Genomic DNA, 57,671 nt, shown 5'->3' with positions numbered 1-57,671 from the left:
ACGTCTCATAGGGGTGATGGACGACGATGTCCTTGGCGCGGATCGCGGCGAAACAGTCCCCGCCGAACTCGCGGATACGCTCGGGGAAACGCGGCGTGAACGGGACGAACTTGAGGTCGGGCCGGTCCTCGTCCGCGAGCAGCGAGAGGTCGCCGATGCCGAGGAACGAGCCCGTCTCGGTGACGATGGCGTCGGCGCCGCCGAGCTCGTCGCGCAGCACCGCGGCGAGCGTGTCGGGCATGCCGGTCTCGAGCTCGAGACGGATCACGCGGCCGCGACGGCGGCGCTTGATGGCGTTGGCGAAGTAGCGGACGAGGTCCTCCGCCTCTTCCTCGATCTCGATGTCGCTGTCGCGCAGCAGCCGGAACTCGGCCGCGCCGAGCACGTCATAGCCGGGGAAGAGCGCGGGCGCGAAGCGCTTGAGGATCGACTCGGTCGCGACATAGCGCGCGCCCTCGCCCGGCACGCGGACGAAGCGCGGCATCGCCGCCGGCAGCATCACCAGCTCGCGGATCGGCTCCTTGTCCGAGCGCCGCATGAGGTCGAACATCACCGCCATGCCGCGATTGGGCAGGAAGGGAAACGGGTGCGCCGGGTCGAGCGCCTGCGGCGTGATCACCGGGAAGAGCTGTTCGTGGAAGTGGGTCTCGAGCCACGCCTGCTGCTCGGCGTCCAGCGCGGTGGCGAGCGCATGGCTGCCGAGCACCGCGATACCCGCGTCGTTCAGCTCGGCACGGATCTCGCCCCACACGGTCTGCTGGCTCGCCATCAGCGAGTCAGCCTCCGCGACGATCGCGGCGAGCTGCTGGCCCGGCGTCAGCCCGTCGGCCGAGCGCGCCTCGACGTCCTGGAGCTGCTGGCCCTTGAGACCGGCGACGCGCACCATGAAGAACTCGTCGAGGTTCGCCCCCGAGATGGCGAGGAAACGCAGCCGCTCGAGCAGCGGGTGGGCGCGGTTGCACGCCTCCTCCAGCACGCGGCGATTGAACGACAGCCACGACAGCTCACGGTTGAAGTAGCGCCCGCCGTCGCGGTCGACGAACGGGTCGTCGAGCACGTCCTCGGCGTCGATGCGGGCGATGGTGATCGGTCGAGTCATGGATCGTCGCTCTGCGCGGTCAACGCCGCGTCGGGCTGGAGGGTTTCGCGCGCCAGCGGGATCGACAGTCGGCGCCGACCCGCCAGCGCGGCGCGGTCCAGTCTCTCTATAGCATCGATGACAGCGGCATGACTCCGCTCGACCCGCGCGGCGAGCCAGGCGATCAACTCGGGCCGCGCGTCGAGGTGACGGCGCGCGAAGCCCCGCTCGAGCAGCGCGCGCACCAGCGCGTCATCGGGCGCGCCGATCGTCGCCGCCGGGCTGGCGGCGAGGCGCGTGCGCAGGTCGGGCAGCGCGATCGCCCAGGCGGGCGGCAGCGCCGCGGCGAGCAGCAGCAGCGGGCGCCGCTCGTCCTGCGCCCGGTTCCAGGCGTGAAACAGCGCTTCCTCCTCGCGGGTCTCGGCATCGTCGATGAGATAACCGCCCGAGCGCGCCGCGAAGATCTGCCCCAGCAGCGTGCGCCCCGAGCGCGGCGGGCCGGCGACGATCGCGGTGCGCACCGGCCAGGTGGCCCAGTGATCGAGCAGCCGCACCGCGGCGGCGTTGGAGTCGGTGACGAGGAACTCGGCGTCGCGCGCGTCGATGGGCAACGCCAGCGGCAGCGCGAATTGACTCATCCCGCCGGTCCGCGCGGCGGCGCGGCGGCGGGCGCTGGCGCCGCGGGCGTCGCGCCGGGCGGCGCGCGCCGGATCCGCAGCGTCGTGCCGCTGCCGAACACCTGCCAGCCGCGCGCCTCCATCGCCGCGCGGAAGGCCTCGGGCGTGCCCGCGTAGCTCACCGCCATCAGCGAGACGCCGCCGAGCGCGAGGCTGGTCGTCGCCGCCGAGGCAACGCCGGGCACCCCGCGCAGCGCGCCCTCGGTGCCGGTCACCGCGCCCGCGTCGGGGGTGTCGAACTGCACCGTGATGCTGCTGGTGACCGCCGTCGGCGCGGTCAGGTCGGCGAAAGCGTCGGTGAGATCGATGGGGGTCGGGATCGCCTCGGGCATGATCGGGTTGAGCCCGCTGTCCGGGTCGAGCGCGCCGCCGCGCAGCGCCTCCTGGTAGATCGAGTCGAGCCGACGCACTGCCTCGTCGAGCAGCGCGGGTATGCCGCGCGCGCTCCCGACGCGCAGCGTGAAGCCGCGCAGCAGGCGATGATCGGGGCCGTAGCGCGCCTCGAAACTGCCCACCACCGGCCCGCCCGGCCACTTACGCGTCAACCGCGCGGTCGGCATCAGCACGTCGCTCGCCCCATATTGGTCGAGCACGGCACGCCACCAGCCGCGGTCGGGGCGCTGTGTCTCGCCGACGTTGAGCAGCAGCGGATCGGGCCCTGTGCCGCTCGGCCGGACATAGTCGATCGTGCTGCCGCCGGTGCGGAAACGCGCCCATGCTTCCTGCCAGAGCGTCCGCTGCTCGAACGCGGTGCCGACCCCCGTCGCCCATTGCACCGGCACGACGACGAACGGCGGCGAGCGCTCGACATAAGCCGAGACGCCGAGCAGCGCGGCGGTGCGCGCGCGATCGAACAGCAGGCCGAGGCGCGCGATGTAGCGGCTGGGCCCGATCTGCTCCTGCTCGACGACGATGCTCGACACGACCGAGTCGAGCGCGCCGTCGGGCAGCGTCCGCTCGCCCGCGCCGAGCCGCTGCGCGAGCTGAGTGAAGCCCTTGCGCTGCGCCTCGCGCCAGCCGGCGAGCCGCGCCGCCTCGGCGTTGGGTCCCGAGACGTCGACGCGCACGCCGCTGACCTCGAAGTCGTCCGAGCTGTCCACGGCGGCGACGCCGCGGTCGCCGCCCTCGATCTGCGCGACGACGGCGGCGGCGCCGAGCGCGCCCGCGGCCACGGCGGCGATGATGACGGGGAGGCGTCGCATGTCGCGCGTCTTTTGGCGAAGCAGGCGTGGAAATCCAAGCGCGATGTGGCTAGGCGCGTCGCCATGAGCAACGAAGGCTACACCTACGAGCAGGCCGGGGTCTCGATCGCCGCCGGCAACGCGCTGGTCCGCGCCATCGCCCCGCTGGCCCGCGCCACCCGCCGCGCCGGCGCCGACGCCGACCTGGGCGGCTTCGGCGGCTTCTTCGACCTGCGCGCGGCGGGCTTCACCGACCCGCTGCTGGTCGCCGCCAACGATGGCGTCGGCACCAAGCTGAAGCTCGCGATCGAGTGGCAGCGGCACGAGGGCGTCGGCATCGACCTGGTGGCGATGTGCGCCAACGACCTGATCGTTCAGGGCGCCGAGCCGCTGTTCTTCCTCGACTATTACGCGACCGGCCGGCTCGACACCGCGGTCGCGGAGCGAGTGGTCGCCTCGATCGCGGAGGGCTGCCGCATCGCCGGCTGCGCGCTCATCGGCGGCGAGACCGCGGAGATGCCGGGCATGTACGCCGAGGGCGACTATGATCTCGCCGGCTTCTGCGTCGGCGCGGTCGAGCGCGGCGACGTGCTCACCGGCACGACGATCGCGTCGGGCGACGTCATCCTCGGCCTCGCTTCCTCGGGCGTCCACTCCAACGGCTTCTCGCTGGTGCGCCGCCTCGCCGCCGACAAGGCGTGGAAGCTCGACCGCCCGGCGCTGTTCGACCCCGACAAGCTGCTCATCGATCACCTGATGGCGCCGACGCGAATCTATGTCGCGAGCCTGCTGCCGCTGCTGCGCGCCCACAGGATCAAGGGTTTGGCGCATATCACCGGCGGCGGACTGCTCGAGAACATCCCGCGCGTGCTGCCCGCCGGGACGCACGCGATGGTCGACGCCGACGCCTGGGAGCAGCCGCGGCTGATGGCCTTCCTCCAGGCGCAGGGCGCGATCGAGCCGGAAGAGATGGCGCGCACCTTCAACTGCGGCATCGGCATGGCGGTGGTGGTCGGCGCGGATCAGGCCGATGCCGTCGCCGCGGCGCTCCGCGACGCGGGCGAGACGGTCCACACGATCGGGCGGATCGAGGCGGGCGAGCGCGGCTGCACCGTCTCGGGCTCGACCGAGACGTGGAGCGCGCGCGCCGACTGGACCGCGACTCACCGCGCATGAGCGCGCCGGTGCGCGTGGCGGTGCTGGTCTCGGGCCGCGGGTCAAACATGCGCTCGCTCGCCGCGGCGGCCGGCCACGCATACGAGATCGCGCTGGTCGCCTCGGACAAGCCCGAGGCGGCGGGGCTCGCCTGGGCGCGCGAGCAGGGGCTGGCGACCTTCGCGCTGTCACCGCGCGGTATCGGCAAGCCAGCCTATGAGGCGGCGCTCGACGCGGCACTGCGCGCGGCGGGCGTCCAGGTGATCGCGCTGGCGGGCTACATGCGCCTGCTGTCGGACGATCTCGTCGCGCGCTGGCGCGGGCGGATCGTCAACATCCATCCCTCGCTGCTGCCTAAGTACAAGGGTCTCGACACACACGCGCGCGCGATCGCGGCGGGCGACGCGGTCGCGGGCTGCTCGGTCCACGTCGTCACCGAGGAACTCGACGGCGGCGCGGTGCTCGGCCAGGCGGAGGTGCCGATCGAGCCGGGCGACACGCCCGACACGCTCGCCGAGCGGGTGCTGGCGGCGGAGCACCGGCTGTATCCCGAGGAGCTGGCGCGCTTCGTGCGGGAGGGGAGCTGGCGGGAGGGTCGAGTGGCGTAGGGCGACGGCCAGCGAGCGGAAGCGTCCTTTCCCGCCCACCGCGATCGTCCTGAGCTTGTCTGGCGGCGCGGTGGATCCTGTAACGAGTTCGGGATGACGCCGCGAAAGGGCGCGACGCTCGCAACGACGGCGCTGCGTAACGTGTGGCGCGACCTACATCGTCCGCCCGTAGACGCGATCGTCGTGCCAGGTCGCGCCGACCAGGAAGCGACGCTCGCCCACCACCGCGAAGCCGTGCTTTTCGTAGAAGCGATGCGCGCGCCGGTTGCCGCCGTACACGCCGAGCAACATACGACGGCACCCGCTCGCGCGCGCGTCGTCGAGCGCGCGCGCGATCAGTGCCGCGCCCAGCCCGGTGCCGTGGTACGGCGCCAGCGCGTAGATCCGCTTGAGCTCGATGTCACCCCGCAGCGGTGCCACCGGCAGGTCGGGCGGGGTGAGCAGGGTGTAGCCGACCGGCGCCGCGCCGGGCTCGACCTCGGCCAACGTCGCCAGCGCGCCCGCGGCGAGATAGCGCGCGAACGCCGCCGCGCTGCTGTTGCGCGCGACGTGGGTGACGATATCGGCACCGTCGAGCACGCCCGCGAACGCCTCGAGGAAGGTCGCGCCCGCCACCAGCGCGAGCGCATCCGAGTCCGTCGCGCCGGCGCGGCGCAGTCGCCACGCCGGCGCCGTCATCTCAGCCGACGATCTCTTCCGGCTTGAAGAAGTACGCGATCTCGATCGCGGCATTCTCGTCCGAGTCCGAGCCGTGCACCGAGTTCGCCTCGATCGACTCGGCCAGCTCCTTGCGGATCGTGCCCGGCGCGGCGTTCTCCGGGTTGGTCGCGCCCATGATGTCGCGGTTGCGCTGCACCGCGTTCTCGCCCTCGAGCACCTGGACGACCACCGGTCCCGAGATCATGAAGCTGACCAGGTCGCCGAAGAACGGCCGCTCCTTGTGGACGGCGTAGAAGCCCTCGGCCTGCTCCCTGGTCATCTGGATCCGCTTGGACGCGACGACGCGGAGCCCCGCCTCCTCGAGCATCTTGGTGACGGCGCCGGTCAGGTTGCGACGCGTCGCGTCGGGCTTGATGATCGAGAAGGTACGGTTCGCGGCCATGACGGTCACGGGCTCCTGCTGAGAGATAGGGAAAGTGGCGCTCCCCTAGGCGGGGGCGCGGCGCTAGGCAAGCGCTACGCCGCCTGCTCCCAGCGCCCGCTCTCGTTCTGTTTCCAGTAGCGCCGCGCCACGCCGGGATGGTCCGCCAGCGCCTTCCATGCCGCGCGCGCGGGCGCGATCTGATCCTCGGCGAAGAAGTGGAACACGCGCTCGAAGTCGAGCGCGTCCTCGCGCCACTCCCCATCTACCAGCGCGACGTGGCGCGCGCCGTTGGCGGCGTCGAGCGTGCCCGCGATCAGCACCGGCTGGCGCTGGTCGTCGCTGCCGCCCAGCCGCGCGTGTGGCAGGAAGCTGGCGGGCGCGTAGCTCCACAGCAGCCGGTCGAGCGCCAGCCGCTGCTCCTCCTCGGCGGCGACGATCAGCAGCCGCGCGCCGTTCGCCACCACCTTCTCGGCCACCTGCGGCAGCGCGCGCTCGAGCGGCATGCGGGTCAGGTGGTAGAAGTCCACCTGCACCGTCCGCCCGCTCGGATCGCCCGCCACCGGGCTCACGCCTCGCAGGCGTCCGCGACGAAGCGGTCGAGCACGCGCACGCCATAGCCGGTGGCGCCCTTGGCCCAGGTCGGCCCGTCCTTGTCGGCCCAGACCATGCCCGCGATGTCGAGGTGCGCCCAGGCGACGCCCGCGTCGACGAAGCGCTGGAGGAACTGCGCCGCGGTGATCGAGCCGGCGCCGCGCGGCCCGACGTTCTTCACGTCGGCGATCGGCGAGTCGATCAGCCGGTCGTAGGCGTCGGCGAGCGGGAAGCGCCACAGCTGATCACCCGAGGCGCGCCCGGCGGCGAGCAGCGCGTCGGCCAGCGCGTCGTCGTTGCTGAAGAGACCGCCATATTCGTTGCCGAGACTGACGATCATCGCGCCCGTCAGCGTCGCGAGGTCGACGATCCGCGTCGGCTTGTGCTCGCGCTGCACCCAGGTGAGGCAGTCGCACAGCACCAGCCGCCCTTCCGCGTCGGTGTTGATCACCTCCACGGTCTGGCCCGACATGGTGGTGACGACGTCGCCCGGCCGCTGCGCGTTGCCGTCGGGCATGTTCTCGACCAGCCCCATGACGCCGATGACATTGGCCTTGGCGCCGCGCTTCGCCAGCGCGAGCATGGCACCCGCCACCGCGGCGGCGCCGCCCATGTCCCACTTCATGTCCTCCATCCCCGCCGCCGGCTTGATCGAGATGCCGCCGGTGTCGAAGGTCACTCCCTTGCCGACCAGCGCGGTCAGCGGCGCGCCCTCATCCGCGCCGGTCCAGCGCAGCGCGAGGACGCGCGCGTCGCGGGTAGAGCCCTGGCTGACGCCGAGCAGCGCGCCCATGCCGAGCTCGCGCATCTCGGCCTCGGTCAGCACCGTCACCTCCAGGCCCAGCCCGTCCACCGCGGCGAGGACGCGCTCGACGAAGGTCTCGGGGTAGAGGATGTTGGGCGGCAGCGTGGCCAGGAGGCGGGCGAGCGCGACCCCGTCGGTCACCGCGGCGCGGTCGCGCCACGCCGCGTCGCTGCCCACGACGGTGAGCGTCGCGAGGGTGGGCTTCTGCTTGTCGGCGAGCTTGGTGCGATACTCGTCGAAGCGCCACGCGCGCTGCGCCGCGCCAGCCGCGAAGCGTGCCGCCGCCAGCGGCGCCGCGCCGCTGAGGTCGGCGACGGCCGCGGTGACGCCGCTGGTGAGCAGCCGCGCCGTCAGCGCCCCGCCCGCGCGCTCGTAGGCGGCATCGTCACCCGCGCCGACGCCGAGCAGCAGCACGCGGCGCGCGCCAGCCTCGGCGGGGACGAACAGCTCGGCGACGCCGCCCGCCTCGCCGTCGAAGCGCTGGCCCGTCGCTGCCGCGGCGAGGAGGACGTCGGCGCCCTCCACCAGCCCGGCGGTGCCGCCACCCTTCTGTACCGGCAGCGCCAGCACCTCCCCCGCGGCGGGGGCGGTGTCGGGGCGGGTGGCGGCGAACGCGATCTTCATGCGACTGTCCTTCTCGATCATGCGCGTTGAATAAGGCCGAGCGCGTGAACTGGCAAAGCGTTGCAGCCGCGCGTGCGCGATGCGATAGGGCGGCGTTGCGCCGTCGCCATCCCGGCCGCGCGCGCGGGGGTGCAACGGAAGCGACGTGACGCGTAACGATCTTCTCGCCGGCGGCGCGCTGTGGCTGCTCGCCACCGCCCCGGCCGCGGCGCAGGCACCGGGCGCACCCGCCGCGCCGGCCGCGTCGTCGTCGGCGCCGGGGGCGACGACCGAGACCGAGCAGGTGCAGTTCAGCGCCGCCACGCTCGAATATGATACCGATGCCGACGTCGTGACCGCGACCGGCGAGGTGCGGATGACGCGCGCGGCGGATCGCCTGCGCGCCGAGCGGGTCGTGTGGAATCGCAAGACCGGCAAGGTGGTCGCCACCGGCAACGTCGCCGTGACGAACCCCGAGGGGGACATCGCCTATGGCGACTCGATCGAGCTGACCGACACGCTGCGCGACGGCGTGGTCGACAATCTGCTGGTGGTGCTCGAGCAGGGCGGCCGGCTCGCCGCGGTGCGCGGCACGCGCGAGCCGAGCGGCATCTACAATCTCGACCGTGCGGTCTATTCGCCCTGCGCGGTGACCGACTCGGACGGCTGCCCCAAGGAACCGGCGTGGAAGATCACCGCGGTCAAGGTAACCTATGACGCCGACCGCCAGCGCGTATCCTACCAGGGCGCGCGCTTCCATCTGTTCGGCCTGACCAGCCCGTCCCTGCCTCGCTTCAGCCACTCGGTCGCGCAGAGCAACGACACCGGTCTGCTCACCCCGTCGATCGGCCTCACCCGGCTCAACGGCGCCGAGTTGGTGCTGCCGTTCAACGTCGCGCTCGGCCCGAGCCGCTCGCTCGTCATCGCGCCGCACCTGTTCTCGTCCGAGGTGCCGATGCTCGAGGCGCGATACAGCGCGGTCGACGAGCTCGGCGCCTATTCGATCGCGGGCTATGCCACGAGCAGCCGACGCAGCGACGACCTGTCGAGCGGCTTCACCTCGGACACGACGCGTGCCTTCCGCGGCTATCTCGATGGCAGCGGGCGCTTCCAGCTCGATCCGAACTGGAGCATCTCGGGCTCGATGCGGATCGTCACCGACCGCACCTTCCTGCGCCGCTACGACATCTCCAACGACGACCGTCTGCGCACCACGGTCGCGCTCGAGCGGATCGACACGGACAGCTATCTGTCGCTCGCCGGCTGGGCGGTGCAGACGCTCCGCGTCGGCGATCGCCAGGGCATGCAGCCGGTGGCGCTGCCCGAGCTGGATTATCGCCGCCGCCTCACCGACGCGCCGCTCGGCGGCGTGCTCCAGCTCCAGTTCAACACGCTCGCGATCGGGCGCAAGGCGGGGCAGGACACGCAGCGCGCGTTCGCCAGCGCGCGCTGGGACTGGCGCGGCGTCACCGTGATGGGCCAGGAAGTGACGCTCACCGCCTATGCCCGCGGCGACGCCTACAATTCGGACGACACGGCGGCGACGGTGGTCGACCAGTATCGTGGCGTCGAGGGCTTTCAGACGCGCGCGATCGGCGCGCTCGCGGCGGACGTGCGCTGGCCCTTCGTCGGGGAGCTGTTCGGCGGCCTGCAGCGCTTCTCGCCGCGGGTCCAGGTCGTCGCCACGCCGCGCACGCGCAACATCCAGGTGCCCAACGAGGACGCGCGCGCGGTCGACCTGGAGGACTCCAACCTCTTCGCGCTCAATCGCTTCCCCGGCTACGACCGGTGGGAGGATTCGAGCCGGGTGACCTACGGCGCGGACTGGTCGCTCGATCTCCCCGGCGTCGCGATCACCACCAACGTCGGCCAGAGCTACCGGCTCAACTCGCGGCCGAGCATCCTGCCCGACGGCACCGGCCTGTCCGACCGCTTCTCCGACATCGTCGGACGCACCAACGTGCGGATCGGCGAGTTCGTCACGCTCACGCACCGCTATCGGCTCGACAAGGGCAGCTTCGCGGTACGGCGCAACGAGCTCGACGCCACGATCGGCTCGCGCCGGACCTACGCGACCCTCGGCTATCTCCGCCTCAACCGCGACATCACCGAGCTGGAGGATCTGCAGGACCGCGAGGAAGTCCGCGCCGGCGGGCGCGTCGCCTTCGCGCGCTTCTGGTCGTTGTGGGGCTCGGCGGTCGTCGACCTCACCGACCGCGCCGAGGACCCGCTGTCGCAGGCGGACGGCTTCACGCCGATCCGCCATCGCCTCGGCGTGGCCTATCAGGACGATTGTCTCGAACTGGGTCTGACGTGGAAGCGCGACTATCGCACCGTCGGCGATGCCCGCCGCGGCGACAGTTACCTGTTGACGCTTTCCTTCAAGAACCTCGGCCGCTAAGCCCCTGTTCAGTTCGCTCCGGGCAGGACCGGTCGTCCGCGACCGGTGTCCGGGAGCCGTGGTGGAAGCGATCGACGTGCGGCGACGCGATAGGGATTTCGAGACACACGTGATGACCAAGACGAGGGGCGCGGCGCTGACCCGCCGGTTGCTGGCGGCGCTGCTGATGGTGGGAACGGCCGGCGTGGCGATCGCGCAGACCGCCGCGGACCAGGACGGCGCCGAGCAGGAGGCGCAGGGCGTCGACCCGACCGGGCTCGGCCTGCCCGCCAACCTGCAGGTGTTCGGCAACGTCGACCCGAACGTCCGCAAGGCGACCGCGATCGTCAACGAGGCGGTGATCACGCGCACCGACGTCGACCAGCGCGTCGCGCTGATCGCCGCCGCCAATAACGTCAAACTGTCCGATCAGGAGCGCGATCGGCTCCAGCTCCAGGTGCTGCGTCAGCTGATCGACGAGACGCTGGAGATCCAGCAGGCCAAGACCGCCGACGTCACCATCACCAAGGACCAGATCGACCAGAGCTTCGCCCGGGTGGCGCGCAACTTCGGCAAGACGCCCGAGCAGTTCGCCGCCTTCCTGCGTGAGAGCGGTTCGTCGGACCGCTCGATCCGGCGCCAGATCGAGGGCGAGCTGGCGTGGAGCCGCTATCTCAGCAAGCGGGTCGAGCCGTTCGTCAACGTCGGCGACGAAGAGGTGAAGGCGATCCTCGACCGGCTCGAGGCGGCCAAGGGCACCGAGGAGTTCCACCTCAACGAGATCTACCTCGCCGCCACGCCCGACCGGCAGGAGCAGGTTTTCACCAACGCGCGCCAGCTGATCGCGCAGATCGGCCAGGGCAAGGCGCCATTCGCCTATTTCGCGCGCAACTTCTCCGAGGCCTCGACCCGCGGCGTCGGCGGCGATCTCGGCTGGGTGCGCGCCGCGCAGCTGCCCGACGCGCTGGCGCAGGCGGCGACGACGATGCAGGTCGGGCAGGTCGCCGGACCGGTGGCCACGCCGGGCGGCTTCTCGATCCTGTACCTGGTCGACAAGCGCCGCGTCGGCAGCGCCGACCCGCGCGACTCGCGGCTCAGCCTCAAGCAGCTGACGATCAAGTTCCCCACCGGCACCACCCAGGCGCAGGCGACCGCACGGACCTCGGCCTTCGCGGAGGCGATCCAGAAGCTGCAGGGCTGCGGCTCGGTCGACAAGGTCGCTGCGACGCTCAACGCGGAGGTGGTCAACAACGACGCGATCCGCATCCGCGACCTGCCGCCGCAGCTGCAGAGCATCATGGTCAACCTGCAGGTCGGCCAGGCGACCCCGCCGTTCGGCTCGCCCACCGAAGGCGTCCGTACGCTGGTGCTGTGCGGCCGCGACGAGGCGCAGGGTGGTCAGCTCCCCGGCGCGCAGCAGGTGCAGAACCAGCTCGAGCAGCAGCGCGTCAACCTGCGCGCGCAGCAGGCGCTCCGCGACCTGCGCCGCGACGCGGTGATCGAGTATCGCTGAGGACCGCCGGGTGACCCAGCCGATCGTGATCTCGATGGGGGATCCCGCGGGGATCGGGCCGGAGACGATCGCCAAGGCCTGGGTCGAGCGCGAGTCGCGCGCCCTTCCCCCTTTCGTCGCGGTCGGCGACGTACGCGCGGTGGCGCGCGTGTGGGACGGTCCGATCGCGCCGGTGAGCGACCTTGCCGCGGTCGATCGCGTGTTCGCCGAGGCGCTGCCGGTGCTCACCGTGCAGGACGCGGGCGAGATCGTGCCTGGCCAGCCCGACGCCGACGGCGCACGCTGCGCGCTCCATGCGCTGGAGCTCGCCGCCGGGCTGGTGCGCTCGGGTGCGGGACGCGCCCTGGTGACCGGACCGGTGTCCAAGTCACAGCTCTACGGCGTCGGCTTCACGCACCCGGGCCAGACCGAGTTCGTCGCCGAGCGCTGCGGCATCGCCCGCGACAATGCCGTGATGATGCTCGCCGGTCCGGGGCTGCGCGTGGTGCCGATCACGACCCACGTCGCGCTCGCCGCGGTGTCGGGGCTGCTGAGCGTCGAGCTGATCGTAGCCAAGGCGCGCGTGACCGCGCGCGGGCTGACCCGCAACTTCGGTATCTCCGCGCCGCGGCTCGCCTTCGCGGGCTTCAACCCGCACGCGGGGGAGGACGGCACGATGGGGCGCGAGGAGATCGACGTTCTTCGCCCCGCGATCGAGCAGCTGGTCGCCGAGGGGATCGACGCGCGCGGCCCCTTCCCTGCCGACACGATGTTCCACGCGCGCGCGCGGGCGCAGTATGATGCGGCGTTGTGCTGCTACCATGACCAGGCGCTGGTGCCGCTCAAGACGCTTCACTTCGACGATGGCGTCAACATCACGCTCGGCCTGCCGATCGTGCGCACCTCGCCCGACCACGGCACCGCCTTCGGCATCGCGGGACAGGGCGTCGCGCATCCCGGCGCGACCATCGCGGCGATCGCGATGGCCGACGCCGCGGCCCGCCAGCGCGCGCGCTGCGCCCCGTCGACGTGAGCGACGCGGCCGCGCCGGTCGCGCTGCCGCCGCTGCGCGACGTGATCGCGCGCTACGGTCTCAACGCATCCAAGGCGCTGGGACAGAACTTCCTGTTCGATTCGCAGCTGCTCGGCCGCATCGCGCGCGTGCCGGGCGACCTCGCCGGCGCGGCGGTGCTCGAGGTCGGCCCCGGCCCGGGCGGGCTGACGCGCGCGCTGCTCGCCGCGGGCGCGCGCGTGACCGCGATCGAGCGCGACCGCCGCTGCATCCCCGCCTTGGCCGAGCTGGCCGCCGCCTATCCGGGGCAATTGGACGTGATCGAGGGCGACGCCACCGCGATCGACGCGCGCGCGCTGTTCACGGTCGCGCCGCACATCGTCTCGAACCTGCCCTACAACGTCGGCACCGCGCTGCTGGTCGGCTGGCTCTCGGCGGAGTGGCGGCCGTGGTGGCAGTCGCTCACGCTGATGTTCCAGCGCGAGGTGGCGGAGCGGATCGTCGCGCCGGTCGGCGGTGACGCTTACGGCCGGCTGGCGGTGCTGGCGCAGTGGCGCGCGAGCGCGCGCATCGCCATGCCGGTGCACCGTTCGGCCTTCACGCCGCCGCCCAAGGTGATGTCGGCGGTGGTCCATATCGCGCCCGAGGACGCGCCGGACGGCGTAAGGCTGGATACGCTCGAGCGGCTGACCGCGGCAGCGTTCGGGCAGCGGCGCAAGATGCTGCGGCAGAGCCTGCGCGGCGTGCCCGGCGCGATCGCCGCGGTCGAGGCGGAGGGGATCGATCCGACACGGCGCGCGGAGACGGTCAGTGTGGCGGAGTTCGTCGCGGTGGCGCGGCGGCTGGGCTGAGGGCACCCACCCGGGTATCGCGCCCTTCGTACAAGAGCTGTTCCCCGGTGGACGCCGGGATCCGGTGGGGAGGGCTGTCGTGAGACTCACCCGCGTCCCCCAACTGGGCCCCGGCTTTCGCCGGGGAACAGTGAGGGGGACCAGTGTTCGGTGCGGAGCAGTGCTAGAAGTGCGACAACGAGCAGCAGCGCTTCTCAGATAAACTCGATTTTCGACACCACGTAGTAGCGGTCGCCCGCCGGCACCGCGACCTCGACCTCGTCGTCGACGCTGCGCCCGATCAGCGCGCGGCCGAGCGGCGAGTTGTAGCTGATGCGGCCGGTCTTGGCGTCGGCCTCGGTCTGGCCGACGATCTGATAGCGCACCGGCTTGTCGTCCTCGTCGATCAGCGTGACCGTCGCGCCGAACACGATCTTGTCGCCCGACAGGTCACGCGGGTCGATGATCTGCGCGCGGCTGAGCTTGTCCTCGATGTCGGCGATCGACGCCTCGATCTGGCCCTGGCGCTCCTTGGCGGCGTGATATTCGGCGTTCTCCGACAGGTCGCCGTGGGCGCGGGCTTCCTCGATCGCGTCGACGATCTGCGGGCGCTCGGTCTTGAGGCGCTTGAGATCAGCGTTCAGCTTCTCATAGCCCTCCTGCAGCATCGGCATCTTCTCGACCGTCGCCATCGTCCATCCTTCGAATAACACCCCCCGAGCGATCGCGTCGTCGCGATCGCCCGCACCATCCGGATTGTCTGGGGATCAGTTGTGCGGCTGCGAATAATAGGCCTGCAACGGACGCACTTCAAGCTTGCCCCCGGAATTGCCTGCGACACCGGCGCGGATCGCCGCCGCGGCCTGCACCGCCGCCGACGCGGTGGTGAAATAGGGGATCTTGCCGTTGACCGCCGAGGCACGGATCGGCTGCGAGTCCTTGAGGCTCTGCCACCCTTCCGTGGTATTGAAGATCAGGTCGATCTTGCCGTCCTTGATGCGGTCGACGATGTGCGGCCGCCCCTGCGCCACCTTGTTGATCCGCTCCACCGGCAGCCCGGCACGCTCGAGATGGTCCGCCGTTCCGGCGGTGGCGACGATCGCGAAGCCGGCCTCGACCAGAGCGCGCACCGCGGGCACGATCGCCTCCTTGTCGCCGGGCTTGACGCTGACGAACACCGCGCCGCGGCTCGGCAGCACCGTGCCGGCGCCGAGCTGCGACTTGGCGAAGGCGGTGGTGAAGTCGCGGTCGATCCCCATCACCTCGCCGGTGCTCTTCATCTCGGGCGACAGCACCGGATCGATCCCGGGGAAGCGGCTGAACGGGAACACCGCCTCCTTGACCGCGAAATAGTCGATGTCGCGGTCGATCCTCGGCAGGTCGGCGAGCTTCTCGCCCGCCATCACGCGCGCCGCGATCTTGGCGATCGGCGCACCGATCGCCTTGGCGACGAACGGCACCGTCCGGCTGGCGCGCGGGTTGACCTCGATCAGATAGACCAGCCCGTCCTTCACGGCGAACTGGATGTTCATCAGCCCGCGCACCGACAGGCCGTCGGCCAGCGCCTCGGCCTGCCGCTCGATCTCCGCGACGATCTCGGGCGCGAGCGAGTAGGGCGGGATCGAGCAGGCGCTGTCGCCCGAATGGACCCCCGCCTCCTCGATGTGCTGGAGCACGCCCGCGACGACCACCTGATCGCCGTCGCAGATCGCGTCGACGTCGACCTCGACCGCGTCGCGCAGATACTGGTCGATCAGCACCGGGGCGTCGCCCGAGACCTGCACCGCGGTCTGGATATAGTCCTCGAGCTGCTGGTCGCTGTCGACGATCTCCATCGCGCGCCCGCCGAGCACGTAGCTCGGCCGCATCAGCACCGGGTAGCCGATGCGGTTGGCGACGTTGAGCGCCTCCTCGCGGCTGCGCGCGATGCCGTTGGCGGGCTGGAGCAATTTGAGCCGGTTGACGAGCGCCGCGAAGCGCTCGCGGTCCTCGGCGAGATCGATCGCGTCGGGCGAGGTGCCGAGGATCGGGATCCCCGCCTGCTCCAGCGCGCGCGCGAGGTTGAGCGGGGTCTGGCCGCCGAACTGGACAATCACGCCGACCAGCTCGCCCGACTGCTGCTCGACGTGGAGGATCTCGAGCACGTCCTCGGCGGTGAGCGGCTCGAAATAGAGCCGGTCCGAGGTGTCATAGTCGGTGCTCACCGTCTCCGGGTTGCAGTTGACCATGATCGTCTCATAGCCCTGCTCCGCCAGCGCGAAGCAGGCGTGGCAGCAGCAATAGTCGAACTCGATCCCCTGCCCGATCCGGTTCGGCCCGCCGCCGAGGATCACGATCTTGCGCCGGTCGCTCGGCTGCGCCTCGTTCTCTGGCTCGCCGAACATCGGCGCCTCGTAGGTCGAGTACATGTACGGCGTCTTGGCCTCGAACTCGGCGGCGCAGGTGTCGATGCGCTTGAACACCGGGCGGACGCCAAGCTTGACGCGGCGCGCGCGCACCTCCTCCTCGGTCACGCCGCCGGTCATCGCCTTGACCGCCTCGTGGATCAGCCCCGACCCGCGCGCGATGCCGCGCTCCATGCCGCGCAGGTTGGCTGACTGGAGCGCGAGCCAGGCGAGCCGCTTGTCAGAGAAGCCCATCGCCTTGAGCCGGCGCATGCCGAGCGCGTCGATCGGCAGGCCGTGGGTCATCACCTCGGCCTCCGCGGCGACGATCTCGGAGATCCGCTCGAGGAACCACGGGTCGTACTTGGCGATGGCGTGCACCTCCGCGACGGTGAAGCCCTCGCGCAGCGCCTGCGCCGCGACGAGCAGCCGGTCGGGCGTCGGCGCGGCGAGCGCGGCCTCGATCTCGGCGCGCGGCGCGCCGACGAGCCGCTCGACCCGGTCGAAGCCCGACAGGCCGGTCTCCAGCCCGCGCAGCGCCTTCTGCATCGACTCGTGGATGTTGCGCCCGATCGCCATCACCTCGCCGACCGACTTCATCGCGGTGCCCAGCGTCGCCTGCGCGCCCTTGAACTTCTCGAAGGCGAAGCGCGGGATCTTGGTGACGACATAGTCGATCGTCGGCTCGAACGAGGCCGGGGTGGCGCCGGTGATGTCGTTCTCGATCTCGTCGAGCGTGTAGCCTACCGCCAGCTTGGCGGCGACCTTGGCGATCGGGAAGCCGGTCGCCTTGCTCGCCAGCGCCGAGGAGCGCGACACGCGCGGGTTCATCTCGATGACGATGAGCCGCCCGTCCTTCGGGTTGACCGCGAACTGCACGTTGGAGCCACCCGTCTCGACCCCGATCTCGCGCAGCACCGCGATGCTGGCGTTGCGCATGATCTGATATTCCTTGTCGGTCAGCGTCAGCGCCGGCGCGACCGTGATCGAATCGCCGGTGTGGACGCCCATCGGATCGATGTTCTCGATCGAGCAGATGATGATGCAATTGTCCGCGTGGTCGCGGACCACCTCCATCTCATATTCCTTCCAGCCGAGGAGCGATTCCTCGATCAGCACCTCGGTGGTAGGCGAGGCGTCGAGCCCCTTGCGGACGATCTCGAGGAACTCCTCGCGGTTGTAGGCGACGCCCCCGCCCGTGCCGCCGAGCGTGAAGCTGGGGCGGATGATCGCGGGCAGCCCGACCTTGTCGAGCCCGCCGAGCGCCTCGGCCTCGCTGTGGGCGATATGGCTGCGCGCGCTCTCCAGCCCGATCCTGTCCATCGCGTCGCGGAACTTGAGCCGGTCCTCGGCCTTGTCGATCGCCTCGGCGTCGGCGCCGATCATCTGGACGCCGTATCTCTCCAGCGTGCCGTCGCGGAACAGCGCCAGCGCGGTGTTGAGCGCGGTCTGCCCGCCCATGGTCGGGAGCACCGCGTCGGGGCGCTCCTTGGCGATGATCGTGGCGACCACCTCGGGGGTGATCGGCTCCACGTAGGTGGCGTCGGCCAGCTCGGGATCGGTCATGATCGTCGCCGGGTTCGAGTTGACGAGGACGATGCGATAGCCCTCCTCCTTGAGCGCCTTGATCGCCTGCGTGCCGGAATAGTCGAACTCGCACGCCTGGCCGATGATGATCGGCCCCGCGCCGATGACGAGGATCGAGGAGATGTCGGTGCGTTTGGGCATGCGTCAGGTCCTGCCTTCAAGGCTTCTTGTCTCGGGCGACGGCGCCGCCGGCCGCCCGCTATGTCGTCGCGGCGCGGCGTCAGGCCGGGCGCAGCGCTTCCACGAACCGCTCGAACAGATAGAGGCTGTCCTGCGGGCCCGGGCTCGCCTCAGGGTGATATTGCACGCTGAACGCGGGCCGGTCGGTCAGCTCGAGCCCGGCGTTGCTGCCGTCGAACAGCGACACGTGCGTCTCGCGCGCGTTGGCCGGCAACGTCTCACGCTCGACCGCGAAGCCGTGGTTCATGCTGGTGATCTCGACCGCGCCGTCGCTGAGCCGCTTGACGGGATGGTTGGCGCCGCGATGGCCCTGGAACATCTTGGTCGTCCGCGCCCCCACCGCCAGCGCGAGCAGCTGGTGGCCGAGGCAGATGCCGAACAGCGGCTTGCCGGTGTCGAGCAGCCGACGGATCACCGGCACGGCATACTCCCCCGTGGCGGCGGGATCGCCGGGGCCGTTGGAGAGGAAGATGCCATCGGGTGCGAGCGCCATGATCTCCTCGAAGGTCGCCGTCGCGGGCACCACCGACACCTTCGCCCCGGCCTGAACGAGGTTACGGAAGATGTTGAACTTGCTGCCGTAGTCCACCGCGACCACGTGCGGCCGCGCGCCCTCGCCGGCGCCCTCGTAGCCGAAGCCGAGCCGCCAGATGCCGCCCTCCCAGCTGCCGTGCGTCTCGCGCGTCACGTCCTTGGCGAGATCCATCCCCTCCAGCCCGGGCCAGCCGCGCGCCAGCTTGAGCAGCAGGTCGAGGTCGAACGCGCCGTCGGGCGCGTGCGCCACCACGCCGGTCGGCGCCCCGCCGCCGCGGATCCGCCGCGTCAGCGCGCGCGTGTCCACGCCCGCCAGCCCGACGCGCGCGTGCCGCTCCATCCAGCCGGCGAGATCCTCCATCGCGCGGAAGTTGCTCGGCGCGGTCGGATCCTCGCGCACGATCATGCCGAGCGCGTGCGGGTTGTCGGCCTCGACGTCGTCGGGGTTCGCCCCGACGTTGCCGATGTGCGGGAAGGTGAAGGTGATGATCTGACCGGCGAAGCTCGGATCGGTCATGATCTCCTGGTAACCCGTCATCGCGGTGTGGAAGCACACCTCGCCCACCGCCTGGCCGGTCGCGCCGAAGCCGCGGCCCCACGCCACCTCGCCGCTGGCGAGGACGAGGACGCCCGTCGCTCCATCCGGTCTGGGCGCGTGCGGAAACGTGGCGTCGGCCATGGCAGGCGGGCACTCCTTGTGTGGGTCGGCAATGTCGCTAAGCCCCGCCCGCTAGAGACGCGCGCCGGACGCGTCAATCGGTTAAGGACACGGGTATGATTCGGGACGACATCAAGGCCGCGCAGATCGCGGCGATGAAGGCGGGCGACAAGGAGGCGCGCGCCACCATCGGGCTGATCCAGGCGGCGGTGAAGAATCGCGACATCGAGCTGCGCACCGGCGCGGCGCCGGCGGACGACGACGCGGTCGTGGTCGAGGTGCTGCAGAAGATGGTGAAGCAGCGCCGCGAGTCGATCGCGATGTACGAGCAGGGCGGCCGCCCCGAGCTGGCCGCGGCGGAGCAGGCCGAGGTGGCGGTGATCGAGCGCTTCCTGCCGCAGCAGATGAGCGAGGACGAGACCCGCGCCGCGATCGAGACGATCAAGGCTGAGCTGGGCGCGGGCGGCATGAAGGACATGGGCCGCGTGATGGCCGAGCTGAAGGCGCGCCACGCCAGCACGCTCGACATGAGCAAGGCGAGCGCGCTGGTGAAGGCGGCGCTGGCGGGGTGAGCCCGGGAGGGGGTGAGGCTTGACGCGGAGGCGCGGAGAGGCGGAGGGGCCGCGAGCGCTTTGCCATGCCCGCCTCGCGCCCCGTTCCCGTCATCCCGGACTCGCTCCGGGATCCGCCGAGCCGCACCTCCGGGAGCCGTGACCCCCGCGGAACAGTGGATCCCGGGCCAAGTCCGGGACGACGGTAAGCTCTCCGGTGTGGCGGCCGGACGGGGGAAAACACCCCGTCCCGCCGCGACACGTTGCTCCCTGCCCGATCCGGCGCCATAAGGGTTATAATGCGGCGGTGAGTCTCACCCCCGCCTTCCTCGACGAGCTGCGCGCGCGCACCTCGCTCACCGCGCTGGTCGGCAAGACGGTCAAGCTCACGCGCGCCGGGCGCGAGTCGAAGGGCTGCTGCCCGTTCCACAACGAGAAGACGCCCAGTTTCTACGTCAACGACGACAAGGGCTTCTACCACTGCTTCGGCTGCTCGGCGCACGGCGACGCGATCCGCTGGCTGACCGACCACCAGGGGCTGCCCTTCATCGACGCGGTCAAGGAACTCGCCGCGGCGGCGGGGATGGAGATGCCCGCGCAGGACCGCCAGTCGGCCGAGCGCGCCGAGCGCGCCAAGTCGCTCCACGACGTGATGCAGGCGGCGGCCGACTTCTTCACCCAGCAGCTCGGCGGCAGCGAGGGCGTGGCGGCGCGCGCCTTGCTCGATCGGCGCGGCGTGAGCGCCGCGACGCAGCGCACCTTCGGCTTCGGCTACGCGCCCGACTCCCGTACCCGGCTGCGCGCAGCGCTCAGGGATTTCGGCGACGCCATGCTGGTCGAGGCGGGGCTGCTGATCCAGGTCGAGGGCAAGGAGCCGTATGACCGGTTCCGCGGCCGGCTGATGATCCCGATCCGCGACCCGCGCGGGCGAGTCATCGCGTTCGGCGGGCGGATCATCGGCGAGGGCGAGCCCAAGTACCTCAACTCGCCCGACATGCCGCTCTTCGACAAGGGCCGCACGCTCTACAATCTCGACCGCGCCGCCGCGGCCGCGCGCAAGACCGAGCGGCTGTTCGTGGTCGAGGGCTATATGGACGCGGTCGCACTGGCGCAGCACGGCATCGGCGAGGCGGTCGCGCCGCTCGGCACCGCGCTGACCGAGGCGCAGCTCGAGCGGCTGTGGCGAGTCGTCGACGTGCCCTATGTCTGCCTCGACGGCGACGCGGCCGGGCAGAAGGCCGCCATCCGCGCGGCGCAGCGCGCGCTGCCGTTGCTCGCGCCGGGGCGCAGCCTCGCCTTCGTCACCCTGCCCGAGGGTCAGGACCCCGACGACTTGATGCGCGCGCAGGGGCCGGGCGCGTTCGAGCCGCTGGTGCGCTCGGCGCAGCCGCTGGTCGACCGGCTGTGGCAGCACGAGCTCGCCGCCGAGCCGCTGACCACGCCGGAGCAGCGTGCCGGCTTCAAGCGCCGCCTCGGCGAGCTCGTCCAGTCGATCACCGACCCGAGCGTCCGCGCCGAGTATCAGGCCGAGTTCCGCCACCGTTTCGACGAGCAGTTCGCGCGCACCCGCCAGCCGTTCCAGCAGCGCACGCCCTTCTACCCGATGGCGCAGCGCCGCCCCGGGCAGAAGTGGACGCCGCCGCCCCCGCCCGTCACCGAGGACGCCAAGCGCGTCGGCGCCGCCGGCGGGATCGACCGCGTGCTCGCCAAGGCGGTGCTCGCCGGACTGATCCGCCACCCCGCCGAGATCGCGCGCCACATGGAGGTGCTGGGCGGCCTGCGCCTCGCCGAGGGCGCGCTCGGCCGCTTGTTCGAGGCGGTGGTGGATGTCGCGCTGGAGGATCGTCGCGGCGATCCGCTTGATAGCGGGCGGCTCGTCACCATATTGGCGAGGTCCGGTTTCGATACGGTCGCGCACGACCTCTTGAGAGCCGATACGATGCCCTATTCGTTCACGCGCGCCGGCGCCGACGAGAAGCAGGCGCGCGACGACCTCGACGAGGCGATCGCGATCCTGGTCGCCCGGCCGGAGGTCGATGCTGCGCTGGCGGAAGCAACTTCCGCGATGAAGGCGCGCTTCACCGCCGAGGCGTTCGAACGGCAAGTGGCGTTGGTGAACGAACAACGCGCGCTGGATGAGCGACTTGCAAATCTGGTGCAGGCAAACGAAGACGCCCGCGCGCTCGGACTTGAGGACGATTGATGGCGAAGATGAACGGTGGCGGTGGTGACGAGGGCGCGGAAGTGGCCGATGCTCCGCTGATCGATCTGAACGACGCGAGCGTCAAGAAGCTGATCGCGCGCGCCAAGAAGCGCGGCTACATCACCTACGACCAGCTCAACGAGGCGCTGCCGCAGGATCAGATGTCGTCCGATCAGCTCGAGGACGTGATGTCCGCGCTCAACGAGATGGGCGTGAACATCGTCGAGAACGAGGAGCAGGGCGAGGACGGCGAGACCGAGGAGCGCGCCGACGACGACGAGGCCGAGGCGGTCGATACCGACGGCGACTCCGACGGCACCGCCCCGGCCCCCGAGGCCAAGAAGAAGGAGACGGTCGACCGCACCGACGACCCGGTGCGGATGTACCTGCGCGAGATGGGCGCGGTGGAGCTGCTCAGCCGCGAGGGTGAGATCGCGATCGCCAAACGCATCGAGGCGGGCCGCGACACCATGATCCTCGGGCTCTGCGAGAGCCCGATCACCTTCAACGCCATCATCGATTGGTCGACCGCGCTCAACGAGGGGACGATGCAGCTGCGCGAGATCGTCGATCTCGACGCGATGCTCTCCAAGGGGCCGTCGGCCGAGCAGGTCGAGGGCGCCGAGGACGACAGCGGCGAGATCAGCGAGTCGAGCACCGGCCCGTCGTTCAAGGAGGAGGAGGAGCCCGAGGAGGCTCCGGCCGACGACGAGGACGACATGACGGAGCGACGCGCGCCGCGGCCGTCCGACGACGAGGAAGAGGACAACACGCTCAGCCTCGCCCAGATGGAGGAGACGCTCAAGCCGCTCGCGCTCGAGAAGTTCGCCAACATCACCGCGATCTACCGCAACTTCTCCAAGATGCAGGAGAGCCGGCTCGACGCGATGGCGTCGGGCGCGGATCTCTCCGACGCGCAGGAGCGCAAGTACCAGAAGCTGCGCGAGGACCTCACCGCCGAGGTGGAGAGCGTGCAGTTCCACCAGAGCAAGATCGAGTATCTGGTCGACCAGCTCTACAGCTACAACCGGCGCCTCACCGCGCTGGGCGGGCAGATGCTGCGCCTGGCGGAGCGCCACAAGGTGAACCGCAAGGACTTTCTCGACCAATATATGGGCCATGAGCTCGACGAGGGCTTCCTCGACGCGGTGCGCGGGCGCGACAAGAAATGGGCCGCCTTCGCCACCAACGAGGCGCCCGCGATCGATCGCATCCGCACCGAGATCAGCGAGATCAGCCAGCAGACCGGCATGGCGCTTGCCGAGTTCCGCCGCATCGTCAACATGGTGCAGAAGGGTGAGCGCGAGGCGCGGATCGCCAAGAAGGAGATGGTCGAGGCCAATCTCCGCCTCGTGATCTCGATCGCCAAGAAGTACACCAACCGCGGCCTGCAGTTCCTGGACCTCATCCAGGAGGGCAACATCGGCCTGATGAAGGCGGTCGACAAGTTCGAGTATCGCCGCGGCTACAAGTTCAGCACCTACGCGACCTGGTGGATCCGCCAGGCGATCACCCGCTCGATCGCGGACCAGGCGCGGACGATCCGCATCCCGGTCCACATGATCGAGACGATCAACAAGCTGGTCCGCACCAGCCGCCAGTTCCTCCACGAGCAGGGCCGCGAGCCCACGCCCGAGGAGATGGCGGAGCGCCTGAGCATGCCGCTCGAGAAGGTCCGCAAGGTGATGAAGATCGCCAAGGAGCCGATCAGCCTCGAGACCCCGATCGGCGACGAGGAGGATTCGCACCTCGGCGACTTCATCGAGGACAAGAACGCGGTGATCCCGGTCGACGCCGCGATCCAGGCCAACCTCAAGGAGACCGTGACGCGCGTGCTCGCCTCGCTCACGCCGCGCGAGGAGCGCGTGCTGCGCATGCGCTTCGGCATCGGCATGAACACCGATCACACGCTCGAGGAGGTCGGCCAGCAGTTCTCGGTGACGCGCGAGCGCATCCGGCAGATCGAGGCGAAGGCGCTGCGCAAGCTCAAGCACCCGAGCCGCAGCCGCAAGATGCGGTCCTTCCTCGACCAGTGAGTGCCACCCGCGTCGCGGGTCCGTGCCTGATGTCCGCGGCCGCGACGATCGCCCGATAGTCGCGGCTGTTTTTTCTTACGATTGATCGCGATCACTTCACAAGTAGGTGAATGATCTCGATCAGTTCTCTATGGTTGACACGGCTGCTCGCCGCGACACCGCGCGGCTTCAGGTCACGGCATCGGCGCTCGTCCGCCACTTCGGCGAGTGGCAGGAACGCGCCGCGCGCGCGCCGGTCTACGTGCTCCATCATGGTCGCCCCCGGCTGATCCTCGTCGGTGTCGATCTGATCGACACGCTCGCCGGGGACGAACGGTCGCAGCGCTCCCCCTCACCGCTGCTCGATCCCGTCCTGGACACGCTCGATCTGCCGCTGCTGTTGCTCGACGACACCGGCCTGGTCACGCTCGCCAATGCCGCCGCGCGTGCGCGCTTCGGCGATCGCGTCGCGGCGGGCGCCGATGTGGCTCGCCTGTCGCAGCGCGACGGCGGTGCGCTCGCCGCGGCGGTGCGGCGTGTGCTGGACGGCGCCGCGCGGGAGCGCGTCTCGCTCGCGGTCGACCGCTCGCCCGGCCGCACGCTCGCGGTGACGGTCGAGCCGCTGCCCCGCGGTTGCCTGCTGCGGATCGAGGACGAGACCGCCGCGATCGAGGTGCATGCCGCTGCCGTGGCGCGCGACTCGATCACCGCGGCGCTCGAGGCGACCGGGCTGGCCGCGCTCGCGCGGGTCAGCCTCCGCGGCTATCTCCTTGCACCCCGCCCCGCGCTCGCGGCGCTGCTGCAGGTGCCGCTCGCCTCGCTCACCGGCGCGCGCTTCCTGGCGCTGGTCGCCGCGGTCGATCGTGCCGCGGTCGGTGAGGCGCTCGAGCGCGCGAGCGAGGGCGAGACCGGCGCGACCGCGCGCGCGGCACTGCTGACCGATGATGGCGGGACGCTCCCCGCCACGCTCAGTTTCTGGCCGATCCGGGTCAACGGACGCGTCGAGGAGGTCGTCGCAGCGGTGGTCCGCGCGGCCGCGTAAACCGCGCCTTTACGTCGATCAGCTAGCTGGAGCGCGCGGCCGAGGCGTGCCGCGGCCAGCGTGGAGACGAGAGTGATGGCGGACGCGAGTCAGCGCCCCGAGGACGGGCCCGCCGACCTGATCCTCGCGATGGTCGCGCGCGACGGCACCGCCGCGTCGCCGCACGCCCAGGCGCTCGCCGACGCGGGCGCACCGCTGCGCGATCTCGCCGACGCGATCCACGCCCTGTGCGTCGTGCACGGCACCTTCCCGGGGCTGGTCGATCACGCCGCCGCCCACGGGGCCGACTCGCTCGCGTCGACGTGGATGGCGCGCACCGCGGGGGTCATGGCGAGCGAGCGCGCGCTGCTCGTCCGCCTCGCCGCCGCGGCCGGTCCGCTGCCGTCGACCCCCGGCCAGGCCAGTGCCGCCGCGGCGATCCTGCAGCAGCGCGACACGCTGGCGTTGCTCGCGCGCTCGGACCGGCTCGGCTGCGCCACTGGCGCCACCGCCGCCTTCGTGCTCGACTGGATCGCGGTCCGCGACCTGCTCGAGCGGTGCGCCGAGCGGCTGGGCGAGACGCCGGTGGCGAGCTTCGCCGCGGTACGCGACGATGCCGTCGCGATGCTGCGCGGCCTCGCGCTCGCGCCGCCGGGGATGCGCGCGCTCACCTTCGGCGCCGACCAACTGCTTCGCCAGCACCGCGGGCTGTGGCAGCTGCTCGAGTCCCGCGCCGCCGCGCGCGAGGGCTGAGCCGACTTGCCAGGTGCCGCCACGCACCGCATGACGGCGCGTATGGAGCGGTTCGAAGGCAGCGACGCCTATGTCGCCACCGATGATCTCAAGGTCGCGGTCAACGCCGCGGTGCGGCTGCGACGCCCACTGCTGGTCAAGGGCGAGCCCGGCACGGGCAAGACCGTGCTGGCGCACGAGATCGCGCGCGCGACCGGCTGTCCTCTCATCGAGTGGAGCGTGAAATCCACTACCAAGGCGCAGCAGGGCCTCTACGACTATGACGCGGTCGCACGGTTGCGCGACGGCCAGCTCGGCGACCCGCGCGTGAACGACATCGCCAACTATATCCGGCGCGGCAAATTGTGGGAGGCGTTCGAGCGCGACACGCCGGCGGTGCTGCTGATCGATGAGATCGACAAGGCCGATCTCGAGTTTCCCAACGACCTGTTGCAGGAACTCGATCGCATGGAGTTCCACGTCTACGAGACGGGTCAGACCGTGCGCGCCACCCAGCGCCCGATCGTGGTGATCACCTCGAACAACGAGAAGGAACTGCCCGACGCCTTCCTGCGTCGCTGCTTCTTCCACTACATTCGCTTCCCCGACCGCGCGACGATGCAGGCGATCGTCGACGTCCACTTCCCCGGCATCCAGACGACGCTGGTCAGCCGCGCGCTCGACCTCTTCTACGAGGTGCGCGAGGTGCCCGGGATCAAGAAGAAGCCCTCGACCAGCGAGCTGCTCGATTGGCTCCGGCTGCTGCTCCACGAGGACCTGCCGCTCGAGGTGTTGCAGCAGCGCGACCCGACCAGGGTGATCCCGCCGCTGCACGGCGCGTTGCTCAAGAACGAGCAGGACGTGATGCTGTTCGAGCGGCTCGCCTTCATGGCGCGACGGCACGCGCCGCGGCCCTGAGCCAGGCGCCATGTTCCTCGCCTTCCTCGATGCCCTGCGCGCGGCGGGGATCCCCGCGAGCCTCAAGGAGCATCTGCTGCTGCTCGAGGCGCTCGACGCCGCGGTGATCGACCGCTCGCCCGAGCAATTCTACTATCTCAGCCGCGCCATCTACGTGAAGGACGAGGCGCTGCTCGACCGCTTCGACCAGGTCTTCGCCGCGGTGTTCCGCGGCGCGTTGCCGGCGGAGGGTGTCGCGCCCGCCGAGCTGCCGGCGGAATGGCTCCGCGCGCTGGCGCAGCGCCATCTCACCCCCGAGCAGATGGCGGCGATCGAGTCGCTCGGTTCCTGGGACGAGATCATGCGGACGCTGCGCGAGCGGCTCGCCGAGCAGCACGCGCGCCATCAGGGCGGCAGCAAGTGGATCGGTACCGGCGGCACCAGTCCCTTCGGCAACGCGGGCTATAACCCCGAGGGCGTCCGCATCGGCGGCGAGTCGACCCACGGACGCGCGATCAAGGTGTGGGAGCAGCGCGCCTTCCGCGACCTCGACTCCTCCCGCGAGCTGGGCACGCGCAACATCAAGGTCGCGCTACGCCGGCTCCGCCGCTTCGCCCGCGAGGGCGCGGCGGAGGAGCTCGACATGGACGCGACCGTCGACGGCACCGCGCGCCAGGGTTGGCTCGACGTGCGCCTCCGCCCGGAACGGCGCAACGCGGTCAAGCTGCTGCTCTTCCTCGACGTCGGCGGCTCGATGGACCCGTTCGTCACGGCCTGTGAGGAGCTGTTCTCCGCCGCCACCAGCGAGTTCCGCGACCTCGAATTCTTCTACTTCCACAATTGCGTGTACGAGGGCGTGTGGAAGGACAACCGCCGCCGCTTCGACGCGCGCACGCCGACGCTCGAGCTACTCCACACCTATGGCCGCGACTACAAGCTGCTGTTCGTCGGCGACGCGGCGATGAGCCCGTACGAGATCACGCATCCCGGCGGCTCGGTCGAGCACCACAACGACGAGCCCGGCGCGGCCTGGCTGCGGCGGCTGACCGCGACCTATCCCGCCGCGGCCTGGCTCAACCCAGCGCCGGAAGCGCACTGGGGTTATTCGGCGTCGACCGCGCTGGTCCGCGATCTGCTGAACGGGCGCATGTTCCCCCTGACGCTCGACGGGATCGACGCCGCCACGCGCGAGCTGGCGCGACGGCGCTGATCGCGCGTCAGCCGCGCCAGACCCGCAGCGGCGCGCCCGGCCTGAGCCCGCCCTGGTGCGCCGGGCAGCGCGTGTACCGGAAAGCCTGGTCGACGCAGAACCAGAGCTCGTCGAGCCAGCCCTGCTTCGTCGCGGTCACGCGCATCATGTCGGCGCGCATCCCCGGGTTCACGCGCGCCATCGCCGCGGCCATCGCGCCAGCGGTCAGCGGGCGGCGCGACAGCGCCGCCATGTCGGGGAAGCGCAGCCGCGCGTACATCGCGTTCGACTGCGTGAAATAGCGCTCGGGCGAATAGCCCGCCATGCAGGTGCCGTGCTTGGCCCACTCGTGCTGGAGCAGCTGCGCCGAGGGCGTCGCGCAGAGGTGCCGGCGCAGCACCGCCGCCGGCAGGATCGGGGTGGCACGGCAATATTGCGGCCATTCCTTGCCCACGCCGTCCGGCCACAGGCCGTGGAGCACGAAACCGAAGCGATTGGCCGAGCCGCACTGGAAGCGCGCGTCGCGGTCGTCGCCGTGATCGCGGCAATATTGCGGGCTCCACGTCACCGCCAGCGTGTAGCTGCCGATCGGCACGCGCCGCGCCGGCTGCTTCGGGCTCGGCAGGTCGGGGCGCGGCGCCGCGATCGTGTCGGGCAGCGCGCAGGAGAGCGCCTGCGCGCCAGCGCTCCCGGGCAGCGCCACCAGCGCCGCGGCGGCCAGCCAGCGCGTCATGCCAGCTCCTCCCGATGACCGTCGACCTCGTCCTCGTCGTCCGCCCGATCCAGCCCGAACCAGTCGCGCGCCGCGGGCGCGAACAGCTGCGCCACCGCGGTCACCTCCAGCGCGACGCGGACCAGCCCGAGCAGCGTCGGTAGCGCGAGCGGCGCGCTGAACAGGCCGGGCAGCAGCCCCAGCAGGTGCAGCACCGTCAGCAGCACCACCATCCAGCGCACCCAGGCAACCCCGCGCCGCGCCACCGCATACCATTGGAACAGCGCGATCGCGACGTTGAGCGCCAGCGCCGCGGCGAGCATCCAGCCGAACGCGGCGGTGCGCGGGTCGGCCGCGAGCCGCGTCGACAGCTGATCCCAGGTCAGCGCCCAGATGAGCAGCCCCAGCGCGAAGGAGGTCAGGTACAGGCGCTCGAAGCGGACGATCGGGGGCGGACGCGTCACGATGACCTCTCATGGTTGCGCGCGCGCTCTGCGCCGGTGCGCGCGCCGACGCAAGGCGCCAGGTTCACGCCGCGGCGACGTCGAGCCCGATGTCCGCCGCGGGCGCCGACTGGGTGATGCGGCCGACGCTGACATAGGTCACCCCGCTCGCCCCGATCGCGCCGATCGTCTCGAGCGAGACCCCGCCCGACGCCTCGGTCGGCACGCGCCCGTCGACCAGCGCCACCGCCGCGCGCAGCATCGCGGGGGGCATGTTGTCGAGCAGCAGGTGGGTCGCGCCGGCGTCGAGCGCGGGCGCGATCTGGTCGAGCCGGTCGACCTCGACGATGATGTCGGCGATCCCCGCGGCGCGGGCGAGCGCGGCGGCGGGGCCGACCCCGCCGGCGACCGCGACGTGATTGTCCTTGATCATCGCCGCGTCCCACAGGCCCATGCGGTGGTTGCGCGCGCCGCCGGTGCGGGTGGCGTATTTCTCGAGCCGGCGCAGCCCCGGCAGCGTCTTGCGCGTGTCGAGCAGCGTCGCGCCGGTGCCCTCCAGCGCCGCGACATAGGCGCCGGTCAGCGTCGCGATCCCCGACAGATGCTGGATCGTGTTGAGCGCCGAGCGCTCCGCGGTGAGCACCGCGCGCGCCGCGCCGGTGACGCGCAGCAGCTTGCCACCGGGAGGGACCCGGTCGCCGTCGCGCACCAGCGGCTCGATCGTGGCCTCGGGATCGAGCCGGCGGAAAAAGGCGGCGGCGAGCGCCACGCCGCAGGCGATGATGGCGTCGCGGCTGTCCATCACCGCCGCGAAACGCGCCGCGGCCGGGATCACCGCGGCGGAGGTGATGTCCCCGATCCCGCCCAGGTCCTCGGCCAGCGTCGAGTCGACGAAGAGGTCGGTATCGAAGCCCTCCAGCACGAAGCTCATGGCAGCACCTCGCCGGGCGCCACGCCCCACAGCCGCTCGGTCTGCACGAACCCGGCCTGGCCGTGGACATCGAAGCGGCACCAGCCGTTGCCGCACTGGCTCAGCCGCCCCACCACCCCCGGCTGCGCGCGCCACAGCACGTGCGGGCCGCCGGGGCGGTCGCGCAGCTCGGCGGGCTCGCCGCCGGTGACGATCGCGGTGCGGGTGTGACTCACCAGCGTGCCGAGCATCCAGCCCTGCGTGCCACCCGGATCCTCGACCTTGCGCCATTCCTTGAACACCGCGACGACGCGCACCGGCAGGTCGGCGCGGACGTAGACCCAGCTCGACGGGAAGGTGCGCCCCGGCCCGGTCCGCATCCGCGCGCGCGACGGGCTGAGCGAGGCGTAATAGGGCGGCTCGCGCAGGTCGGGCGCGGCGTCCGCCGCCGCACCGCACGCCGTCGCCGCCATCACCGCCGCCATCGCGGCGCGCCGCCCCGCTGAGATCCCGCTGTCCACGCGCCAGTCTGTAAGAGGCGCACGGCGCGCCAGCAACCGCTTACCGTTGACGCCCGCGCGGGGCTGCGCCAATCCGGGCGCATGGCCGACCCGCGACGCTGCGCCCATCCCAAGGTGACCGTCACGCGCGAGCTGCCCGAGGTCGTCATGCGGCGGCTCGAGCAACTGTTCGACACCAGCAACAACCGCGGCGACCGCCCGCTCTCGCGCGACGCGCTCGCCGCCGCCATGGCCGACAGCGACGTGCTCGTCCCCGCCGTCACCGACACGATCGACGCGGCGCTGATCGCCGGCGCCGGCGAGCGGCTCCGCCTGATCGCCAATTTCGGCGCGGGGGTGAACCACATCGACCTGCGCGCCGCGCGCGCGCGCGGCATCATCGTCACCAACACCCCCGGCGTGCTCACCGAGGACACCGCCGACCTCGTGATGGCGCTGATCGTCTCGGTGCCGCGCCGCCTCGCCGAGGGCGAGAAGCTGGTACGCTCGGGCGAGTGGACCGGCTGGAGCCCGGGCGGGATGCTGGGCTATCGCATCGGCGGCAAGGCGCTCGGCATCGTCGGCATGGGGCGGATCGGCCAGGCGGTGGCCCGGCGCGCGCGCGCCTTCGGTCTCTCGATCCACTACCACAACCGCCATCGCCTGCCCGCGGCAGTCGAGCGCGAGCTCGGCGCGCTCTGGCATGCCGAGCTCGATGACCTCCTCGGCGCGGTCGACGTGCTGACGATCCACACCCCGCTCAACGCCGACAGCCGCGACCTCATCGACCGGCGAAGGCTGGCACTGCTGCGCCCGCACGTCTTCGTCATCAACGCCAGTCGCGGCGGCATCCTCGACGAGGACGCGCTGGTCGACGCGCTCGAGGCCGGGCGGCTCGCCGGCGCCGGGCTCGACGTATGGCGGCACGAGCCCGAGATCGACCCGCGGCTGCTCGCCCTGCGCAACGTCGTCATGACCCCGCACATGGGCTCGGCGACGTACGAGGGCCGCGTCGCCTCGGGCGAGCGCGTCATCGCGAACATCCGCAGCTGGGCAGACGGCCATCGCCCGCCCGATCAGGTGCTCGAGGGCTGGGCCTGAGCCCCCGCCGCGGCGCGCGAATGTTGAGCAAGTTGAGTCGCTCGACGGTTCCGCGCGGCGAGGCTCAACGTTCGCGCGATGTGACGGCTGATCTCGCCTTCCGGTCATAAACCCCTGAAATCACTCGGCTCGTCCGGATGGAAGGTGATGCCTCGCCGGGTCTACCACCGCGCGAATGTTGAGTCATGTTGGACATCTGGCGGAGGAGCGATCGTCACCGCCAGCAGGCGCTCTGGCTAGCAGCCATGAGAAAGATGCGGCGCGCAGCGGTGCGGTCGGCACGATGATCAGAGCCCCTCCCCTTCACGGGAGGGGAAAGGCGCCGAAGGTTGCCCCGCCCGTACGAGATCACCCCCGCGTAGGACAGCCCCGCGAACGCTCAGCGCCCGAACGCGGCGCGATACACCCGCGCTACCTTGGGCAGGTGCCCGTCGGTGAGCTTCGCGTTGATGCCGCCGTCGGAGCGGTTCCAGTAATTGTGGTGCGACAGGCGCGATCCCTGCGCGCCGATCCAGGCAGCGAGCAGCTGCGCGAACACCACCGCGCGGTCGTCGTCGACACCCCATTCCGACAGGCCGATCAGCTTGCCGTGACGCGCGCCGAAGCTCGACAGCCAGGCCAGGCCGAACGGCTGCGACAGGCGATAGCCGAAGATCGAGCGCCCGCCGTCGCGCAGGTTCTGGTCGTCGTACTGGCCCTGGTAGTAGAGGTCGAGGCTCACGACATCGACCACGTCGTCGCCGGGATAGCATTGCTCTGGGTTGATCCCGCCCTCGCCGATGTTCGGGCACCAGTCGAAGTAGAAGCGGCGCGATACCTGGCGGAAGACGCCGGCGATGCGACGCCACGCCGCGACGTAGAGCCGCGCCGCCCAGCGCCCGCCGGCGTCGCGCGCGGCGAGCGACTGCGAGGGGAGGTTGAACTCCCACGGCAGGCGGACGTAGATGCGGCTGTCGCCGCGCGGGTAAGCGGCGACGATCGCGGCGGCGACCCGGCGGTAGAGGTCGTCGCGCTGGCCCGCGGCGACGCTGTCATAGCCACCCGGGCCGCCGACCGGCACCGACCACTGCACCCGCCGCCCCTGCGCCAGCACCTGGCGACCGACGCCGGCGATGAAGTCGATCGACTGGTCGAACTGCTCCCAGCTGTCCTGGTTGAAGTAGAGCAGGTCGTGATCCTGCGGGCGGCCGAGCCACTGCGCCCATTGCCGCATCGCGGCGGGGTCGTTGCCCGTGATCGCGCCGATCTGGCGCGTCGGGATGCCGTCCTGGCGCAGGCCGGTCACCTCGACGGCCTGGCCGCGGCAGGCCACCAGCGCGGTGGCCGCCGCGCCCGCCCCGAGCCGCAGCGCGTCGCGTCGGCTGGCCTGACGCGGCTGATCGTTGTCGAACATCATCTTCCTCCTCGAACCCCGGCGCTCGCATAGGAGTTGCTGCGACTGCGAGATAGCCGGGCGGGAGCCCGCGCCCGCTCCGCTCGCGCCGCGTCGACCACCGTTCACCGGCTTCCGTGCCTTGGCTGCGACGAACCGCGACGATCGTCGCGTTCCCTCGCCGCCGCCCGCGTCGGCGGCGCCGCTAAGCCATTGTTATTTGCGGATCAGCCCGCGACGGCCGGGAGCGACCGCGCCGCCGCGGCGTTGAGCGCGGCGGAGGTGTGCATGACCGAGGAAGACGAACACTGGATGCGCGAGGCGATCGCGGTGGCGCGCTCGAAGGGATCGGACCCGTCCACCTCGCCGCTCGGCTCGGTGATCGTGCTCGACGGCAAGGTACTGGCGGCCGAGCGCAACCAGACCCACGAACTGCCCGACGCCACCGCGCACGCCGAGATGATGGCGATCCGCCGCGCCTGCGAGAACAGCGGCGAGCTCGAGCTGCGCGGCGCGACGCTCTACTCCACGCTGCAGCCGTGCGGCATGTGCACCATGGCCTCGATCTGGTCGAAGGTCGGGCGGGTTGTCTACGGCGCGGGGCGCGAGGACGTCCACGCGATGTACTGGGAGGCGCAGCACGTCGACACCCTGTCGTTCATCGCCGATGCCTATCGCGACGACATCGTGATCGAGGGCGGCTGCCTGCGCGAGGAATGCGCGTCGCTCTACTACCCGCCCGACGCCGAGCTGCCGGAGGAGGAGCAGGCGAACCTCTAGCTGCCGTGTTCCTGCGCGGGCAGGAAGCCAGGGCCCCGAGTGGCGCGTGGGATCTTAGGTTCCCGCGTATGGGCGGGAGCGCATCCCTCCCCTCCCGCCGCCGCGTAGACGCGAGCCGCGCGGTGCGTATGCCCGGGGTCGTGATCGCAGCACCGGCACGTCTGCGACGACCCCGCTCGGGCCGGCCTACCCCATCGCCGCCGCGTCCGCGCCGCGATAGCGCTCCACCATCGCGCGCACCTCGACCCGCGCGCCGAGCCGGGCGCACAGCAGCGCGGTGCCGCTCACCTTGCGCTGGACGAACAGCGTGTCGACCGGCGGCAGGTGCCACGTCGAGCGGTCGCGCGCCACCGCGGTGGCCTCCTCGCGGATCACGCCGACGAAGCGGCGGTCGCCGAAGTCGAACAGGCCGGGCCGGCCGAGCTCGGTCAGGATCACGTCGATCATGCGGTCGACCGCCGCGCCGTGGCGCTGCACCGCCGCGCTGCCCAGGAATCCAGCGGCGAGCGCCGCCTCGCGCACGCGCGCGCGGTCGCCGTCGAGCCCCGCCATCAGCAGCCGGTGATAGCCCGCGCGGGTCTCCGCACGGACGGGGCGCGCCGCGCCGAAGTCGAGCAGCACCAGTCGTCCGGTTTCCGCCTGCCAGCGATAGTTGGCGAAGTTCGGGTCGGTCTGCATCACGCCCCAGTCGAACAGCTCGCGCAGCACCAGCCGCACCAGCGCCGCGCCGGCGGTGTCGCGCGTCTCCTGCGGCGCCTCGGCGAGCGTCTCGACCGGCGCACCCGCGACGAAGTCCATCGCCAGCACGCGCCCGGTGCTCAGCGCCGGCTCGGCCGCGGGAAGGACATAGGCGGGATCGTCGCCGAGCAGGCCGCGATAGCGCTCGAGCATGGCCAGCTCGCGCGCGTAATCGGCCTCCTCACGCAGCTGGCGCTTGGCCTCCTCCAGCAAAGGGCGCAGGTCGAGCTCGCGCGGCAGCAGCCCGGTGACGCGCAGCAGCGTCGCGACATTGTCGACGTCGGCGTCGATGCTCTCCGCCACGCCGGGATATTGCACCTTGATCGCGAGCACGCGCCCGTCGCGCAGCTCGGCGCGATGGACCTGACCGATCGAGGCCGCCGCGATCGGGTGCGCCTGGAAGTGGCGAAAGCGCTTTCGCCACCCCTCGCCCCATTGCTGCGCCAGCACGCGGTCGAGCTGCGCCGGCGGCATGTGATGCGCATTCTCGCGCAGCCGCGCCAGGATCGCGGTGAGCTCGGGCGGCAGCACGTCGCCCGCGTCCATCGAGATCATCTGCCCCAGCTTCATCGCCGCGCCGCGCAACTGCGAGAGCTGGTCGGCGACGCGCGCGGCATTGGCGGGGGTGAGCAGCAGCTCGTTCATGCGCGGCCGCTCGCCCGTGGCCAGCCGTCGCGCGCCCTCGGCGATCACCCCGCCGGCGACGCCGCCCGCGAGCTTGCCGAAACCGCCCAGCCGCGACCATCGTCCGCTCGGCACCGCCCGCCCGCGCTCGTCCACCATCCGCTCACTCCTTCGCGCGCGTGCAACGGCCGGGCGCGGCATTCGGGTGCACGCGGCCACGCACACCATTGACAACCAAATTGGTTTATCCGTCTAATCAGAACCATAGCCGGGTGGCAGCGGATCACACGGCGCGTGGGAGACGGACGATGCGGCGGGCGACGACATGGGCGGGTGCGGTGGCGCTCGCGGCGCTGACAGCGAGCGGCGGCTTCGGCCAGCAGGCGAGCCGCTCCGGCGTCGACCTCGCCGACCCGCGCGTCGGCACCGCGCCGCTCGACCGCCCCGAGCTGATCGGCAACGCGCCGCCGCCGGGCGAGCCGACCTATTCGGGCATCACTTCGCCCGGCGCGCGGCTGCCGCACAGCGCGGTCGAGGCGGCGCCGGTCAACGTCAACGTGCCGCTCAGCTATCCCACCGGCGTCGCGACGCCCTATTATTACAGCAACCCGACGATGATCGGCTTCACCGCGGGCGGCGGGCCGACCTATGGCGGGCGCGCGCAGCCCTTCGTCATGCCCGTGGTGGGTGACTGGACCGTGCCGCCGGCCTCGACCCAGGCCTATTACGACAAGACGAAGGAAGTGGCGTCGCCGGGCTATTACGCCGTCGACCTCACCAGCATCGGCGTCAGGGCCGAGCTGACCGCGAGCCGCGCCACCGGGCTGATGCGCTTCACCTTCCCCGCGACCGAACGAGCGCACCTGATCCTCAACCTCAACCGCCGCGGCGGCGCGATCGAGGTGGTCAACGACCGGACCGTGCGCGGCGCCGCCACCGCCGACGACGATCACGACGCGCGCGACGGCCGCTATTTCGTCGCGGTCTTCTCCAAGCCGTTCAAGCGCTTCGGCACGTTCCGCAAGTCACCTGGCGGGGGTCAGGGCTATGGCATCGGGGGCGCGGACGTGATGCCCGACGCGCGCGCGATCGAGGGCGGGTTCGCCGGCGCCTACGCCGACTTCACCACGCGCGCGGGCGAGCAGGTGCTCGTCAAGATCGCGCACGGCGCGAGCTACGCCGACGCCGAGGCGCGGCTGCGCGTGGAGAGCCCGGGCTGGGACTTCGACGGCATGCGCCGCGCGGCGCGCGCGGCCTGGTCGGGGCTGCTCGACCGCGTGCAGGTGAGCGGCGGCAGCGAGAAGCAGCGGCGGCTGTTCTACTCCACCTTGTTCCAGTCCTTCGCCAGCCCGCGACTGATCGCGCGCAAGGGCGAGCGCTTCGCCGACAGCAACGGCACGGTGCAGACCGCGACGCACGACCGCTACGGCCCGGTGCCGTTCTGGGATACCGGGCGCAACCAGATCGTGCTGCTCGAGCTGCTCGAGCCCCAGGTCGTGCAGGACATCATGGCGTCCGAGCTCGACATGGCGCGCGAGCGCGGCTTCATGAACACCTCGTTCCACGGCGACAATGCGGTGTTCCTGTATCTCGGCGCGATGCGGCGCGGCATCCCGTTCAACTATGCCGCTGCCTATGAGTTCATGCGCAAGAACGCCACCGACCCCGCCGGGCCGCGCGGCTATCTCGCCGAGTACATGCGCCGCGGCTGGATCTCGGACGAGGTGCCCGCGGGCAACCCGAGCCCGCCCTATGCGGGCGGCAAGGCCGGCGCGGCGACCACGCTCGAATATGCCTGGGACGATCACGCCATGGCCGAGCTGGCCGAGCGGCTCGGCCGCCGCGACGATGCCGCCATGTTCCGCCGCCGCGCCGCCAACTGGCGCAACGTGTTCGACAAGCGCACCGGCTTCGTCCGCGGTCGTACGGAGGACGGCAAGTGGATCGCGCCGTTCGACCCGCAGGAGCCTTATTACAACTTCATGATGAAGGAGGCGTCGGGCTGGTCGACGCTGTGGCTGGTGCCGCACGACGTCGGCGGGCTCGCCGGCGCGCTCGGCGGGCGTGCGGCGTTCAACGCCAAGCTCGATCGCTTCTTCGCCACCCCCTACACGCCCAGGGGGATCTGTCGCGACTGCACCGGGATGGTCGGCCAGTACGTCCAGGGCAACCAGCCCGACCAGCACGCGCCCTTCCTCTACGCCTGGGGCGGCCAGCCGTGGAAGACGCAGGCGCTGACGCGCCGCATCCTCGACACGCTCTACGGCAGCGACGCCTCGGGCTTCGGCTATCCCGGGATGGACGACCAGGGCGCGACCTCGTCGTGGTACGCGCTGACCGCGCTGGGCTTCTACCCGGTCGATCCGTCGAGCGACGTCTATATGCTCGCGAGCCCGGTGTTCGACCGCGCCGCGGTGACGCTCGGCAACGGCAAGGTGCTGGAGATCGTGGCGAAGAACAACGGCGCGGCGAACCCGTACATCCAGTCGGCGACGCTCAACGGCCGCCCCTGGACCAAGGCGTGGTTCCGCCACGACGACGTGAAGCTTGGCGCGCGGCTCGAGCTGGTCATGGGGCCGACCCCCAACAAGGCGTGGGGGAGCGCGCTCTCCGACGCGCCGCCGACGCTGACGCCGATGCCGCGGTAGGTGCGGAGCGAAGCGGCGAGTCGGTGCTGGTCCCGGGAGGGTGACGACGGTGGTAGTCGGAACGCCGCGCCTCCCCGCCGCCACCCCGGCGGACGCCGGGGTCCAGTCGGGGACGCGCGCGGCTCCTGCGAGGATCTTCGCACCTGGACCCCGGCGTGCGCCGGGGCGGTGCGTTTGGGGCACCCCCCGTGTTCCTGCGAACGCAGGAACCCAGGGCCACGAAGGGCGACGCTTGCCACCCTGGACTCCTGCGTGCGGAGGAGCACGACACGGCCACGAGCGGGGCAATCGACCGCCACCAGCCTGTTCCCCGGCGAAGGCCGGGGCCCAGTTGCGTAACGGCGGGGACTCTCACGCCGACCTACCCACCTGGGCCCCGGCCTGCGCCGGGGCACGCCGTCAGCGAGGAGGCCTGACGCTCACCCGCGCGCCATGCGCCCGAACGACGGCGGCCGGTCCGCCGGCGCGGTGCCGAAGCGCGACGGCGCGGCGCCCATGGTGAACTCGAGCGTGCCGCCCTTCACCAGGTCGCGGTGCGCGATCCAGTTGCGCGTCCACGGCTTCCCGTTCCAGCGCACCGACTGGACATAGGGCCGGTCGGGCGCGTTGCCGATCGCGCGCACGCGCAGCCGGCGCCCGCCGCCCAGGTCCAGCTCGGCCGCGTCGAACAGCGGCGATCCGAACACATACACCGCGCTGACCGGATCGACGGGATAGAAGCCGAGCGAGCTCAGCACGAACCAGGCGCTGGTCTGGCCGCAATCGTCGTTGCCGATCACGCCGTCGGTATCGGCCTTGTACATCTCGTCGCACAGCCGCCGCACCATCGCCTGGGTCTTCCACGGCGCGCCCGCGAAGGCGTAGAGATAGGCGACGTGCTGGTCGGGCTCGTTGCCGTGCGCATACTGGCCGACCAGCCCCGAGATATCGGGCGGCGCGTTCTTGGGCAGCGTCGAGGGCGCACTGAACAGCGCGTCGAGCTTGGCGATGAACTTGGCGTCGCCGCCGAAATGCTCGATCATCCCGTAGCTGTCGTGCTGGTTGAGGAAGGTCGCCTGCCAGCCGTTGGCCTCGGTATAGTCGCGCTGCTTCTCGGGCGCGTGGCCGAGCTGGATCGGGTCATAGTCCTTCCACCAGCTGCCGTCGGCGAAGCGCGGGCGCGCGAAGCCGATCGACGGGTCGATCACGTTGCGCCAGTTGCGCGCGCGCCGGCGCAGCGCGGCGGCGTCGGCGGTGGCGCCCGCGGCCTCGGCGATCACCGCCGCGGCCCAGTCGTCATAGGCATATTCCTGCGTGCGGCTGACCGACTCCCACGTCTTGTCCGCCGGCACGAAGCCGAGATCCATGTACCAGCCGCGCCCGAGCGAGCTGTCCGAATCCTTGAAGTCGCGGTCGAACGCGCGGCGCCGCAGGTTGGGCCAGGCGGCGGCGTAATCGGCCTTGATCCCCTTGGCGCACGCCTCCGCCATCACCGACACCGCGTGCCAGCCGATCATCGTGCCCGTCTCGACCCCCTGGAGCGGCCAGACCGGCGGCCCGTACGGGCTCTCGACCGTCTGCCGGACGAGGTCGCGCGTCAGCAGCCCCGCCTGCTCGGGCTTCACCAGCGTCAGCAAAGGGTGGAGCGCGCGATACGTGTCCCACAGCGAATAGGCGCTGTACGCCGCCTCGCCCGCGGGGACGCTATGGACCTGGCGGTCGAGCCCGACGTAGCGGCCGTCGCGGTCGGTGAAGAGCGTCGGCCCGACGAGGCAATGGTACAGCCCGCTCGCCATGATCGTGCGCTCGGCCGGGGTGGCGCCCGCCACCTTGATCGAGTCGAGCTCGCGCGCCCAGCGCCGCCGCGCCGCAGTGGCGGTGGCGTCGAAGTCCCAGCCGGGCGCCTCCTCGGCCAGCGCCTGCCTGGCGCCGGCGACGTCGACCGCGGAGATGCCGGTCTTGATCAGGATCGGGGCGCCGCCCGCCTGGTCGTAGAACAGCGCGACCTTGAGCTTGGCACCGGCGGCCGCGCGCGCGCCGGCGGGCAGCGGCCGGTCGTCGTCGCCGTAGAACTGGACCCGGTCGGGCTGGCGCGAGAGCCGCATCGCGAAGTGGATGCGCCGCCCCTTCGCCCAGCGGTGGACGCGGCGGCTGCCGGTGAGCAGCCCGTCGGCATCGAGCTGGAGCGACGCCTCGTCGACCAGTACGCCCTTGTCCCACACGTCGAGGACCATGTGCGCGAAGTCGACGAGGATGTGCGCGGGGCCGTCGGGGAAGCTGTGGCGATGCCAGCCGGTGCGGTCGGTGACGGTCAGCTCGGACAGGACGCCGCTCTCGAGCCGGACGCGATAATAGCCCGGCTCGGCATGCTCGTCGGAGAAGCGCTGGCGATAGCCCTGGTCGGGGTCGCTGAGCGGTCCGGGCTGGAGCTGGACCGGCCCGCGCGTCGGCACCACCAGCACGTCGAGCATGTCGCCGATGCCCGTGCCCGACAGATGCGTGTGGCTGAAGCCCATGATCGACGTGTCGGTGCGGTGGTAGCCCGAGCAGGAGTCCCAGCGCGTGTTGTCGGTGTCGGGGCCGAGCTGGACCATGCCGTGGGGCATGGTCGGCCCGGGGAAGGTGTGGCCGTGGCCGCCGGTGCCGATGAACAGGTCGGGCGCGGCGGCGGCGGGCGCCACGCCGCCCTGCGCGCGCGCGGCGGCGGGGAGCGCGCCGGCCAGGCCGAGCGCGGCGGCGGAGGCGAGCGCCTCGCGGCGGGTGGTGGTCATCTCGGGTCCTTCGTCAGATCGGTCGGAGCGGCGCGGTTCCGCGCGACGGCCTCATGCGGGCTCATCCGCCGCTGTGCGCCCCGCCGGGCGCACTCATGGAGAAGGGACGGTCCGCCGTGGCGGTGCCCCATCGCTTGTTCGGCGTCGGCCCCATCACGAAGCGCAGCGTGCCGCCGGCCTGGAGCGCCTCGCGCGACAGCCACGGCCTGGCGTAGGGCGTGCCGTTGAGCGTCGCCGACTGGATGTAGACGTTGTCGCGGCTGTTGTTCTCGGCCTCGATCGTTAGCACCTTGCCGCCGGGCATGGTGACGCTGGTGCGGCGGAACAGCGGGCTGCCGATGGCATATTGCCCCACCGTCGGCGTGACGGGATAGAAGCCGAGCGCGGAGAAGACGTACCAGGCCGAGGTCTGGCCGTTGTCCTCGTCGCCGGGATAGCCGTCGGGCGCGGCGGAGTAGAGTTTCCGCATCACCTCGCGCGCGTGATACTGCGCCTTCCACGGCGCGCCGGCCCAGTCGTACAGGTAGATCATGTGCTGGATCGGCTGGTTGCCGTGCGCGTACTGGCCCATGTCGACGATCTGCATCTCGCGGATCTCGTGGATCACCTGCCCGTAATAGCTGTCGTCGAAGATCGGCGGGGTCGAGAACACCGAATCGAGCCGCGCCACGAACTTCTGGTCGCCGCCCATCAGGTCGATCAGGCCCTGCACGTCCTGCATCACCGACCAGCTGTAGTGGACCGAGTTGCCCTCGGTGAAGGCGTCGCCCCATTTGTACGGGCTGAACGCGGCCGACCAGCTGCCGTCCCTGTTGCGGCCGCGCATCCAGCCGCTCTGCGGGTCGAACAGCTTGCGGTAGTTCTGCGCGTGCTCGGCGTATTTCCTCGCGTCGTCGGTCTTGCCGAGCGCCGCCGCCATGCGCGACAGCGAGAAGTCGGCGGTGGCATATTCGAGCGTGCGCGCGGCATTCTCGTTGATGCCGACGTCATAGGGGACGTAGCCGAGCTGGTTGTAGAGCTCGACGCCCTCGCGCCCCACGGCGCTGAGCACCTTGCCGCTCTTGTCGCGCGGCCGCCCCTCGGAGGTGGTCGCGTTCTTGACCATCGCCTCGTAGAGCGTGTTCGCGTCGAAGCCGCGGACGCCGTGGAGATAGGCGTCGGCGATCAGATTGGCCGAGTTCGACCCGATCATCACGCTGCGGTGCCCGGGGCTGGCCCATTCCGGCAGCCAGCCCGATTCCTTGTAGGTGTTGACCAGCCCCTGCATGATCTCGCCGTCGCGCTCGGGATACATCAGCGCGAAGAAGGGGAAGACCGCGCGCCACGTGTCCCAGAAGCCGTTGTCGGTGTAGAGCGGACCGTCGTGGACCTTGCCGTCGTACGGGCTGTAGTGGATCAGCCGGCCGTCCGCGCCGCGCTCGTGGAACTCGCGCGGGAACTGCAGCATGCGCCACAGCGCCGAGTAGAAGGTGCGGCGGTTGTCGAGATCGGGGTCGTCGACCTTGATGCGGTCGAGCTCGGCCGACCAGGCGGCGCGCGCCTTGGCCCTGGTCTGGTCGAACGTGTCGCGGCCGATCTCGCCGTCGAGGTTGCGCTGCGCCTGCTCGGCGCTGATGAACGACGAGGCGACGCGCGCGCCGACCTGCTCGCCCTTCTTGGTCGCGAAGCTGATCACCGCGCCGACGTGATCGCCCTCGGCGCGGCGGCCCGCGGTCAGCGTGCCTTGGCCGTCGAAGGTCTGGCTGACGGTGAAGGGCTTGTCGAACTCGACCACGAACCAGTTTCGGAAGTTCGCCGGCACGCCGCCGTGGTTGTTGCTGACATAGCCGGTGATGCGGCGCCGCGCCGGGTCGACCGAGACCATCGAGCCGCCGGCATAGCCGTCGAGCAGGACGTGCGCGTCCTTGGTCTCGGGGAAGGTAAAGCGGAAGTGCGCGGCCCGCGCGGTCGGCACGATCTCGGTGGTGACGTCATAGTCGGCGAGATAGACCTTGTAGCCCCAGGCGCGGCTCTCCTCCGCCTTGTGGCTGAACCAGGAGGCACGCTCCTCCTCCTTCGCCTTCACCGCCCCGGTCATCGGCAGCAGCGCGAAGGCGGCATAGTCGTTCATCCACGGGCTCGGCTGGTGCGTCTGCTTGAACCCGTTGATCTTGTGGGCGCTGTACGTGTAGCCCCAGCCGTTCCCCATCTTGCCGGTGACGGGCGTCCAGGCGTTCATCCCGAACGGCACCGCGATCGCGGGATAGGTGTTGCCGTAGGACAGCTCGTAGCTGCTGTCCGTCCCCATCAGCGGGTTGACGAGGTCGACCGACGCCGGCGGCGCGTCCTGCGCCACCGTCGCCGCGGGGGAGAGGATCATGGCGGAGGCGCACAGCGCCGCGATGATGCCCCGGCGCTGCGCGCTTGCCATGTTCACTCTCCCTGAGACGTCAAATGTGATCAGAACTTGAAGGCGGCGCCGAGATAGACGCGGCGGCCGGCATATTCGTTCGAGACGAAGCGGTCCTTGGTGTCGTTGCCGAGATGGCGGCGCTGCTCCGACTTGGTGAGGTTGATCACCGAGGCGGTGATCTGGACGTTCTGCATCACGTCGAACGCCGCGTTCAGATCGACCTGCTCATAGGGGTCGTCATAGGCGTTGATGCCGGACAGCAGCCCGCGCACGACCTCACCGCGCCGGTTGTATGAGGCACGCAGCAGCACAGGGCCGTGCTCGTAGAACACGGAGGCATTCAGCTGCGTCTTGGCGCTGTTGACCAACTCCGACGTGCCGAGCTTGACGCCGTTGAGCGAGACATCGGCGGTCGACGTGTCGTTATACGTGAAGTTCACCTGAGCGCCGAGGCCGAAATCAAGCGTGTGCTGCGCATAGACCTCGACGCCCTGCGACACCGCGCTCGAACCGTTTGCCTGAGTCGAATATTGCTGCACCGTCACGGTCTCGCCCGCGACCTCCTGCGGGAGATCGATCACGACGGGCACGACGAAGTCCTTCACGTCCTTACGGAACAGCGTGAAACCGACGACCGAGCCGGGATGGAAATACCATTCCGCGCCGGCGTCATACTGCCAGGCATTGAACGGCTTCAGGTTGAAGTTACCGCCGCTGCCGAACCAGCCCGGCAATGCGCCAAACTCCGCGCGATCGAAGGTGAAAGCGTCCGAATTGAAGGTCAGCGACCGCGCCGCGGCGAGATCATTGTAGCCTGGGCGGCTGATCACCTTGGACGCTGCCGCGCGGAGCAGCAGGTTGGGGATCACCTCCCAGGAAATGTTGAAGCTGGGCAGGAAATCGGTGTAGCTCTTCGTCTCCGAATTCTGACTGAAGACACGCAGCTGCCGTTGATTCTCGGGAATGACGTCGCAATTGCCATCCGCACCGACGGGCTTGTTCGGATCGAAGGCGCCGCCGGGGCCGTTCCGGCAATATTCGTTCTCATAGATCAATGCGTCGGTCGAAACGCCGCTCTGCTTCGTATTTACGACGCGGAGGCCGATGTTGCCTCGTACCGTCTCGGTCTTGAAGTTCGCTTGCGCGTAACCTGCCCAGATCTTCTCTTCGATGTCGTAGACGTTCTGCGGCTCCGGAACGCGCACCGGACCGCTATACGTTCGGTTCAGGTAATCGATGTAGTTGGCGATGTTGATCGCGGGGAAAGCACTCGTCTCGAAACCGCCGGCGATGTTGCCGAGAGAGTTGGGATAGAAGATCTCGGGGAGCGCGAGCGCCCCGCCGGCCGTGTCCTGGAAGCGCAGCGTATTGGCGGCGTCAGAATACCATTCGAAGCGGCCGGTCTCACGATGAACCCGACCGTCACGCCACTTGGCACCCGCCTGGATCGAGGCGAGGAAGGGCGAGTCGAAGCTGCGGGTCACGTCGACTTGCGCGTAACGCTGCGAGATCGAGCTGTTGGTGAAGCCCGATCCGGTCGATCCGAGATCGATCTGCGCCACGCCGTTGAGCATGTTCTGGATGATGTCGGGCGAGAAGTTCATAGCGATCGACTGCTTGGTGTAGTTCCACGCGCTCAGGCTGTTGCCATTGACGGTGCCATTGCGCGGCTTGGCCTGAGCATAGAACTGGAACGATGGACCACCCGTCGCGCGCGTCTTGCCGAAGACGACATCGACGTTGAGGTGATCGACGTTCCATTTTGCATGAACGTCATAGGTGTTCGACACGCTGCGCTCGCGCACCAGCGTGTCCTGCGGCGCAGGAGTCTCCATGGTGCAGGGAGTTCTGTTGTCCTGCGTGACCGCTCGGCAGAGAGTGCCCTCCGGCGGTACCTGGAAGGTCGCGCTCGTCAGGATCGTCCCGCTCTTGTCGAGCGTGCCGCCGGTGAAGAACTTGCCATAGCCCCATTCGGGGATCTTGATCGTGCTGCTGGTATAGTCGCCGTCGAGTTGAAAGCGGAAGTAGTTGGCGGTGATCTCGAGATTGTCGAACGGCTTGGCCTGCATCGTCGCCTGGATGCCGAGGCGCTTGCGCTTCTGGTCCTCGATCGTCTCGCTGACCGACTGCGGCGCCCAATAGCCGTCGAAGGTCTGACCACCCAGCGTCTGCTGCCCGCCGCCGTCACCGTCGTTCCAATAGTCGATCGCCGAATCGTTCGCGTAGGGATTGCCGTTGACGTCGACCGCGGGCGTCTTCGTCCGGTCGTTGGTCCACCAGTGATAGCTGTCGGCGTTGGCGCGGAGCGTGCGGTTGGTGCGCTCCTGGTACGTCGCGCCGACGAGAAAGCCGAGCGTCTTGTTCTCGTTGTGCCACGACAACAGCCCCGAGACGTTCGGCTCGGTCTTCTTCGTCACGTCGGCGTAGGTGCCTTCGGCTGAGACCGTGCCCGACCACGGCTCAAGGTCGAACGGCACGCGCGTGTGGTTAATGATCACGCCGCCGACGCCGCCCTCGTCAAGCCGCGCCTCGGAGGATTTGAACACCTCGACGCTGCCGATCAGCGTCGACGGCAGCAGCAAGTAGTTGAAGGACCGCGACGGATTGTCGCTGTCCGCGCCGGCGATGAAATTGCCGTTGAGCTCGGTCAGCGTCAGGTCGGCGCCGAGGCCGCGGATGCTGACGCGGCTGCCCTCGCCGCCGTCGCGGTCGATGATCACGCCGGGGACGCGCTGGAGCGAGTCGGCGACGTTCTTGTCGGGGAACTTGCCGACGTCCTCCGCGGTGATCACGTCGACGAAGGCGTTGGCCTCGCGCTTGCGGCTGAGGCTCTGCTCGATCGAGCGGCGATAGCCGGTGACGACGATGTCGCCGCCGCCCGCGGCACCCGAGTCAGCGGCGGAGTCGGCGGCGTCGGCCTGGAGCTGGCCGGGGCTGTCGAGCGTGCTGTTGGCGGCGGGCGCGGAGACCTCGCCGGTGTTGCTCGACGGCGCCGGGACGGTCGTCTGGTCGGGCGCCTTGTCGGCCTGCTCGGCCTGCGCGCCGGCGGCGGTCGAGGGGCTGGTCTGCTGCGCCTGCGCGCCGCCGACGATCCCCGCGGCCAGGCTCACGCCTGCCAGCAGCAGCGGCATCCGGCGGCGCAGCGGCGCGCGCGACCGGGCTTGAGTGGTGAAACCTCGCATATCTCCATCCCTCCTCATCGCGGCGGGATTCGTTGCCCCGCCGCGTCCCTCGACCGACCGCCACCCGCGCGCCGCGGCGCGCCGCACCCCTCATGCCGAGCGGTGATCTCGATCATTATCTGACAATAGCAAAAGCAAATTGTCAAATGGAAGGGTTGGGAACGTTCGCGCAAACCTTTGCGAACAGGCTGTTTCAAGCGTGGCCTCAGTCGACCGCCTTCCACAGCGCGCCGGGCTTCGGCAGGAGGAAGTGGCTGAACGGCAGGATCGCCGCGCCCACCGCCGGCGCGTCCTCCGACAGCGCGGCGCGCTCCACCGGCGCCACCGCCGGCGCGTTGGTGACCGCGCCGAGCAGCGCGTTGACCCGCGCCGCCAGCGACTCGACCAGCGTCGCGGGCAGTCGCCCGCCGATCAGCACCGCGGCCGGGTCGATGAGGCAGCTGATCGCGTCGAGCGGGGTGCACAGCCGCCGCGCGGCGCGGTCGAGCCAGGCGTCGACGCTCGCGCGCGCGGCCTCGCTCGCGTCCGGCGCGAGCGCGGCGGCGATGGCGAAACCGTCGCGCGCGAGATGCTCCTGCAGCCCCGAGCGCGAGACGAGTTTCTGCACCTGCTCGCGCGCGCCGTCCTCTCCCGCCGCGAGCATGAAGCCGAGCTCGCCGCTGCGCCCGTGTGCGCCGCGGGCGTAGACGCCGTCGCTCACCACGCCCCCGCCGAGCCCCGAGGAGATCAGGATATAGAAGAAGTTGCTGAGCCGCTGCCCGCGCCCGAGCTGCATCTCGCCGGTCGCCGCCGCGGCGGCGTCATTCTCCACGAACACCGGCAGCGCCAGCGGCTCGGCGAACAGCGCCGGCATATCGACCCGCTCCCACGCGTCATAGGTCGCGGGACGACCGGGCAGGTCGACCGAGCCGAGATCGTCGGGCACCGCCACGCCGAGCCCGACCAATTTGGCCGGATCGACCCCGGCACCGCGCAGCATCGGCTTGATCGAGCGGCGATAGAAGGCGCGCACGTCGTCGGGCAGCGCGAAGTCGACTTCCTCCGACCGCCGCGCCAGCGTCTCGCCGGCGAAATCGACCAGCACGAGCGTGATATGGTCACGATCGACGTTGACGCCGATCGAGTAGCAGGCATCGCGCCTGACCTCGAGCTTGGTCGGCGGCTGGCCGCGCCCGCCGCGACGCTGCCCGGCCTCCTGGATCAGCCCGTCCTGCAGCAGGCGCCGCGTGATGTTGGCGATCGCCGGCCCGGTCAGCCCGGTGATCTGCGCGAGTTCCACTCGGGTCAGCGAGCCGCCGACCCGGATCGCGTGGAGGGTCACCCGCTGGTTGTGATCGGCGGCGCGCTCGAGATTGGTGCCCGACAGGCGCGGCGCTGCCCCGCTCACGCCGTCCGCCCCGTCGCGGTCCGTCCCGTCGCGGATCGTCGCATCCTGTCATCCCCCCTGCTCTGGTACCGCTTCCGTTCACAGCGCCTTTCGCCGCGCATCGCAAGCAGGAACGACCAGCACGACGAATTTGAATTATCCAATTTGATGTTCTAAACCCCCCAGGTTTAGGGATCAACGCGCGGCCTTCACGCGCGACGGTTGAGGGACGGGGGAGAGGGCGATGCGATATCAGGCGGACGGGCCGGCAGCGCGCGCGCCGCTCGCCGGCGTGGAGCTGGGCGGCACCAAATGCGTCGCGACGTTGGCGCATTCGCCCGAGGCGGTGCTCGACCAGGTGACGCTGCCGACGCTCGCCCCGAACGAGACGCTCCCCGCGCTCGCGGCGGTGCTGGCAGGCTGGCGCGAGCGCCACGGCCTCGCCGCGGTCGGCGTCGCCTCGTTCGGACCCGTGTGCCTCGATCGCGCCGCGCCGCGGTACGGCCACGTTCTCGCCACGAACAAGCCCGGCTGGCGCGACGCCGACGTGCTCGGCACGGTCGCGGTTCCGCTCGGTCTGCCGACCGGGTTCGACACCGACGTCAACGGCGCGGCGCTCGCCGAGATGCGCTGGGGTGCGGGCCGTGGGCTCGACGACTTCGCCTATGTCACGGTCGGCACCGGCGTGGGCGTGGGGCTGGTGGTGCACGGCCGGCCGACCCGCGGACTCGGCCACAGCGAGATCGGCCATATCCGCGTGCCGCGGGGACGCGGCGACGATGCGCCCAGCGCCTGCCGCTACCACGACGATTGCGTCGAGGGGCTCGCCTCCGGCAGCGCGCTGCGGCTGCGCCTCGGCGACCGCGACGTCGCGACGGTCGGCCCCGACGACCCGGTGTGGGAGCCGATCGTCGACGCGCTCGCGGCGATGTGCCACGCGCTCGTGGGCAGCACCGGGCCGCTGCGGATCGCGATCGGCGGCGGCATGCCGGTCAAGCAGCCGCACCTGCTGCCGCGGATCGCGGCACGGCTCGAGGCCAGCCTGGCGGGCTACATGGAGCTGCCGCACGACGGCTATATCGTACTGCCCGCGCTGGGTGACCGCGCCGGCCCGCTCGGGGCGATCGCGCTCGCCGCCGATGCGCTCGAGGAAGCGGCCGACGTCGCCGCGCGGATCGAGGCGGAGGCGATGCTGTGAGCCGCGCCGCGCGCCCCCGCCCGGCCGCCCGCCATCGTCTCGCCGCCGGCAGCGCCGCGCTCGCGCTGCTCGCCGCACCCGGCGTGGCGCAGCAGGCCCCCGCCCCTGCACGCGAGTCGGCGCCCGCGCCCGGCGGTGCGCGCACGATCGACGCGGTCGACCCGTTCATCGGCACCGGCGGCGAGGGCCATACCTTCCCCGGCGCGGTGGCACCGTTCGGCATGGTCCAACTGTCGCCCGACACCGACACCAGCTGCGTCATCCGCGAGTGCTACGCGCACGCCGCCGGCTATCGCCACGACGACCCGACCATCGAGGGCTTCAGCCACACGCACTTCTCCGGCGCGGGTCATTCCGATCTCGGCGACGTGCTGGTGATGCCGGTCAGCGGCGACGCGGTGGCGATGGACCCGGGCACGCCCGCGGCGCCGGGCTACCGCTCGCGCTTCGACCATGCCAGCGAGGTGGCACGCCCGGGCTATTATGCGGTGACGCTCGACGCACCGCAGGTGCGCGCCGAGATGACCGCGGGCACGCGCGTCGGCGTGCACCGCTACACCTTCCCGGCGGGCAAGGCGGCGCATCTGATCCTCGATCTGCGCCGCTCGCTCTACGATTACCCGGGCAAGGTGCTGTGGTCGGGGCTCCACCTGCGCGCCGATGGGACGCTGACCGGCTTCCGCGCGACGCGCGGCTGGGCGCCGGGGCGCAAGCTGTTCTTCGCGATGCGCTTCTCGGCGCCGCTCGCGGGCCATGCCCTGGTCGATCGCGACGCTGACATCCCCTACAAGGGCTTCCAGGCGCCCGGCCGCGGCAGCGACGCGCTCGCCGAGGCGCTCGGCAAGCAGCTCGAGGCGCGGCTCGACTTCGGCGCGCTCGACCGTCCGCTCGAGGTCCGAGTCGCGCTATCGGGGGTGGACGAGGCCGGCGCCGTCGCCAACCTCGACGCGGAACCGGGCGACTTCGACGCCACGCTGGCGCGCACCCGCGCCGCCTGGGACGCGGCGCTCGGCGCGGTCGAGCTGGAGGCGCCCGCGCCGACCCGGACGATCGTCGCCACCGCGCTCTATCACAGCCTGATCGCGCCGAGCGTGTGGAGCGACGCCGACGGGCGCTACCGCGGCCCGGACGACCAGGTTCATCAAGCCGAGGGCTATACCTTCCGCTCGACCTTCTCGCTGTGGGATACGTTCCGCGCCGAGCACCCGCTGCTGACACTGGTGCAGCCGGCGCAGACCACGAACGACGTGGTGCGCTCGCTGGTCGACAGCCAGCGCTACAGCCCGCACGGCATCCTGCCGGTATGGCAGTTCGCCGGACGCGAGACCTGGACGATGATCGGCTATCACGCCGTGCCGGTGATCGCCGACGCCTATCTCAAAGGCTTCCGCGGCTTCGACGCGAACGCCGCGTTCGACGCGATGGTCGCCAGCGCGGACTATGCCGCGTACGGCGGGCTCGGCGACTATGTGAAGCTGGGTTATGTGCCGATCGACCGCGAGCCCGAGGCAGCGTCGAAGACGGTCGAATATGCCTACGACGACTGGACCATCGCGCGGATGGCGCGCGCGCTGGGCCGCGCCGACGTGGCGCAGCGCTTCGAGCGACGCGCGACCAACTGGCGCAACAGCTTCGACGTCAGGACGGGCTGGCTGCGCGCGCGCAGGAGCGACGGCAGCTACCGCACGCCGTTCGATCCAACCGCGATCAACTACGGCTCCGACTACACCGAGGGCAATGCCTGGCAGTACAGCTGGTTCATGCCGCAGGACCAGGCCGGGCTCTTCCGCTTGCTCGGCGGGGACCGCAAGGCGATCGCCAAGCTCGACGCGATGTTCGACTATGACAATTCCAAACTGGACTACAGCCATGCCGAGGATATCGCGGGCCTGATCGGGCAGTACATCCATGGCAACGAGCCCAGCCACCACGTCGCCTATCTCTACAATTACGCCGGCGCGCCGTGGCGGACGCAGGAGCGGCTCAAGCAGATCGTCGACACGCAATATCACGCGAGCCCCGAGGGCCTGAGCGGCAACGACGATCTCGGCCAGATGTCGGCCTGGCTGGTCTTCACCGCGCTCGGCTTCTACCCCGTCGCGCCGGGCAGCAACCAATATGTGATCGGTCGCCCCTTCGTCTCCCGCGCGACGCTGCGGCTGCCCGACGGCAAGAGCTTCGCGGTGGTCGCGGACGGCCTGTCGGACGCGAACCGCTACGTCGGCGCGGTGGCGCTCAACGGCAAGCCGCTGACGCGCAGCTGGATCGGGGACGAGGAACTGCGCGCCGGCGGCGAACTGCGCTTCACCATGACGGCGCGACCCAACAAGGCGTGGGGCGCGGGGCGCGCGGCGCGGCCGTTCTCGACGACGCGCTGAGGGACGCGGCCCCCTCGTCATCCCGGCGCTGGGCCGGCGTCGATCCGTCCCCGCGCGGCGCCGGTCGGATGTGGACGCGGCGCCCTGGATCCCGGCTCAAGGCCGGGGCGGCGGCGAGAGGGAGCGACGACGCTGCACGCGTCGGGACGACGGCCAGCCGGCTCCCCGCCAGCCCGCCCTCACCGCCACACAGCCGCTCAGCGGCGCTCGGGCCGGCGCAGCCGCGCGCTGCTGATGCTGGCGAGCAGCAGCTCATAATGGTCGTTGGTATAGCCCGCGGCGAGGAAGCTCTTCACCGCGCTCACCGGCACCGCGAAGCCCTGGTGCCAGGCGTGCACCGCGAGCCGGCGCAGCGCCTCCAGCTTGGGATCGGCGAGCCGCGGGTTGGGCTGCTTGCCGAACAGCACGCCCATCGCCACCGCGATACGGCCAGGCTCGCGCAGCGACGAGAGCCGGTCACGCCGGGCGAGCGACACCACCAGCCACTCGAGCGCGCTCAGCGCGGCGCGGTCGGCGGTGACCTCGGGCTCGGCAGTCGGCGCGACGGGGGCCGGCGCGAGGTGGCGCTCGGCAGTGAGCGCGGCGGCACCGCCGATGGCGGACGTGAAATCGATGAAGGCCATGTCGTCTCTCCCCTTCGGAGTATGCGGGGCGCATGCCACCCGCCGGAGAACCGGGGCGAGAGCGCCGTGTCAGTCTAGAGCGAAAGTGCCGCGCGCTGGACGCGCCGCCGCGCCGGCGATCAGGTCGCTGGGTCGTGGGTGAGCGGTCGTGCCATCGCGGCGTCCCTCCGGTGAAGGTGCCGCCGGAGCGTCACCGCCGTTTCTATACTGTGTGGTATAGAAAGCCTTCCGGGGGACGTCAACGCTTTATGTACCGGTCGGTAGTGTTTTTTCTTACGAGCCGCTCAGCGCGTCGGCCACATCGCCAGGCTGGTGTCGACGACCTGCTCGAGCTCGGCGCGGGTCGCGCCCGAACCGGCCTGCACCGCCATGCCCTGCAGGATCGCGTAGAGATACTGGCAGAGTGCCTGCGGCGTGATGTGCGCGGGGAACTCGCCGGCCAGCTGCGCCTGCTCGAACCGCTCGACCAGCGCCTTCTGCGACGAGGCGCGGCGCGCGATCACGTCGTCCTTGATGGACTGCTGCTCGTCGCCGCAGGCGGTCGCGTGGATCACGCCCATGCAGCCCTTGGGGCCGCCGCTATTGCACTGCGCCTCGATGGCGCCGCGCATGAAATGTTCGGCCACGGCGCGCGCGGTCGGCTGGTTGAGCGCCTCCCGCGTATAGGCGAGCTTCTCGGCCTCGTAGAGGTCGAGCGCCTTGTGGAACAACGCTTCCTTGTTGCCGAAGGCGGCGTAGAGGCTGGGCTTGGTGATCCCCATCGCCGAGGTGAGGTCGGCCATGGACGCACCCTCATAACCCTTGGTCCAGAAGACGCCGAGCGCGGCGGCGAGCGCCTGCTCGGTGCAGAACTCGCGCGGACGGCCTTTCACGGCGGAGCAGACGGTGGCGGTCGATTCCATAACGGCCGGTATGTAATGTGCCTGCAACGCCGCGTCTAGGCCGCCACGGCTCGGCTCGTCCCGTCAGAGGGCCGCCGACATCGCCGACTCGCTCGTCGGTCGACGGTGTTCCGGCGCACGCCGGAACCCGGGGCTGAGCTGGACGGCGCCTCGCCGCCTATGCGCTCCCGGAGGGCTCCTGTCTCCGCCAGTGCCCGGACACTCCTCCGCCGGGACGGGAGCGGTTGACGACGTCGGCCGGCCACCGCTCAGCGATAGCGCCCCATCGTCACCTTGAGCACCTGCGGGCGGTCGACGAGGTTGATGCCATAGTCAGTCTGGTCGCCGTTCCACACGCGCGCCATCACCCACTTGCCGTCGCTGAAGCTGCCTTCCTCGACTCGAACGACCATCCCCTCCCCGCTCGCGGCGGAGAAGGTGACTCGGGCGTGGTCGCCCACCAGCAGGAACTCGTCGTCGGAGAGCTGCGCCACCGCGACGCCGCCGACCGGCTCGTCGGCCCAGGGCGTGGGATCGGCCTTGAGCCAGGTCCAATCGCGCATGCCGAACTGCCACTCGCCCCAGGTCGCCGCGATCTTCCACGCACCGAGCGTGGTGGAGACGGCCGCGCCGTCGTCGGGCTTGGCCGCCCCCCAGGTTGGGCGCGAGGACGCGATCCGCGCCCAGTCGCGCGCGATCGGCGCCAGTGTCGCATAGGGCAGCGCGATGGCGTCGAGCGTGGCGGAATCCAGCGCCTTGGCGCCGAGCGGGAAGTTGAAATAGCCGGTCGAGTCCATGCCGAACGGGGCATAGCCGATCGCGCCGCGGCCCAGCGCGGCGTAGAAGAAGCGCGCGAACTCGCGCGCGTTGCCGATCTCCGGCACCATCAGCGCATTGTCGGGACGCGCGTACTTGTCGAGATACTGGAAGACGTTGGCGCTCTTCCGATCGTAGATGTCGGGGGCGGCGAGATCGATCGAGGGCGCCGCGGCCTTCCAGATGTCGAGCACGTCCTGCTGCGGCCCGCCGCTGGCGACGCCGTCCGGATCGGGCACGTTCGACGGCCCGGCGAGCGCGGCGTTGACGTACATCGGCAGCGGCTTGGCCTTCTTTCCCGCCTCCGCGATGGCGTTGACGTAGGAGGCGACATACCAGGTGTTGAAAGCGCGGTCCGCCTGGGCGCCGAACGCCTGCGCCCAGGTGCCGTGCTTGCCGAGCCGCTTCGCCAGCGCGGGTGGGATCTGCTGCGCGAACAGCCGATTGCCCTCCGCGCTGTAATCGCGCGGGTTGCGGTAGCTGCCCGTCTCGTTCTCCGGCTGGACCATCACGACGGTGTGCTGCTGGTCGTGGTCGCGGAGATATTCCATCACCTTGACGAAGGCGCGCCGGTCCGCCGCCAGCGTGGTCTGCGCCAGCGGGGTGAGTACGCCGTGGTCCCTGCCGTCGCGCGTCTTCATACGCGGGAAGCGGCGGTTGTCGAGCTTGACCCAGTCGGGCGTGTAGCCCGGGCTGGTGTTCTTCCACGTGCCGAACCACAGCAGCACGACCCGCTTGTCGTGCGCGCGCGCCTGATCGAGCAGGGTCTGGAGAAAGGAGAGGTCGAACTCGCCCTCGCGCGGCTCGACCTGCTGCCAGGCGATCGGGACCTCGACCGTGTTGGCGTGGATCCGGTCGAGCACCGGCCAGACCTCGGGCAGCGCCGCGGCATAGTTGCTGGAGTTGTTGACCTGCGCGCCCAGCATCAGGAAGGGCGCGCCGTCGACCAGCAGCGCGTGGCGACCGTCCCGGCTCACCAGCCGCGGCAGCGGCGCGGCGCCCTGCGCCCCCGCGACCGTGGCGCCCAGAACGGCCGCCCCCGCCGTCGCGAGCATCGCGACGCGTCCCCACAACTTGGTCATTCACCCTTCCCCTTCGGATCGCCGTACATGATGCCGCGGCCATCGGTGCCGACATAGACCCGGCCATAGCGCCGCGGGTCGCCGCTGATCACGCGCAGCCGCAGTCCCCAGCGATGCGCAGTGTCGTTGATCTGGACCCAGCGCGCGCCACCGTCGGTCGAGCGGTAGATGCCGCGCGTGCCGTCGACCGTTGCGATCGCATAGAGCGCCGGCCAGGCGCTGCCCGGCGCGGCCTTGCCGAGGCCGTAGCGATCGATCTGCGCCGCGCCCGCCGCGCGGGTCCACCGCTCGCCCCCGTCCTCGGAGTGGTAGAGCGTGCCCGCGACGAGCAGCCACAGCGCGCCCGCGCGTCCGGGCACCGCCACCAGCGGGTTGGCGGCCTCACGCCCGACCGACCGGGCGCCCGAGAGATCGCCCGGCAGTCCCTGCCCCGCCACGGCCGCGAAGCTGACACCGCTGTCGTCGCTGCGCAGAAGGCGCCCGCGCTCGGCGTCGACCGCGTAGAACAGCCGCGCGTCGGCCTTGTCCGCTGCGACGCGCGCACCGACGGGCAGGCCGGCGACCGCGCGCCACGTCGCGCCGCGGTCGCGCGTCAGCAGCGGTCGCTCGCTCTCGACCAGGAACGTCGCGCCGTCGGCCGAGACGGTGATCGCGGCGCTGCCGGTCTGCGCGCGCGCGGCCGTGCCGTCGGGCCGCGACGTCGTCTCGCTCGCGGGGAGGCGGAGCGGTACCCAGGTCTCGCCACCGTCGCGCGACCAGGCGAGCGACGTATCGGGCACCACCGGCTTGTGCGTGTTGCCGCTGCGGACCAGCACCAGCGGCGCCGCGCCGGCATAGTCGAGCGAGTTGGTGTTGGTGAGGAATGGCGTGCGGTGGACGTGCGCGGGGGAGCGCGTGAGGTCGGCGTGGCGGAAGCCGCCGAGGTCGCCGAAGCCCGACACCAGCGGCGCGCCACCGGTCGGGCTGACCAGCGTGATGATCGCGGTCTGCTCGATCCCGCGAGTCCAGGGCGCCCAGCGCATCGTGCCCGGACGCGCGAAGGCGTCGGTCGCGTAGACGGTCGCGCCGGTGACGTAAGCGGCGTGCGCGGGATCGAACGGGTCGATCGCGAGCCCGGCGATCCAATGACCGAAGTTGGCCCGCCCGTCGAAGTCGAGGAAGGGCGTGGCGCCGACGTCGCGCGTGCTGCGGCGCCACAGCTCATCCCAGTGCGCCCCCGCGTCGGTGGAACGCCACACCGTGTCGACCGGCTGGTAACGGTTGACCGTGCTCACCGCGATGACCCGCGGATCCTGCGCGGCGACCGCTACGCCGAAGAAGCCGCCCGGCACCTCGCCCGCGGCGCGCGGCGGGGTGACGTCGCGCCACGTGCCCGCGGCGGGGTCATAGCGCCACACCGCGCCGTCCGTCACGCCGTTGGGCCCGATCGCGTCGCTGTAGCTGAGCGTCACCACGCCGTCGCCGCCGACCGCGGCCTTGACCGGGAGCAGCGCGGCGCGCGGCCCGCCCGCGACCGCGCGCCACGTCGCGCCGCCGTCGTCCGAGCGGAACAGGTGGTGCTCGCCGGGGTCCGCGCTGCCGACATAGATCCGACCGCGGCGCGCCGGGTCGAACAGCACGAAGGACAGGCCACCGTGGGTGGTCCGCGGCCGGTCGGGGCGGCCGAGCCCGGCGAGCGGGAAGCTTGCCACCTTGCGCCAGGTCGCCGCCGCATCGTCGCTGCGCCACAGCCCGTCGTGGCGCGAGCCGAAGAACAGGGTGGCGCGCGCGCTCGGGTCGATCGCGAGCCGCTCGCCCAGGCCGCGCCCGTCCTCGTTGCCGCCCATCGCGAACGGGACCGGGATGGTGCGCCAGTGCGCGCCGCGGTCGCCCGAGCGCAGGATCGCGGCGGGCGCGCGCGCGCTCATGCCGACGGCGAGGTAGACGACTGCGGGGTCGACCGGGTCGGGCGCGACGCTCTCGACGCCCATGTAGCTCGGCTCGGCCATGTCGTCCTGCAGCGGCACCCAGCGGCGCGCGGCGGCCTCCCAGCGGTAGGCGCCGCCCATGTCGGTGCGGAGATAGGCGAGACCGCGCTCGGCGGGGCTGAAGACGATCCCTGGTGCGAATCCCCCGCCGCCGACCGTCACGTTGCGCCAGGAGTAGGATGCCGTCGGCGCCGCGAGAACGTTCACCGCGGGCGCCGTGACGAGGGCAAGAAGCGTGGCAGCCGACCGGATCCTCACCCTTCTCCCTTTCGCGCGATTTATCAGATCACTTGTGCGACGACCGGCTATGGCATGGAAGATACCGCTACCACAATGGTTTCTCGGGCAGCCCCCACTCCGCGACCAGGGGACTCGCTGCGTTGCCGCTCTTACCGGACCCGCGCGCCGGGACGACGCCGCGGTGCCGCGTCCGACTGGCGCCGCACCAATGTATGGTCGAGCACAAGGTCGGGCGCGCCCGCCGCCGCGTCATCGCGGCGCGCGCGCAGCATCTGCGTCAGCATGCGCACGGCGGCACGGCTCATGTCCGCAATCGGCTGGTGGATCGTGGTGAGCTCGGGCCAGATCGTCGTCGCCAGCGTGCTGTCGTCGAAGCCGACGACGGTGAGGTCGCCCGGCACGTCGAGCCCGCGGCGATGCGCCACCGCGACGCTGGCGGCGGCCATGTCGTCGTTGCTCGCGAAGATCGCGCTCGGCGGGTCGGCGAGGTCGAGCAGCTCCTCGGTCGCGTCGAGCCCGGAGCGGTAGCTGAACAGCCCGCGTGCGACCAACGCCTCGTCGATCGGCAACCCCGCCCCGGTCAGCGCGTCGCGATAGCCCGCCAGCCGCTCGTCGCTGGCCGTGAGATTGGGGTTGCCGGTGATGAAGCCGACGCGCTGGTGCCCCAGCGCGAGCAGATGCGCCGTCATCGCGCGCGCGGCGGCGCGGTCGTCGATCGAGACCCGGCCGATCCCCGCGGGCGAGCTGCTCGTCGCCACCACCACCGTCGGCACGCGCGCGGCGAGCAGCACGTCGAGCACCAGCGGCGAGTCGCACAAGGGCGGCGGCAGGATGATGCCGTCCACGCCCGAGGCGACCAGCCGCGCGGCGACCTCGGCCTCATGCTCGCCGGGGTCGCATTTCTGCACCACCAGCTGGATGTCGCCGCGCCCGGCGGCGTCCAGGCTGCCGAGCAGGAAGGCGCTTAGATAGGCCTCGCTGGGGTTGCTGTAGAGCAGCCCCAGCCGCACCTGCGACGCGCCCGCCAGGCTGCGCGCGGCGCGGTTGGGCGCATAGTCGAGCCGCTGGATCGCCTCGCGCACCGCCGCGCGCGTCGCCTCGCGAACGTTGTTCTCGCCGTTGATCACGCGCGACACGGTCATGGTCGAGACGCCGGCGAGCTGCGCCACGTCGGCGATCGTCGGCGCCCCGGTCTGGCGCGATCCGGTGCCGCGTGCCCTGCGGATGTCCCCACTCATGGCTGCGATACGTACCAGTAAAAGCCGCCGCGCCTAGTCGCCGCGACGAAAATGCTGATAGCGTTCTCAGCGGCCGGCTTCTATGTTCGCGCGATCGACGGGATCGCGCCGCCACGGGCCGGCGACCCGTCCCGGGAGGGGAAGTATGGGGCGTTTCTCACATATCTCGCTGGCGCTGCTGCTCGCCGGTAGCGCCACCGCCGGCGCCGCGCAGGTGGCGCATCCGGGCCGCTGGCCGGCGGCCAAAAGCGTCGGGCTGATCGACGCCGCCACCGAGGCCAAG

At 71.0% G+C, this 57,671-nt stretch carries 44 protein-coding genes (2 of these 44 running past the window's edge); 19 read left to right on the top strand and 25 right to left on the bottom strand.

The features are described 5' to 3' along the window. The 3 genes in view from FHY05_RS06210 to FHY05_RS06200 are tightly spaced (each overlapping or abutting the next) and all read right to left on the bottom strand, a layout consistent with a single transcriptional unit that may run on beyond the window. Positions 1-1,099, bottom strand: the 5' portion of a protein-coding gene (locus FHY05_RS06210) for an RNA degradosome polyphosphate kinase (RefSeq protein ID WP_183943488.1). It extends 1,082 nt beyond the left edge of the window; the window shows 1,099 of its 2,181 coding nt (coding positions 1-1,099); it begins with the start codon at positions 1,097-1,099; the stop codon falls past the left edge of the window. Next, positions 1,096-1,716 carry an HdaA/DnaA family protein gene (locus tag FHY05_RS06205; RefSeq protein ID WP_183943487.1) on the bottom strand — a complete coding sequence of 207 codons (621 nt, stop codon included), beginning with the start codon at positions 1,714-1,716 and terminating at the stop codon, positions 1,096-1,098. Before FHY05_RS06205 ends, FHY05_RS06210 begins: the two co-directional genes overlap by 4 nt. Further along, on the bottom strand, positions 1,713-2,957 hold the full coding sequence (locus FHY05_RS06200; protein ID WP_183943486.1) for a heavy-metal-associated domain-containing protein: 1,245 nt from the start codon (positions 2,955-2,957) through the stop codon (positions 1,713-1,715). Before FHY05_RS06200 ends, FHY05_RS06205 begins: the two co-directional genes overlap by 4 nt. A gap of 63 nt (positions 2,958-3,020) precedes the next feature. Here FHY05_RS06200 and purM point away from each other — a divergent pair, with 63 nt between their 5' ends. Together purM and purN are read left to right on the top strand one after the other, a co-directional pair. Continuing rightward, positions 3,021-4,112: a phosphoribosylformylglycinamidine cyclo-ligase gene (gene purM, locus FHY05_RS06195; protein WP_183943485.1), complete on the top strand. Its 1,092-nt coding sequence runs from the start codon at positions 3,021-3,023 to the stop codon at positions 4,110-4,112. Next, a complete protein-coding gene (gene purN / locus FHY05_RS06190) occupies positions 4,109-4,699 on the top strand; it encodes a phosphoribosylglycinamide formyltransferase (protein WP_183943484.1) in 591 nt (196 codons plus the stop codon). Before purM ends, purN begins: the two co-directional genes overlap by 4 nt. Before the next feature lie 153 nt (positions 4,700-4,852). Here purN and FHY05_RS06185 read toward each other — a convergent pair whose 3' ends face one another. The 4 genes from FHY05_RS06185 to FHY05_RS06170 all read right to left on the bottom strand — a co-directional run bounded on the left by FHY05_RS06185 (position 4,853) and on the right by FHY05_RS06170 (position 7,803). Beyond that, the gene (locus tag FHY05_RS06185) at positions 4,853-5,377 is read right to left on the bottom strand and encodes a GNAT family N-acetyltransferase (protein WP_183943483.1); all 525 of its coding nucleotides are present in this window, start codon (positions 5,375-5,377) and stop codon (positions 4,853-4,855) included. A gap of 1 nt (position 5,378) precedes the next feature. Next, positions 5,379-5,801: a nucleoside-diphosphate kinase gene (ndk, locus tag FHY05_RS06180; RefSeq protein WP_183943482.1), complete on the bottom strand. Its 423-nt coding sequence runs from the start codon at positions 5,799-5,801 to the stop codon at positions 5,379-5,381. Between the two features lie 74 nt (positions 5,802-5,875). Beyond that, a complete protein-coding gene (locus tag FHY05_RS06175) occupies positions 5,876-6,316 on the bottom strand; it encodes a DNA polymerase III subunit chi (RefSeq protein ID WP_183943581.1) in 441 nt (146 codons plus the stop codon). A 32-nt stretch (positions 6,317-6,348) separates the two neighbouring features. Next, positions 6,349-7,803 (bottom strand): leucyl aminopeptidase, encoded by a 1,455-nt coding sequence (locus FHY05_RS06170; RefSeq protein WP_183943481.1) that lies wholly within the window; start codon positions 7,801-7,803, stop codon positions 6,349-6,351. Positions 7,804-7,948: 145 nt separating this feature from the next. Here FHY05_RS06170 and FHY05_RS06165 point away from each other — a divergent pair, with 145 nt between their 5' ends. From FHY05_RS06165 to rsmA, 4 genes are all read left to right on the top strand, one after another. After that, positions 7,949-10,183, top strand: a complete 2,235-nt coding sequence (locus FHY05_RS06165; RefSeq protein WP_311732383.1) for an LPS assembly protein LptD — start codon at positions 7,949-7,951, stop codon at positions 10,181-10,183. Positions 10,184-10,295: 112 nt separating this feature from the next. Continuing rightward, complete coding sequence (locus tag FHY05_RS06160) at positions 10,296-11,675, top strand: peptidylprolyl isomerase (RefSeq protein ID WP_183943480.1); 1,380 nt, start codon at positions 10,296-10,298, stop codon at positions 11,673-11,675. Positions 11,676-11,709: 34 nt separating this feature from the next. Next, entirely contained in the window at positions 11,710-12,687 is a 978-nt protein-coding gene (gene pdxA, locus FHY05_RS06155; RefSeq protein ID WP_221191055.1) for a 4-hydroxythreonine-4-phosphate dehydrogenase PdxA, read from the top strand. Continuing rightward, on the top strand, positions 12,684-13,517 hold the full coding sequence (gene rsmA / locus FHY05_RS06150; RefSeq protein WP_311732382.1) for a 16S rRNA (adenine(1518)-N(6)/adenine(1519)-N(6))-dimethyltransferase RsmA: 834 nt from the start codon (positions 12,684-12,686) through the stop codon (positions 13,515-13,517). Before pdxA ends, rsmA begins: the two co-directional genes overlap by 4 nt. Positions 13,518-13,711: 194 nt before the next feature. Here the strand turns inward: rsmA and greA are convergent, their stop codons facing one another. The 3 genes from greA to carA all read right to left on the bottom strand — a co-directional run bounded on the left by greA (position 13,712) and on the right by carA (position 18,860). Continuing rightward, positions 13,712-14,188 (bottom strand): transcription elongation factor GreA, encoded by a 477-nt coding sequence (gene greA / locus FHY05_RS06145; RefSeq protein WP_132907901.1) that lies wholly within the window; start codon positions 14,186-14,188, stop codon positions 13,712-13,714. A 75-nt stretch (positions 14,189-14,263) separates the two neighbouring features. Next, entirely contained in the window at positions 14,264-17,608 is a 3,345-nt protein-coding gene (gene carB, locus FHY05_RS06140) for a carbamoyl-phosphate synthase large subunit (protein ID WP_183943478.1), read from the bottom strand. A gap of 79 nt (positions 17,609-17,687) precedes the next feature. Then, entirely contained in the window at positions 17,688-18,860 is a 1,173-nt protein-coding gene (carA, locus tag FHY05_RS06135; RefSeq protein ID WP_183943477.1) for a glutamine-hydrolyzing carbamoyl-phosphate synthase small subunit, read from the bottom strand. A 95-nt stretch (positions 18,861-18,955) separates the two neighbouring features. Here carA and FHY05_RS06130 point away from each other — a divergent pair, with 95 nt between their 5' ends. The 7 genes from FHY05_RS06130 to FHY05_RS06100 all read left to right on the top strand — a co-directional run bounded on the left by FHY05_RS06130 (position 18,956) and on the right by FHY05_RS06100 (position 27,468). Beyond that, a complete protein-coding gene (locus FHY05_RS06130; protein ID WP_183943476.1) occupies positions 18,956-19,411 on the top strand; it encodes a GatB/YqeY domain-containing protein in 456 nt (151 codons plus the stop codon). Between the two features lie 286 nt (positions 19,412-19,697). Next, positions 19,698-21,593 carry a DNA primase gene (gene dnaG / locus FHY05_RS06125; protein WP_183943475.1) on the top strand — a complete coding sequence of 632 codons (1,896 nt, stop codon included), beginning with the start codon at positions 19,698-19,700 and terminating at the stop codon, positions 21,591-21,593. Beyond that, positions 21,593-23,629 (top strand): RNA polymerase sigma factor RpoD, encoded by a 2,037-nt coding sequence (gene rpoD / locus FHY05_RS06120; RefSeq protein ID WP_183943474.1) that lies wholly within the window; start codon positions 21,593-21,595, stop codon positions 23,627-23,629. Before dnaG ends, rpoD begins: the two co-directional genes overlap by 1 nt. 130 nt (positions 23,630-23,759) lie before the next feature. Next, positions 23,760-24,650, top strand: coding sequence for a hypothetical protein (locus FHY05_RS06115; RefSeq protein ID WP_183943473.1), 891 nt, complete (start codon positions 23,760-23,762; stop codon positions 24,648-24,650). Positions 24,651-24,725: 75 nt separating this feature from the next. After that, positions 24,726-25,382: a DUF6975 family protein gene (locus tag FHY05_RS06110; RefSeq protein WP_183943472.1), complete on the top strand. Its 657-nt coding sequence runs from the start codon at positions 24,726-24,728 to the stop codon at positions 25,380-25,382. 42 nt (positions 25,383-25,424) lie between these two features. Continuing rightward, positions 25,425-26,279: a MoxR family ATPase gene (locus FHY05_RS06105; protein ID WP_183943471.1), complete on the top strand. Its 855-nt coding sequence runs from the start codon at positions 25,425-25,427 to the stop codon at positions 26,277-26,279. A gap of 10 nt (positions 26,280-26,289) precedes the next feature. After that, positions 26,290-27,468, top strand: coding sequence for a VWA domain-containing protein (locus tag FHY05_RS06100; protein WP_183943470.1), 1,179 nt, complete (start codon positions 26,290-26,292; stop codon positions 27,466-27,468). A gap of 7 nt (positions 27,469-27,475) precedes the next feature. Here FHY05_RS06100 and FHY05_RS06095 read toward each other — a convergent pair whose 3' ends face one another. From FHY05_RS06095 to FHY05_RS06080, 4 genes are all read right to left on the bottom strand, one after another. After that, positions 27,476-28,180 (bottom strand): ribonuclease T2 family protein, encoded by a 705-nt coding sequence (locus FHY05_RS06095; protein WP_183943469.1) that lies wholly within the window; start codon positions 28,178-28,180, stop codon positions 27,476-27,478. After that, a complete protein-coding gene (locus FHY05_RS06090; protein WP_183943468.1) occupies positions 28,177-28,623 on the bottom strand; it encodes a hypothetical protein in 447 nt (148 codons plus the stop codon). Before FHY05_RS06090 ends, FHY05_RS06095 begins: the two co-directional genes overlap by 4 nt. Before the next feature lie 64 nt (positions 28,624-28,687). Continuing rightward, entirely contained in the window at positions 28,688-29,533 is an 846-nt protein-coding gene (gene nadC, locus FHY05_RS06085) for a carboxylating nicotinate-nucleotide diphosphorylase (protein WP_183943467.1), read from the bottom strand. Next, entirely contained in the window at positions 29,530-29,985 is a 456-nt protein-coding gene (locus FHY05_RS06080; protein ID WP_409321618.1) for an SH3 domain-containing protein, read from the bottom strand. Before FHY05_RS06080 ends, nadC begins: the two co-directional genes overlap by 4 nt. A gap of 129 nt (positions 29,986-30,114) precedes the next feature. On the opposite strand from FHY05_RS06080, the gene FHY05_RS06075 reads away from it, so the two are divergent. Continuing rightward, a complete protein-coding gene (locus FHY05_RS06075; RefSeq protein WP_183943466.1) occupies positions 30,115-31,113 on the top strand; it encodes a D-glycerate dehydrogenase in 999 nt (332 codons plus the stop codon). A 379-nt stretch (positions 31,114-31,492) separates the two neighbouring features. Here the strand turns inward: FHY05_RS06075 and FHY05_RS06070 are convergent, their stop codons facing one another. Continuing rightward, the gene (locus FHY05_RS06070) at positions 31,493-32,506 is read right to left on the bottom strand and encodes a hypothetical protein (RefSeq protein ID WP_183943465.1); all 1,014 of its coding nucleotides are present in this window, start codon (positions 32,504-32,506) and stop codon (positions 31,493-31,495) included. A gap of 267 nt (positions 32,507-32,773) precedes the next feature. Here FHY05_RS06070 and FHY05_RS06065 point away from each other — a divergent pair, with 267 nt between their 5' ends. Then, complete coding sequence (locus tag FHY05_RS06065; protein ID WP_183943464.1) at positions 32,774-33,265, top strand: nucleoside deaminase; 492 nt, start codon at positions 32,774-32,776, stop codon at positions 33,263-33,265. Positions 33,266-33,451: 186 nt separating this feature from the next. On the opposite strand, the gene FHY05_RS06060 is transcribed toward FHY05_RS06065, so the two are convergent. Then, positions 33,452-34,786 (bottom strand): AarF/ABC1/UbiB kinase family protein, encoded by a 1,335-nt coding sequence (locus FHY05_RS06060; protein ID WP_183943463.1) that lies wholly within the window; start codon positions 34,784-34,786, stop codon positions 33,452-33,454. Positions 34,787-34,935: 149 nt separating this feature from the next. On the opposite strand from FHY05_RS06060, the gene FHY05_RS06055 reads away from it, so the two are divergent. Then, positions 34,936-37,275 (top strand): GH92 family glycosyl hydrolase, encoded by a 2,340-nt coding sequence (locus FHY05_RS06055; protein WP_183943462.1) that lies wholly within the window; start codon positions 34,936-34,938, stop codon positions 37,273-37,275. Between the two features lie 419 nt (positions 37,276-37,694). Here the strand turns inward: FHY05_RS06055 and FHY05_RS06050 are convergent, their stop codons facing one another. From FHY05_RS06050 to FHY05_RS06035, 4 genes are all read right to left on the bottom strand, one after another. Next, a complete protein-coding gene (locus tag FHY05_RS06050; protein WP_183943461.1) occupies positions 37,695-40,025 on the bottom strand; it encodes a GH92 family glycosyl hydrolase in 2,331 nt (776 codons plus the stop codon). A 61-nt stretch (positions 40,026-40,086) separates the two neighbouring features. Beyond that, a complete protein-coding gene (locus FHY05_RS06045; RefSeq protein WP_183943460.1) occupies positions 40,087-42,435 on the bottom strand; it encodes a GH92 family glycosyl hydrolase in 2,349 nt (782 codons plus the stop codon). Between the two features lie 29 nt (positions 42,436-42,464). Next, entirely contained in the window at positions 42,465-45,599 is a 3,135-nt protein-coding gene (locus FHY05_RS06040) for a TonB-dependent receptor (RefSeq protein WP_183943459.1), read from the bottom strand. Positions 45,600-45,804: 205 nt separating this feature from the next. Next, entirely contained in the window at positions 45,805-46,986 is a 1,182-nt protein-coding gene (locus FHY05_RS06035) for an ROK family transcriptional regulator (RefSeq protein ID WP_183943458.1), read from the bottom strand. 223 nt (positions 46,987-47,209) lie between these two features. Here FHY05_RS06035 and FHY05_RS06030 point away from each other — a divergent pair, with 223 nt between their 5' ends. Continuing rightward, entirely contained in the window at positions 47,210-48,163 is a 954-nt protein-coding gene (locus tag FHY05_RS06030; protein ID WP_183943457.1) for an ROK family protein, read from the top strand. Between the two features lie 83 nt (positions 48,164-48,246). Beyond that, positions 48,247-50,541 carry a GH92 family glycosyl hydrolase gene (locus tag FHY05_RS06025; protein ID WP_409321616.1) on the top strand — a complete coding sequence of 765 codons (2,295 nt, stop codon included), beginning with the start codon at positions 48,247-48,249 and terminating at the stop codon, positions 50,539-50,541. 197 nt (positions 50,542-50,738) lie between these two features. Here FHY05_RS06025 and FHY05_RS06020 read toward each other — a convergent pair whose 3' ends face one another. The 5 genes from FHY05_RS06020 to FHY05_RS06000 all read right to left on the bottom strand — a co-directional run bounded on the left by FHY05_RS06020 (position 50,739) and on the right by FHY05_RS06000 (position 57,388). Beyond that, positions 50,739-51,164 carry a hypothetical protein gene (locus tag FHY05_RS06020; protein ID WP_183943456.1) on the bottom strand — a complete coding sequence of 142 codons (426 nt, stop codon included), beginning with the start codon at positions 51,162-51,164 and terminating at the stop codon, positions 50,739-50,741. A 284-nt stretch (positions 51,165-51,448) separates the two neighbouring features. Then, complete coding sequence (locus tag FHY05_RS06015) at positions 51,449-52,066, bottom strand: TetR/AcrR family transcriptional regulator (RefSeq protein WP_183943455.1); 618 nt, start codon at positions 52,064-52,066, stop codon at positions 51,449-51,451. A gap of 248 nt (positions 52,067-52,314) precedes the next feature. After that, the gene (locus tag FHY05_RS06010) at positions 52,315-53,943 is read right to left on the bottom strand and encodes a DUF5597 domain-containing protein (protein ID WP_183943454.1); all 1,629 of its coding nucleotides are present in this window, start codon (positions 53,941-53,943) and stop codon (positions 52,315-52,317) included. After that, positions 53,940-56,117, bottom strand: coding sequence for a hypothetical protein (locus FHY05_RS06005; protein ID WP_311732380.1), 2,178 nt, complete (start codon positions 56,115-56,117; stop codon positions 53,940-53,942). Before FHY05_RS06005 ends, FHY05_RS06010 begins: the two co-directional genes overlap by 4 nt. Before the next feature lie 182 nt (positions 56,118-56,299). Beyond that, positions 56,300-57,388: a LacI family DNA-binding transcriptional regulator gene (locus FHY05_RS06000; protein ID WP_183943453.1), complete on the bottom strand. Its 1,089-nt coding sequence runs from the start codon at positions 57,386-57,388 to the stop codon at positions 56,300-56,302. A gap of 145 nt (positions 57,389-57,533) precedes the next feature. Here FHY05_RS06000 and FHY05_RS05995 point away from each other — a divergent pair, with 145 nt between their 5' ends. Continuing rightward, on the top strand, positions 57,534-57,671 hold the 5' end (the start) of the coding sequence (locus tag FHY05_RS05995) for a glycoside hydrolase family 3 protein (RefSeq protein WP_183943452.1). 2,262 nt of this gene lie beyond the right edge of the window; 138 of the gene's 2,400 nt are visible here — the first part of the coding sequence; the start codon lies at positions 57,534-57,536; its stop codon lies beyond the right edge, outside the window.

This window comes from Sphingomonas sp. BK580 (genome assembly GCF_014194975.1).
Taxonomy (GTDB): domain Bacteria; phylum Pseudomonadota; class Alphaproteobacteria; order Sphingomonadales; family Sphingomonadaceae; genus Sphingomonas.
Note: the sequence above shows the minus strand (reverse complement) of the source record. Positions and strands in the feature narration are given on the sequence as shown.

Excerpts from the sequence above, each read along its gene's own strand:
- FHY05_RS06185 (WP_183943483.1), bottom strand. The coding sequence starts at position 5,377 with ATGACGGCGCCGGCGTGGCGACTGCGCCGCGCCGGCGCGACGGACTCG.
- FHY05_RS06100 (WP_183943470.1), top strand. The coding sequence starts at position 26,290 with ATGTTCCTCGCCTTCCTCGATGCCCTGCGCGCGGCGGGGATCCCCGCG.
- FHY05_RS06205 (WP_183943487.1), bottom strand. The coding sequence starts at position 1,716 with ATGAGTCAATTCGCGCTGCCGCTGGCGTTGCCCATCGACGCGCGCGAC.
- nadC (WP_183943467.1), bottom strand. The coding sequence starts at position 29,533 with ATGAGCTTCGTGCTGGAGGGCTTCGATACCGACCTCTTCGTCGACTCG.
- FHY05_RS06060 (WP_183943463.1), bottom strand. The coding sequence starts at position 34,786 with ATGGTGGACGAGCGCGGGCGGGCGGTGCCGAGCGGACGATGGTCGCGG.
- greA (WP_132907901.1), bottom strand. The coding sequence starts at position 14,188 with ATGGCGACGGTCGAGAAGATGCCGATGCTGCAGGAGGGCTATGAGAAG.
- FHY05_RS06075 (WP_183943466.1), top strand. The coding sequence starts at position 30,115 with ATGGCCGACCCGCGACGCTGCGCCCATCCCAAGGTGACCGTCACGCGC.
- pdxA (WP_221191055.1), top strand. The coding sequence starts at position 11,710 with ATGGGGGATCCCGCGGGGATCGGGCCGGAGACGATCGCCAAGGCCTGG.
- FHY05_RS06020 (WP_183943456.1), bottom strand. The coding sequence starts at position 51,164 with ATGGCCTTCATCGATTTCACGTCCGCCATCGGCGGTGCCGCCGCGCTC.
- purM (WP_183943485.1), top strand. The coding sequence starts at position 3,021 with ATGAGCAACGAAGGCTACACCTACGAGCAGGCCGGGGTCTCGATCGCC.
- ndk (WP_183943482.1), bottom strand. The coding sequence starts at position 5,801 with ATGGCCGCGAACCGTACCTTCTCGATCATCAAGCCCGACGCGACGCGT.
- FHY05_RS06080 (WP_409321618.1), bottom strand. The coding sequence starts at position 29,985 with ATGGCGGCGACGGCGTGCGGTGCGGCGGCGGACGCCGCGCCCGACCTG.
- FHY05_RS06200 (WP_183943486.1), bottom strand. The coding sequence starts at position 2,957 with ATGCGACGCCTCCCCGTCATCATCGCCGCCGTGGCCGCGGGCGCGCTC.
- FHY05_RS06070 (WP_183943465.1), bottom strand. The coding sequence starts at position 32,506 with ATGTTCGACAACGATCAGCCGCGTCAGGCCAGCCGACGCGACGCGCTG.
- FHY05_RS06015 (WP_183943455.1), bottom strand. The coding sequence starts at position 52,066 with ATGGAATCGACCGCCACCGTCTGCTCCGCCGTGAAAGGCCGTCCGCGC.
- FHY05_RS06170 (WP_183943481.1), bottom strand. The coding sequence starts at position 7,803 with ATGAAGATCGCGTTCGCCGCCACCCGCCCCGACACCGCCCCCGCCGCG.
- purN (WP_183943484.1), top strand. The coding sequence starts at position 4,109 with ATGAGCGCGCCGGTGCGCGTGGCGGTGCTGGTCTCGGGCCGCGGGTCA.
- FHY05_RS06065 (WP_183943464.1), top strand. The coding sequence starts at position 32,774 with ATGACCGAGGAAGACGAACACTGGATGCGCGAGGCGATCGCGGTGGCG.
- FHY05_RS06040 (WP_183943459.1), bottom strand. The coding sequence starts at position 45,599 with ATGCGAGGTTTCACCACTCAAGCCCGGTCGCGCGCGCCGCTGCGCCGC.
- FHY05_RS06160 (WP_183943480.1), top strand. The coding sequence starts at position 10,296 with ATGACCAAGACGAGGGGCGCGGCGCTGACCCGCCGGTTGCTGGCGGCG.
- FHY05_RS06095 (WP_183943469.1), bottom strand. The coding sequence starts at position 28,180 with ATGACGCGCTGGCTGGCCGCCGCGGCGCTGGTGGCGCTGCCCGGGAGC.
- FHY05_RS06045 (WP_183943460.1), bottom strand. The coding sequence starts at position 42,435 with ATGGCAAGCGCGCAGCGCCGGGGCATCATCGCGGCGCTGTGCGCCTCC.
- FHY05_RS06050 (WP_183943461.1), bottom strand. The coding sequence starts at position 40,025 with ATGACCACCACCCGCCGCGAGGCGCTCGCCTCCGCCGCCGCGCTCGGC.
- FHY05_RS06105 (WP_183943471.1), top strand. The coding sequence starts at position 25,425 with ATGGAGCGGTTCGAAGGCAGCGACGCCTATGTCGCCACCGATGATCTC.
- carA (WP_183943477.1), bottom strand. The coding sequence starts at position 18,860 with ATGGCCGACGCCACGTTTCCGCACGCGCCCAGACCGGATGGAGCGACG.
- FHY05_RS06110 (WP_183943472.1), top strand. The coding sequence starts at position 24,726 with ATGGCGGACGCGAGTCAGCGCCCCGAGGACGGGCCCGCCGACCTGATC.
- FHY05_RS06055 (WP_183943462.1), top strand. The coding sequence starts at position 34,936 with ATGCGGCGGGCGACGACATGGGCGGGTGCGGTGGCGCTCGCGGCGCTG.
- rpoD (WP_183943474.1), top strand. The coding sequence starts at position 21,593 with ATGGCGAAGATGAACGGTGGCGGTGGTGACGAGGGCGCGGAAGTGGCC.
- FHY05_RS06000 (WP_183943453.1), bottom strand. The coding sequence starts at position 57,388 with ATGAGTGGGGACATCCGCAGGGCACGCGGCACCGGATCGCGCCAGACC.
- FHY05_RS06030 (WP_183943457.1), top strand. The coding sequence starts at position 47,210 with ATGCGATATCAGGCGGACGGGCCGGCAGCGCGCGCGCCGCTCGCCGGC.
- FHY05_RS06130 (WP_183943476.1), top strand. The coding sequence starts at position 18,956 with ATGATTCGGGACGACATCAAGGCCGCGCAGATCGCGGCGATGAAGGCG.
- FHY05_RS06115 (WP_183943473.1), top strand. The coding sequence starts at position 23,760 with ATGGTTGACACGGCTGCTCGCCGCGACACCGCGCGGCTTCAGGTCACG.
- carB (WP_183943478.1), bottom strand. The coding sequence starts at position 17,608 with ATGCCCAAACGCACCGACATCTCCTCGATCCTCGTCATCGGCGCGGGG.
- FHY05_RS06010 (WP_183943454.1), bottom strand. The coding sequence starts at position 53,943 with ATGACCAAGTTGTGGGGACGCGTCGCGATGCTCGCGACGGCGGGGGCG.